Origin of the sequence: [Clostridium] citroniae WAL-17108 (genome assembly GCF_000233455.1) — a bacterium.
GTDB lineage: Bacteria > Bacillota > Clostridia > Lachnospirales > Lachnospiraceae > Enterocloster > Enterocloster citroniae.
Genome location: NZ_JH376427.1, coordinates 247,690 through 305,360, shown reverse-complemented (window position 1 = coordinate 305,360; position 57,671 = coordinate 247,690). Strand labels below are relative to the sequence as shown.

Below are 57,671 nucleotides of genomic sequence, written 5' to 3'. Positions count from 1 at the left end.
ATATGATCCCGGAAGTGGCAAGGGAGTTTGGTCTTAACTGCCCGGTCACCGTATGTATGGGAGCCCTGGACCAGGCGGCGGGAGCCATTGGCGCAGGAAACATAAAGGAAGGCATGTTCTCCGAGACCATCGGCGCAGCTCTTGCGATCTGCGCACCGGTATCCAAGCCCGTGTTTGATCCCAACCGGAAGATGCCCCTCCATTACTTTGCCCTTCCCGATACATATATGATCCATACATTTACCACAGGCGGCATGACACTCAGATGGTTCAGGGATAAGTTCTGCGCGGATGAGATGGCGGTTCAGGCGGCAGGAGGCGGGGATGCCTATGATCTCATCAGCAGCGAGGTGGATCAAGTGGCTCCGGGATGTGACGGCCTTGTGATGCTTCCCCATTTATCAGGTTCCCTGGCGCCTGATATCAATGCAAAGGCAAAGGGAGTATGGTTTGGATTCAGTCTGAACCACACAAAGGCACATTTTGCACGATCCATCATGGAATCCCTGGGATTCATTCTCAGAAGGAATCTGGAAGCCCTGGCCGATATGGGCATTACTGTAAAAGAGGTGCGCTCCCTGGGCGGCGGTTCCAAGAGCAAGGTGTGGAACCAGATCAAAGCAGATATCAATGATATTTCCCTTGTGACCGTGAAATCAAAGGAGGCCGCATGCCTTGGCGCAGCAATCCTTGCAGGCACAGCCACCGGCGTATTCTCAAGCGTGGAGGATGCGGTGAATAATATGATCCAGATCAAGGACCGGTACGAAGCCCGTCCGGACGACAAGGAACTGTATGATGAGAGATATGAAATGTACTGTAAGCTGTTCCGTGACCTGACGGAGTGCTTTGACAAAACAAGTATGTAAAATATGACAAAGTGAGGTAGAAATATGAAGGTAATCAAGAAAGAAGAGAGCAGGATATATCTGGACGGACCGGAGATTTGCAGGGAGTATGTGATCACACCAAAGATCGTGTTTGGTTCCTCCACACTTCATCCCGGACAGACCGGAGGGATCGACCCCGGACATCCGGAAGGCCATGAAGTATTTTATGTCAGCAGGGGAGAGGTCCTGATGCATAATACCCAGACCGATGAATTTTATGAGCTCCATGAAGGCGACATTATCCTGGTTTATGAAGGAGAACCCCACGAGCTGACCAATATAGGTACGGATATGGCAGTGATCACATGGAGCTGCGCGCCTAAGATTGATTGATTCCCATATAGACAGAGTACACTGGATTTAACAGGAGGTTGTATGTTTACACAGGATTGGGCGGTTGATGATACGGACAAGGGACAGCCGCTGTACCAGATGATTCATAACACATTATATCACAGGATCGTCAGTGAATCGCTGAAGCCGGGGGATCACCTGCTGGAGTGTTTCCTGGCCGAGGACATGAAGGTGAGCAGGACTCCTGTGAGAAAGGCCATTATCCGTCTGGAAAAAGAGGGCCTTGTAAGGCGCAAGCGCGGCCGTGCTATTGTGGAATCCGTATCCTGCCAGGACATTGAAGATACCCTTGAGATACGTTCCGCCCTGGAAAAGCTGGCAATATCAGATGGTGTCTGCCACGTGACACAGGAAGGGATCCAGTGCATGGAACGAGCCAATGAAGACTTTTGCCGTACCCTGGCCAGGGGTGACGTGCTTGCCAGCGTGGAGGCGGATGAGGCGTTTCATGATATCATATACCAACTGTCGGACAACCGCACGCTTCTGAAGCTTATCAGGGACTTTGAAAGCACCATGTACCGCTTCCGGGTAAGAGCGCTGAATACATGCCATGACAGCAGGATCCTGGTTCAGGAACATGAGGCCATTATCCAGGGATTGAAACATCGTGACGCAGACATGGCAGTGCAGGCAGTGACAAAACATATAGAGCGTCAGAAGGGGATGATGCTTGGAAGCTGTATCGTAAAGCAGAGACCGGATGTTTGCTGAAATTCAGCATTGGAAAAAAATAACTGAACAGAAAATCAGAGGACCTGTTGAACGGTTAAATATTAAACGTTTGTATCGTATAATATTCAGCCTGCCAACGGGTCCTCTTTGGATATGCCCCCCGCCCTTGACATAATTTTGATTATGAAGTATATATAAAACAGAATCAGGTCATACGTTATGACTGTATGAACTTTCTGCCCGTCTGTATGTTTGCTTCCCGGTATATTTGACCTAATCCATCCAGCGTAATAAAGCACTTCGAGCAATAGGGGAGGTTGCAAAATGAATCTTGAAAAATTAAAGTATTTTCTGGTTGCCGCCGAGGAATTGAATTTTACCAAGGCAGCCTCCAGGCTGTATATCACACAGCAGTCTCTAAGTAAACATATCCATCAATTGGAGACTTTTTATGGGGCCACACTGTTTAACCGCACATCCCCTATGACATTGACTGCTGCGGGATTATCCCTGCAGCGTGGGGCCAGTGAGATATTCCATAGCCATAACCAGATATTATCGGAAATCAACGACATAAAGGGGGGATCTTCCAATACGATCTCCATTGGCGTTGGCCCGACCCGGGGGCGGTACATCCTTCCCGATATTTTATCAGCCCATTATGAGAGTCATCCGGAAGTCGCCCTTACGTTGGTTGAAGGTTCCTCCATACAACTTGAAAACGAACTGTTAAAAGGTACCATTGATCTAAGTCTGGGGTTCCTGCCCACGGATACCGATAATATTAAGAGCATTATGCTGTTTATGAATCAGTTCCATCTGGTTATTGCAGATACGCTGCTTCAGCGTTTTGTGGGAGAAAGCGCTGCCCGGTTTTCAGGCAGTTTTGATATCAAGCGTTTACGGGACTGTCCGGTGATCACCATGCCGCCGAATTTCAAGATAGGCGCATTTATGCGCAATCTGTACCTGGAGGCAGGATTTCAGCCCAATATTCTGTTGGAAACCAACAATGTGGATACAGCTCTGGCTTTGTGCTACAAAGGGCTTGGGTATTGTATGATCCCCAAGGAAATGACAACTAAATCGTTATTTCCAAGTACGGTGCACATTATACCCATTAATCGTCCGGATGCATTTTACCCCATATCCATCAACTATCTCAGGGGAAAGTATATGACAAAGACCCTTTATGAGTTCATTGTCACCGCACAGCAGGTGACGAGACAAGTGAACGGTTAACCGAATACACCGGACAGCCGGTTAACTGCTGCCCGGGCTTCCATAAAGTGGCTGTCGGGAACGGGCAGCTTTGCCACACAGCCGGGTCCAAGCATAAGTCCATTGCGCCCGGCAGACTGGATCGCTTCTGACAAATGACGTTCAATTCCGCCAACCCCCAGTTCTTCTTTGAACTTTTGCTCGTTGATACCTCCCAGCAGGCATTTTTTTGTCAGCTTTCTGGCTTCGGCCATAGTTGGAGACACCCAGCGGTCATGCCAGTTGATGCAGTTGGCCGGATAGGATATAAGCCGCTCAAACATGGAGTTTTCACCATGGATATGAAGAACGTTAAAGTAAGTTTCATCCACAAAGGATGAGAATACGTCCATATCATAGGGGATACCGAATTCCGCGTACTGCTCCTTTGTCATAATGTCGTAGGAGGCACATTTTGTGGCGAAGAAGAAACCTGCAACTCCCTCTTCGATATTGGCCTTACAGAAATTCCGGGTGGTTTCTGCAATGGCCCGCAGCGCCTGGTGGACTTCCCTGGGATACTGCACCATATCTTCAAGCAGTCTTGGGCCTGCCAGTTTGTAGGCCGTGGTCAACGGGCTGAAAATAGTCTGTATGTAAGGAATATCCTCACCTCCCAGCTGACGCCTGAGCTGGCTGGTGAACTGAACCTGTTTGCCGTAAGTTCCGTAGTGGGCCGGAAGGGGTTCGATCCGTTTCCAGTCCTCCGGAGTATTGATCGCAAATTTGCGTTCCAGGGCCGGTTTGGTTTCCGTGCAAAAGAAGGTGACGCTCAGCCCGTAATCCTGGGCCACATAATTACCAAAGGGCATCATTTTTATAAAGTCAAAATCATATCTTCGCGTAAGCGCAATGGTCTTTTCCGCAAACCCCACGGGATCCTGATCCACATCCGGCATGTGAAACCAGATACTGAGCGGGATCCTGTCCACATCCTGGATATTCAGTGCAGCCTTTACACGTTCAACCTTTGTCATTTTATCCATAATTAACTCTCCTTTTCAGCGCTCCCGATTTGAAAAACGGGCTTGAACGATTTTTATGATGGTTGGAAGCAAAACAGTGAGCGCAATGATCACAATAAGAATCAAACTAATGGGTCGGGTCAGTAAATAACCAAACAGATCGCCTTTGGCCAGGATCAGCGCCCTGCGGAAATTGCTTTCAAAGATATTGCAAAGCACCATTCCCAAAACCAGCGGGGCTGTCTCAAACTCCATCATTTTCATAAAATACCCCAATATGCCAAAGAAGATCATAATGATAACATCCACAAGACTGTTGTTTAGTGCATAGGTGCCGATGATGGACACGGAAATAATGATCGGAACTAAAATTGCATTGGGGAGTTTACATATTTTTACAAATTGCTTTGTCAGGCTTAATCCTAAGATTCCCATAAGCAGGTTTGATGCCAAAAATCCCAGGAAGATTGCATAGGTGGATTTGGCCTGGGTGGTGAACAAAGCATTGCCCGGTATTAACCCGTGCATCAGTAAACCGCCGAACATGATGGCCGTGGCGGAGCTGCCGGGAATACCCAGTGTAAACAGTGGGATCAGGGCGCCGCCGCATGCGGCGTTATTGCCGGCTTCCGATGCGGCAATGCCTTCCAGGGAACCATTTCCAAATTCTTCCGGGTTTTTGGAAAATTTCTTTGCCATGCTGTAGTTGAGCCAGGATGCAATGCTGGCGCCGGCAGCGGGAACAAAACCAATAAAGGCTCCGACAACCGAGGAACGGCAGATGGTTGGTATCAGTTTTTTAAATATATTCCATGGCGGCATACGGTGCCCTTTCAGCCCCGCATTCGGATCATCCAGTATGGTTGCCTTTCCTTTGACTGTATTTTCCACCAGGATCAGGGCCTGGGATAAGGAGAACAGGCCGATGAGGACAGGGGTGTAATCAATGCCGTCTTCCAAAACCATGACACCAAAGGTGAAGCGCTGTACACCTTCGATGGGATCCATTCCCACTGTTCCCAAAAGCAGTCCCAGGGCAGCTGAAAAAAGTCCCTTGGCCATGGATTTTCCGGCCATATTTGATATGACAAAAAGTCCGAAGCAGGAGATCAAAAAATACTCCAGAGCTGAAAAACGCATGGAAAGCCTGCCCAAAGGCGGTGCGAAGCATAGAAGGGCCAAAGCGCCAAAGCATCCGCCGATCACTGAGGCCACGGTACAGACCCCTACGGCCTCCATGCCTCTTCCCTTTTTAGTCAGTTCATATCCGTCAATAGCCGTGGCGGCAGATGCCGCTGTGCCGGGCGTATGACACAAAGTTGCAGTGATGGAACCTCCATATACACCGGAAGTGTAGAGGGCGACCATCATGGTCAGGGCTGCGGCCGGACTCATGGTAAAGCTGATGGGGATCAGCAGCGCGATTCCGGCTGACGGACCAAGTCCGGGTATGATACCCACAACCATGCCGGCGATCACGCCGAGGACAAGTGCAATCAGGCAATCCCATTGAAACAGAATACTTAATGCACCTATGATGTTGTTCATAAATTTCCTCCTTCTAAGCGGCAGTTGTATATATGATCGATACAAGAGGTATTATCCAAAACGGAACAGGCCGCCTAACAGTCCGATCCTGTGGAGCGGGACCCCGAGAAAGATGACAAACACCACATAAATTACAACGGTGTAGCCCAGGGTGATGAGGACTATTTTTTTCCAGGATCCTGCGTTTAAATAGCGGAACAATGCAATCAGAAAAATAGGTGTTGCGGTAAAGAACCCCAGAACACGGAACAGGATACCGTATCCCACCACAAAGAGAAAGACCAGCACCGGTTTTTTGCAGTCCTGCAGCCGGGTTTCATATGTGATGGGGTTATCAGCATCTGCAAGGCGTGACTTCTTTAGGCCGCCATATAGGATCAGCAGGCTCATCACTGCCATAAAAAGCAGCATTGCCATGGGCAGGGTTCTGGCACCTGAGGGCAGCCGGACCGCGATCATGATAAACACGATGCAGAATACCAACATGCCAATGGAAACATAGACATCCCTGTGCATTCTTTTACTCATATGAATCTCCATTCTGCCGCCGGAAAGCGGCACAAATTGATATAAAGGGCTTTCTGTTTATGAGCTATTGAATGTTCCAAACCTTTTTACGGTTTTCCAGCTGGCTGGCCAGCAGATTGTAGAAATCATCACCCTTCATGGGCATTAAACCAAGTCCCAGTTTTGTCATATTCTCCTGATAGTCCGGATCTTCCATGGCCAGCATCATTGCGTCCTGCATTTTTTCAACAATAGCCGGATCCACTCCCTGGGGATAGAAGTAACCGCGGGCGGAAAAACCGATATATTCATCAAATCCCGCTTCCGTGATGGTTGGAACATCCGGAAGGAACTCGGACCGTTTCTCTGAAAACTGACAGACCGCCTTCATCTCCCCTTCATTGTGGGCCACATAGACATCGCCTACATTGCCAAAAAAGACATCCACGTCCCCTGCTTTGAACATATTGAGTCCTTCGGCAGCGGAATCCACAGGGACAGTGATGATCTTGCTCCCGTAGGTATTCCTGAACCACTCCGCACAAGTGGCATCGCCGTCAGTGATCCCAACGGTCTGGACCGCTATCATCACATCATTTTCTTTTGAATAGTCAATAAAGGAGGCGACATCCGTAAATCTGTTTTCATTTGACCGGATTGCAAGGACATTGGAATCCAGAACCTGATTCACAAGCAGCTGCACATCATCCAGGGTTTCCTTTCGGATCGCGGCGGTGTTGTATGCGCCCATAGGGAAGTTGTGGTTGATCAGACCAACGGTATAGCCGTCCGTACCTGAGTTGTACATTACCTGATTCCAGGCGATCCAGCTGCCGCTGCCCGCGTTGTTTTCCACCACAACCGATACTCCCAGCACCTTTTCCAATGCGGATGCCATGTACCGGGCGCCCAGATCCGTTCCCGAACCTGCGGAAAAACCGATGATAATAGTAATGGGGTGCTCGGGCCAGTTATCAATGCTGCTGTTAGCAGAAGCACTGGGAGCAGTTTTTTGGGAATCAGTACTACCGGCAGTGTCGGATGCTTTTACCTCCGCCGCTGTTGTGGCTGTTGTCGTGGGGCTGCATGCCGCCAGGGATGCTGCCATCATTGCCAGCATAAGGATCGAAACTGTTTTTTTCATTTGTACATTCTCCTTTCCTATATCGAAATATTAAGTTAACAGGGGCAGCAGTCAAACTTGGAACTGCTTATGGAAACAGAACTTCTTACTTAATGATATCTTAGTTCCCAACCTCTGACAAACAGCTATTCTGCGTGCTGTACAGCCATTTGGCTGTAATCCGGCAGGGCTGTGAGCAGGGGAGGAAATTGGGCACGCAGCAAAAAAAGATATGTGTTCAGCAAACATAATAATGGATTTATGAGCGGATATTTTGTAAACTATAGATAAGGCTAAAATGCCGGAAAAGAATGATAATGTTATGGGTCGGCGTTTCTTGGAGAGGGTGGGATAGAATGGACGTTACTTCTGAAAAATATACCAATATAATGCGTGCCTCGGAGCTGCTTTTAAGCCAGCATGAGGAAGAGATCTCCATCCCTTCATTTCCCGAAGGGATCAAGGTTTTTCTTGATACATTTCATGTTGGGGACTATGCTTTTTCCAGCAGGCACTGGCATCGCTCCATCCAGTTTAATGTAATATTGGAAGGAACCCTGGATGTGTCCGTGAACGGAAAGGATATTCTGCTGCAGAGGGGGGATGGGATATTCATCAATTCCAATGTGTTCCATCACCTTAATTTTAAGGGGGAATCAGAGTGTGTGGGATACAGTTTTCAACTGCATCCTTCCGCCATATGCTCGGAAAAAGACATCTATCTCTATACAAAGTATGTTGCCTCCGTGATCAATAACGCTGATCTGAACTACCTGACGTTCAAAGAAGAGGTTCCATGGCATTCAGGGGTACTGAATTATTTGAACAGGGCCTTTATATCGGCGAACCAGCAGGATTTCGCCTATGAACTGGATGTTAAAAACTTGCTTTCCTGCGCATGGATGTTAATGCTGCGCAATTACAACTCCATTCCGGCTAACAACACGGATTCATACACCTTGTCCAATGCCCCCAGGATAAAAGAAATGCTTTCCTATATCCAGAACCACTACTCGGACCGCATCACCCTGTCCCAGATTGCTGCGTCTGCCAGTATCAGCCTGAGTGAGTGTAACCGTTGTTTTAAGAGATTCCTGAAGCTGACGCCCATTGAGTATCTCACACAGGTGCGGGTGGCGGCTGCCTGCCGGCTGCTGAAGGAGGGGACGGAGACGATCGCTTCCGTGGCGGAAGACCTGGGATTTGCAGACTACTCTTATTTTCACAGGGTGTTTAAAAAATATATGGGGTGTACTCCAAAGGAATATATGGAAATGCATCATGCGTAACAAAACCGGGCGTTCTTCTCAATCTAAAGAAGAATGCCCGGTTATCGTTTTTACATTGTATTTTTCACGTTATCTTTCTCTCTTTATCTCTTTCTATTTTTCATCGATCCCGACATATGTTCCGTTTTTCGCGATCAGCATGTGGGGCTTCGCGTTGGGGTTATCTCCGTTTGCATCAAATCCTTCCACATCCACCATGATTCCTGAATAGGATGCATTGGAGCGGAGCCATTCCACCAGGGCATTGCCGTTTAAACCGTTTGTCTCCTCATTTTTCAGGGCTTCCGATACCATGTAGATCAGATCATATGGTCCTGCCGCTTCCTGGCCGGGATCCACGCCGGTCAATTCGGTATAGCTTTTTACGAATTTCCGGACGCGTTCATTTGTGCTCTCGGCATCAAAGGCTGACATGGTGATAAATCCTTCCGTACACTCGGCATCGGCCACCTGGAAGATAAGAGGATTGGCACAGCCAGTGTTTCCAAACACCTGAACATCCCAGCCAAGGGAAGCCTTCTGTTTCAGGAATAATCCGGCGGGATTATACTCGGTAAGCAGATATACGGCATCCGCGCCCTTTCCCTTAAAGTTTGTGATATAGGCGGTGTAATCCTTTTCCGTTTCCACCTGTACCTGTGCGGAATCAATGATATCAATGTTGTACTTATCTTTCAGATAGTTTTTTGTAAAATCAAAGTTAGTTACATCCGTATCGGCTGATGTATACAGAATGGCAGGTTTTTTTACGCCGCATTCATTTACCATGTAATCGCACATCTGCTCAATAATTGCGGAATCCTTGGCACAGATCCTCAGATAATTCTTATATCCCAGTTCCGTGATGGTATTTCCCGTATTGATCCCGGAGAGGACCGGAAGGTCGGCGTTGGCCCAGGTGGGGTATGCTGCCTTGGAACAGCCTGTGGAAATGGATGTGACCACAAAACGGTATTTGTTTGCGGCAACCATTTTCTCCGCACAGATCACTGCCTGATTGGTATTCATCTGGTCGTCATACACATCATAGACAAGTTTCTTCCCATTGATCCCGCCGTTTTCATTGATCTCCTGCACTGCAAGACGGACGCCGTATTCCTGCTGCTGTCCAAGTCCGGCCGTATCGCCGGTCATGGGCCCCATAACCGCGAATTCAATGGTTTCCGCATCTTCGCTTTTGCTGCTTTGCGGTTCGGAAGCTCCTCCGCTTGTTCCCGAAGCACTGCATCCCGCAAGTGTTACTGCTGCTAACAATGTGAGTGATAAATTTCTGATACATCCTGATCTTTTTTTCATATGAAACCTCCGCATTTTATTATATTTTCAGCTTTATACCAGCTGCCTTATGCCAGTTGCTTTTTACATACTGCTTGTTACAGATATTCATGACAGGCCACAAAATGTCCCGGTTCTATCTCAGCCAGTTCCGGTTTTGTCTGGAAGCATATTTCTTTGGCAAAGGGACAGCGTTTGGCAAACCTGCATTCATTTCCCGGATTGATGGGGGATGTGATCTCACCGTGGATGATCTCCCTTTGCTTATTGCGGCTGCTGAGCTTTGGCACCGGGATGGCGGCCAGCAGAGCCCTTGTGTAGGGATGGGACGGATGGGAAAATAAAAGCTTTTTGGGAGCAAGCTCCACGACCTGGCCCAGGTACATGACCATGATGTTGTCGGAGATATGTTTTACAACGCTCAGGTTATGTGTGATAAACATATAAGTAAATCCCTTTTGTTCCTGAAGATCCTGCATCAGGTTAAGAATCTGTGCCTGGATGGATACATCCAGTGCGGATACAGGCTCATCGCAGACAATGAATTCCGGGTTCAGCGCCAGGGCCCTTGCAATGCCTATTCTCTGCCTCCGGCCTCCGTCCAGCTCGTGAGGGTAGGAGTTGATCAAACGCTCTGCCAGCCCCACGGTCTCCATTAATTCGTATATTTTGTCGTCAAGTTCTGTTTTAGATCGGTAAAGCTTGTTTACGATCAGGGCTTCCCATTGCGTGCTTGCGCTCCAAATCGGACATCAGATCCAAATGGGCGTCTATTACCATTGATTCTTTCAGTATCTCGTCTGCTGTTTTCATAGCCTTCCCTCTCTATAACCTTCCCTCTCTATACATGTTTGTGTTCCGTATGTTTTTGCTCTGTGTAACATCCCTTTTTAATATGTATGTTGTTTCAGACCTGCCTGCAGATGGTCTTGCTCTCGCAGTCACCGCCTGTTAAGGGCATGCCCCAGATAAAGTCCATTCCGAATCCAGGTTTTTCAGGAAGATACATTTTGCCGTCCTTCAGCTTGTAGCCGCTGAAATCAACACCTTCCGTGGTATCGGTTACTCCTTCCACACGGGCAACGCCGGGATATCCCGCACAGAACTGGGCTGCATAATGTGTTTTCAGCTTCAGGCCCCAGGCATGAGGAGAGATCCTTGCGCCTATTTCTTCAAGCTTTGGCATTACCCTTCTCCAGGGAGTAAGGCCGAATGCATGCCCCAGGGTATAGTCGCCCTGGATATCCATCTGGAATACGCCTAACAGGCCCTTTTTATACAGGTCAATGAGAAGATCCATGTTGGGATCGGTTTCCCCATCGGCGATCAATGTTCTTGGTGACTTGGCATCCAGATGCTCCCGAAGCGCGCGGAAATCCTGTTCATTTTCCCTGAAGGGCTCTTCGATCCAGTACAGTCCCGCGTCAGCCACCCCGTCCACATACTGCTTCATTTTTTCCACGGTGTAGGCATCATTGGCATCCACCAGGATCTCACAGTCCGGGAAGCGTTCCCTGACAGCCCTTGTCACATCGATATCCCGCTTTAATCCGTCCGTCCAGTTCATCCACATGGGAGCACGGCCGATCTTAAGCTTAAATGCCCTGTAGCCGTAGTCGTATCCGTACTGGCATTCCTCCAGGATTTTTGCGATCCCTCCGGGTTTTCTGTCAGGGCTGATATCGTCAAAATAGATCAGCGTGTCATAAACGGGAACCGCGCCCACCCCCTTGTTGCCGAACATCTTGTAGCATGGAATGCCAAGTATGCTGCCGGCCAGGTCATGTAATGCAAAGTCAAAGGTAGAGAGGCTCATGTCCGCGATCCCCTTGTCCGGGTCAAATACATCCGAGACGGATTTTCCCAGGATCATTCTGTCATCTGTTTCCGGATCCTGATGGTAAAACAGTCCGGATGACAGGCCCCATCCGCGGGCCCCCTGATCGGTGATGATTTCCTTTACTACAAACTCATCTCCATATGCATGTTCATTTCTGAATGCATTTTTGCCCACAAGACGGGGGAAATGGCTCCTGACTTTGTAGGTATTTACATTTGAAATTTTGTGGTACTGAAGTTCGTTGTTCATTTTGGTCACCTCGTGAGAATATTATTTGTTTGCCTTAGACAATTTTAATAATATTTTACAGGAAAGTCATTTCAATAATCTGTCAGGATTATGTACTATTTTTTCAAAAACAATGTTTTGACTGGTGAGGGAGCGGGCGGCGGGATATGTGCAAAACGCAAAAAATGTAGACAATATAGCAAGATAAGAAATAATATATATCTATATAAGTAGAATTGCAGCAAGAAAGGATATATGAATGGCAAACATAATAATCGATTTATAAGACTTATTTTTGTAAACTATAGACAAGTCAAAAGCGCTGGAGAAAAAATTACATATAACGGAGGTAGCAATTATGAGATCAATAAAAAAGTGGTTGGCATTAGGTATGTGTGTATCGCTTGCGGCAGGGTTGGCAGGATGTTCCTCAACCGCCCCATCCGGTACCCAGGGAAACAATACAGCATCAGCAGAAGGCAGTAAGAGCGGGGAAAGCAGCAAAGGTTCGGAGAACGGGAAAGCTTCAGGAGTGAAGACGATCCGTATCGCCAACGGACAGCCTGAGGACCATCCTGAGAATATTGCCCTCTATGCATTTAAGGATTTTATCGAGGAGAGGCTGGGAGATAAGTATACGGTGGAGATCTATCCCAATGAGCTGATTGGCGGTTCTGCCCAGGCTTTGGAGCTGATGCAGTCCGGTTCCCTGGAAATGGTAATTGCCAGTACCAGCAATCTGGAAGCATTCTCCAATACATATAAAATCTTTGGGCTTCCTTACTTGTTTGACAGCCTGGACAGCTATTACAAGGTAATGGACACAGAGGAGTTTATTAATAAGATCTACAGCAGTACCGTTGATTCGGGAATCCAGGGTGTAGCCTGGTTCAGCGCCGGGACAAGAAGCTTCTATTCCCCTAAAAAGATTGAATCTCCTGCTGATCTGAAGGGTAAAAAGGTCAGGGTACAGTCCAGTGACACCAATGTAAAGATGGTGGAGGCCCTGGGAGGCGCAGCAGTCATCTTATCCTACGGCGAAGTGTATACAGCTCTTCAGAACGGCGTTATCGATGTTGCCGAAAGTCCTGAGATCGCTCTGGTCAGCCATAAGCATGGTGAGGTTGCCAAATTCTACAGCTATGATGAGCACCAGATCATGCCTGACATGCTGGTTGCCAGCCCTAAATTCATGTCCAGTCTGAGTGAGGAAGAAAAGGCGGTTTTTGAAGAAGGATTTAAAATGTGTTCCGAAAAAGAGAGAGTTGAGTGGGACGCAGAGATTGACGCAGTGAAGGAAAAAGCACTGGAAATGGGTGTTGAGTTTGTGGATGTGGACAAAGAGCCCTTTAAAGAGCTGCTTCTGCCCGTTACCCAGAAGGTACTGGAGGAAAATCCCGACCTGAAACCTCTGTATGATGAGATCAAGCAGATACAGGAGAACTAGAATTTTTACTGGAGGTGATTGAGTGAAACAGGCAAAACAGATATTGGACAAAATATTGTGTGTCATTTGCGCGGTACTGATGGCATTCATGAGCATTCTGGTCGTTTATCAGGTGTTCACCAGATACGTATTAAACAATCCAAGTACATTTTCCGAGGACCTTCTTACCTATGCATTTGTGTGGATGTCGCTGTTAAGCACAGCGCTGGTATTCGGCGAACAAGATCACATGAAACTTTCGATCCTGGCTGATAAAGTAAATGGGAAAGGTCAGATCATATTGTCTATTGTGACGGAATTGATTATACTGGTGATAACCTATATCATATTCCTGAATGGCGGAAAATCATTTATGAACGTGGGTGCAATGCAGGTTTCACCAACACTCCACATACGTATGGTTTATGTGTATGCCATCCTGCCGGCTGCGGGTGTCCTCATTGTTATATATTGTATTCTTAACATAGGACTGCTGGCATCGCAGTTTATGAAACCGAAAGGAGATGAAAAGGTATGAGTGGAACAGTAACAGCAGGATTGATCATTTTGATCGTACTTGTGGTTCTTTTGCTGGCAGGAGTCCCCATCGGTATATCCCTCAGCGTGGCTTCCATGGCTGCAATCGTGTCATCCCTTGGTTATGCCGAGGCTGTCTCGGCCGCGGCGCTCAGGATGTTCCGCGGGATATCCATATTCACCCTTCTTGCGATCCCCTTTTTCATACTTGCGGGAAATATCATGAACAAGGGCGGGATCGCCATGCGCCTGATCAATCTGGCAAAGGCCCTTACGGGAAAGATACCCGGGTCCCTGGCCCATACAAATATTGTGGCAAATATGATGTTCGGCGCCATATCCGGTTCCGGAGTGGCGGCAGCATCCGCCATGGGCTCCATTGTGGGCCCCATTGAAAAACAGGAAGGCTATGATGAGGATTTCTCAGCGGCGGTCAACATAGCCACAGCCCCCACGGGACTGCTGATACCCCCAAGCAATGTCCTGATCACCTATGCCCTGGCCAGCGGCGGAACCTCTGTGGCCGCCCTGTTCCTGGGCGGTTATATCCCCGGGGTCCTTTGGGGGGTAAGTTGTATGATTGTGGTGTGTTTTTACGCCAGAAAGATGGGGTATGTCAGCAACATCAAAGTAAGTCCCAGTGAATTTATAAAGGTGCTTTTAGATGCTGTTCCCAGTCTGCTGCTGATCGTGATCATTGTGGGCGGGATCTGTACCGGGATCTTTACCGCCACAGAAGCGGCCGGTATTGCAGTGGCATACAGCCTGGTCTTATCCCTTTTTATATACCGGACCATTGATCTAAAGGAATTGTATGTGATCCTGGTGGACAGCGCTAAGATGTCCGGAACCATTATGTTCCTGGTGGGCGCTTCCAACATCATGGCATGGGTCATGACTTTTACCGGGATCCCGGGAGCCATAGCAAGCGCGATTCTGGGAGTTTCAGACAACAAGGTGGTCATCCTGCTGATCATTAATATCCTGCTTCTGTTTGTGGGAACATTTATGGATATCACACCGGCCATATTGATATTTACCCCAATCCTGCTGCCCATCTGTACCCAGCTTGGCATGACGCCGCTGCACTTTGGGATCATGATGACCTTTAACCTGTGTATCGGCTGTATCACGCCCCCGGTGGGAAATATCCTGTTTGTGGGCATCAAGGTTGCGGGCAGAAAGCTGGAGGATGTGATGAAACCCCTGCTAAAATGCTACATTGCGATATTTGTTGTGCTTATGATGGTAACCTTCATACCGGCATTGTCAAGCTGGCTGCCTGCATGGGCCGGATATTGATAGGATCAAAAAATAAAATAAATTTCTAGGAGGAATAGAGATGGAATATAGTGGAGGAAGACCTTTTTACGGGGATGTGGTAGGTGTCCTGATGCTGGACATGGAGGCTCCTTTGATTCCGGGAAATGTAGGAAATGCAATGTCATACGAGTTTCCGGTCCGCTACAAGGTTATGAAGGGACTGCCTGCTGACTGGTGGTGTGATGAGATCGGCCCGGATGAGACGCGCTGCCAGATGTTTATCCAGGCGGCAAAGGAGCTGGAGGCTGAAGGGTGCAAAGCCATTACCTCCGGATGCGGTTTCTTTGCAATCTATCAGAAACGCGTGGCGGCAGAGGTCAACATCCCTGTATTTTTATCCCCGCTTCTGATGGTGCCCATGCTTTCCATGATGATGGGAAAAAGAAGGGTGGGGATTTTATCTGCCGGAGGAAGGCACTTAAAGGGAGATTTCTTAAAGACGGTTGGAATTGATGAAAATGTAAACTATGCGGTTGGAGGCCTGGATGACACCGAGGAATTCTATCATGTGCATGTTACCTGTAATAAGAAGACCATCAACCCTGAGAAGATCCAGGCAGAGGTGATCCAGGCAGCAGAGAATTTGATCAGGCAATATCCGGATATAGGCTGCTTTGTGTTTGAATGCAGTGATATCCCGCCTTTTGCAAGGGAAGTGGCGCGCAGGACAGGACGCCCGGTATTTGACTTTATCGGGCTGGCCCACATGGTGGCCAGAGCCGTGGTGCCCCCTAAATATCCGGAGTTTTTCGGTTGATCCAATGATCGGAAGTAAACTGAAACCCCAGAGGTCATAAGGCCCCTGGGATTTTAGTATGTAAAATGACTGGCAAAATTTGAATGAAAATACTTCCCCTATCCGATTTTTTATACTATAATAGAATAGTTGACGTAAATTATAATGTACAGGAGAAAATACATATGGAAAGAAAAGTAGGTACAGTTTCAAGAGGTATCCGCTGTCCGATCATCAGGGAAGGCGACAATCTGGCGGAGATTGTGGTCAACAGTGTGCTGGAGGCAGGGGCAGATGAAGGCTTTGAAATCCGCGACAGGGATGTTATCTCCGTGACAGAATCCGTGGTTGCAAGGGCACAGGGGAATTATGCTCCCATTCAGGCCATATCAGAGGATGTGAAGGCAAAACTGGGAGGAGGTACCATCGGAGTTATTTTCCCGATCCTGTCCAGGAACCGTTTTTCCATCTGTTTAAAGGGAATTGCAGGGGGCGCCAAGAAGATCGTCCTTATGCTCAGCTATCCCAGCGATGAGGTGGGCAATTCACTTGTTTCCCTGGACCAGGTGGATGAGGCAGGGATCAATCCATACAGCGATGTGCTTACCCTGGAACGCTACCGGGAACTCTTTGGAGAGAACAAGCATGAGTTTACCGGCGTGGATTATGTGGACTACTACTGTCAGATCATCCGGGAGGCCGGGGCGGAGGCGGAGGTTATCTTTGCCAATAACCCCAGGGAGATACTGAATCATACCAAGCGTGTCCTTACCTGCGATATCCATTCCCGTGCAAGGACCAAGCGCATCCTTAAGGAAGCCGGCGCCGAAGTGGTGTGCGGAATGGACGATATCCTCAATGCACCGGTGAACGGCAGCGGTTGTAATGAGAAATACGGTCTTTTGGGTTCCAACAAGTCCACAGAGGACAGCATCAAGCTTTTCCCAAGGGAGTGCATGGACCTGGTGCTGGATATTCAGAAACAGATCCTTGACAGGACGGGAAAGCATGTGGAAGTCATGGTATACGGCGATGGGGCGTTTAAGGATCCGGTAGGAAAGATCTGGGAACTGGCCGACCCATGTGTTGCGGTAGCCAACACAGAAGGGCTGGAGGGAACGCCCAATGAGGTCAAGTTAAAATACCTGGCTGACAATGATTTTAAGGACCTGTCAGGCGAGGCTTTAAAGAATGCCATTTCACAGAGGATCAAGGAGAAGAAATCCAATCTGGTGGGAGATATGTCCTCCCAGGGAACCACTCCAAGGCGTCTTACGGACCTGATCGGATCCCTGTGTGACCTTACCAGCGGCTCCGGTGATAAAGGCACTCCGGTGATCCTGGTGCAGGGATATTTTGATAATTATACAAACTAGAGTTCAGTTTCATAGTAGTGTGAGCAGCTTCAGCAATTCTGCACCGGCAGGATTGGTGGAGCTGTTTCGGCGTAAGGAGCACGTGGAATTTTGACGGAAAAGCCGGGAAAACACCCCCTCCTTTTCTGAAAACTATACAATGAAAGAGGATGTTATGAGTAAAATAAAGTTTGGGATCATGGGAAACGGTTATTTGGCCGGAATCATTGTGGATGGCTACCTGGACGGTATCCTCCACGAGTATGAACTGGTGGGGATACTGGGACGCACTCCCCATAAGACAGCTGCCATTGCTGAAAGAGGCGGGTGCAGGGCATGCTCCACGGTGGAGGAACTGCTGGCTTTGAAGCCTGATATCGTGGCGGAGGCAGCCTCCGTACAATGTGTAAGGGATAACGCGCAAAAGGTGCTGTCCGCTGGCGTGAATCTGATCGTGCTTTCCATCGGCGCGTTTGCAGATGAGGTATTTTATGATAAGATAAAAGAGACAGCCATCAGACACAACTCAAAGGTACATATTGCTTCCGGAGCAGTGGGCGGATTTGATGTGCTCCGCACCATCTCCCTCATGGGCCAGGCCAAGTCCGGTATCCGCACCAAGAAAGGTCCGGCATCCCTGATGAACACACCGTTATATGATGACGACCTGATGACGGAGGAGGGGGAGCCCCATGTGTTCTCGGGCAATGCCAAGGAGGCGATCTCTATCCTGCCCACCAAGGTGAATGTGGCGGTAGCCGCATCCCTGGCAACCACGGGGCCGGAGGATACCAGCGTGAATATATTCAGTGTGCCGGGAATGGTGGGGGACGACCATAAGATCACCACGGAGATCGATGGGGTAAAAGCCACCGTGGACATCTATTCCAGCACCAGCGCCATTGCCGGCTGGAGCGTGGTGGCGGTGCTTAAGAACCTTGTATCACCCATTGTGTTTTAGGATGCGCCCCTGCGAACGGAGGGGACCCGACAGATACGGAGAATAAATTGAGAACAGGAGAAGGAATCATATGTTTAAAAAAATAGTGGCAATTGAGCCGGTGAACCTGACGGCGGATGCTGAGAAGGAACTGCGCCTGTATGCAGAGGAAGTATGCATGTACCATGACATACCCGGGGACGACCAGGAGATCATCCGCAGGATAGGGGATGGGGACGGAGTGCTTGTAAGCTACACGTCCAAGATCAGCGCCCATGTTATTGAGAGCTGCCCCTCCATCCGCTATATCGGGATGTGCTGCAGCCTTTACTCTGAGGAGAGCGCCAATGTGGATATTGCCTGTGCAAGAAAAAACGGGATCACAGTGCTTGGAATACGGGACTATGGTGACCGGGGGGTGGTGGAATTTGCAATCAGCGAACTGGTCCGCTTTCTCCACGGATATGACAGGCCCCTGTTCAGGGATATGCCCATAGAGATCACGGATCTGAAAGTGGGGATCGTGGGGATCGGCGTGTCCGGGGGAATGATCGCGGATGCCATGCGGTTCATGGGAGCGGATGTCTCCTATTACAGCCGCACCAGAAAAGCGGAGAGGGAGAGCCAGGGAATGACCTACCGTCCCTTAAAGGAGCTTCTGGAATACAGTGAGGTGGTCTTTGCCTGCCTGAACAAGAATGTGATCCTCCTCCATGAGGAAGAATTTAAACAGCTGGGTACGGGAAAACTCCTTTTTAACACATCCATTGGCCCTGCCTTTGATATCCCGGCCCTGGGCGAGTGGCTGGACCAGGAAGGCAATTATTTTATCTGCGACACGGAGGGCGCGTTGGGGGATCCCGCAGGAGAACTCCTGAAACATCCCCATGTGGTCTGCGCCCATGGGTCCGCAGGCAGGACAAGGCAGGCATTTGACCTTCTCAGCAAAAAAGTGCTGGATAATCTACGGACATTTTTAGGCGCCTAGATCAGGCTGCCTCAGAGGGGCGTAAAGTCACAGTGCTCCAGGTTGTCGCAGATTTTTTCCAGACAGGCACAGAACTGCTCCATCTCCTCCGGGGTCAGGCCCTTCCAGATCTGCCTGTCCACAAAGTCCAGGACCTGGTGCACTTTTTCCGCTTCCATGATCCCCTCCCCGGTGAGACAGATGAGGAAGGAACGGCGGCAGCCGGGGTCGCGTTCCCTGACCAGGTAGCCGGACTCCTCCAGCCTGTCCAGGGAGCGGGACATGGTGGTCACGTCCATATGGCAGGTGTCTGCCAGTTCTTTTTGTGTAACATGGTCCTTTTTCATCAGGGCGTCCAGTATGCGGGCGTGTCCCTGGCCAAAGGCCAGGCCGATCTGGCTGAAATAGGGCTGAAGCAGATGCTTGCGCGCTTTTTCCGAGCGGACCAGCAATTGGCGTACTTTATATGGTTCAATCATAATTCAGGCTTCCTTTCCATGGATCCGGCCGCACCCGCGTTGGTGCGGCCGGTTGTTTCAATCTGATCTATTTATTTGTTCTTTTTGGGATATCCCATTTCTCCTATTCCAGTTCAAACTGTCCCGTGTACAGCTGATAGTACCTTCCCTTTTCCTCCAGCAGTTCATCATGGCTGCCCCGCTCTATGATCTCACCCTTTTCCAATACCAGGATGGCCTTGGATTCCCGTACCGTGGACAGCCTGTGGGCAATGACAAAGACCGTGCGCCCGTCTATCAGGGCGTCCATGCCCTTTTCTATGAGCTTTTCCGTCCTGGTGTCGATGGAACTGGTGGCCTCATCCAGGATCAGCACGGGCGGGAGGGAGATGGCGGCCCTTGCAATGGCCAGGAGCTGGCGCTGGCCCTGGGAAAGATTGGAGCCGTCACTGTGGAGCACGGTGTCATATCCTTGTGGAAGACGGCGGATAAAGGAGTGGGCATTGGCCACCTTGGCGGCATTGACCACATCCTCCCTGGTGGCGTCCAGACGTCCGTACCGTATGTTGTCGGCAATGGTGCCTGTAAACAGATGGGTGTCCTGGATTACCATGGACAGGGAGCGGCGCAGGTCATCCTTTTTGATGTCCCGGATGTCAATGCCGTCATAGGTGATGGTTCCGCTGTCCAGCTCATAGAAGCGGTTCACCAGGTTGATGATGGTAGTCTTTCCCGCGCCGGTGGAACCCACAAAGGCGATCTTCTGGCCAGGCTTTGCGTACAGGCTGATACCATTGAGAATGGTTTTTTCCCTGGTGTATCCAAAGACCACATTGTTAAAGCGCACATCCCCCCGTAGGGGAATCAGGCGGCCGCCATCCTGTTCCTTCCATGCGTATTCCTGGGTAAACTCACTGCATTCCCTAAGGGTTCCGTCACTGTCACGGCATACATTGCACAGGGTCACGGTTCCCTCATCTGTCTCCTGTTCCTCGTTCATCATATCAAAGATACGTTCCGCGCCGGAAAGGGCGGCCAGCAGGAAGTTGATCTGCTGGGTGAATTGGTTCATGGGCATGGAGCTTTGCCTTACATAGACCAGGTAGGAAGCAAGTGTTCCCAGGTCCGTCAACCCGGCCAGGGCGAACAGTCCTCCCACACAGGCCGACAGAGCGTAATTGACATAGGACAGCGCCACAATGGTGGGGACAGTCATGCCCGAGTAGGTGAGGGCCTTTGTTGCGGCGGTCCTGAACGCTTCATTCCTGCGGCAGAATTCTTCATAGTCCTGGGCCTCGTGGTTAAAGACTTTCTCCACTTTTTGGCCCGCCACCATTTCCTCCACGAATCCGTTGATGCTCCCCAGATATTTCTGCTGCTGTACAAAATATTTCTTGCTCCTTTTTCCGTTATAACGGATAAACAGGAACATGAGGGCCAGAAATACCATGACGATCAGGGAGAGCCGCCAGCTGAGGACCAGAAGCATGGTCAGGGTGCCTGTGATTGTGATAAAGCTCTGTATCATCATGGCAAAGCTGCTGTTTAACGCTTCGCTGATGGTATCCACGTCATTGGTGAAACGGCTCATCAGCTCCCCGTGAGTGTGGGCGTCAAAGTAGGTCAGGGGGAGGCGCTGGGTGTGCCTGAACAGGTCTGCCCGGATCTCGCTTACAACCTGCTGGGAAATGTGGACCATCATCTGATTGTAGGCCAGGCAGGCCAGGGCGCCGCACAGGTATAAAAGCCCCATCAGGGCCAGCATTTTCATAAGTCCCGGAATGTTGCCCGGAATGATATAATCATTGATCACCGGCTTTAACAGATAGGTGCCCAAAATGCTGGCCGAAGCGCTGACCGTGACCAGGAGTGCGATGATCAGCATATACCATTTGTGGCGCCCAAGGTAACCAAGCATCTGCACCAGGGCGCGGCGTGTATTCTTTGGCCGGTTATAATTTGCTATTCTTGCCATTACAGATTCGCCCCTTCCTGCTGAGAATAATAGATCTCCTGGTAGATCCGGTTGCTTGCCAGGAGTGTTTCGTGGCTGCCGATGGCATTGACGGTCCCGTCCTCCAGTATGATGATCTGGTCGGCATGGGACACCGAGGAAATGCGCTGGGCAATGATAATCTTGGTAGTCCCCGGCATACTGCCGGCCAGTCCTTCCCGTATCTTTGCCTCTGTAGCCGTGTCCACTGCGCTGGTGGAGTCGTCCAGGATCATTACCTTTGGTGATTTGAGTACGGCCCTGGCAATGCAAAGCCGCTGTTTTTGGCCGCCGGACACGTTGACGCCGCCCTGTCCCAGCTCCGTATCGTAACCGTGTTCCAGGCGGTCGATGAACTCATCCACGCAGGCGATGCGGCAGGCATCCTCTATCTCCCGGTCGGTTGCATCCTCCTTGCCCCACCTAAGGTTATCCTTGACCGTGCCTGAAAACAGGGTGTTTTTCTGCAGCACCATGGCAATGGAATCCCTCAGTTCTTTTAACGGGTACTCATATACCGGATGCCCGTCAATGTAAACCGTGCCCTCTGTTGCCTCGTAAAGCCTGGGGATCAGCTGTACCAGCGTACTCTTGGCAGCGCCGGTCTGGCCTATGATCCCAACTGTCTGGCCTGGACTGATGTGGAAGGAAATATCAGAAAGCACGTATTCGGCCGCATCCGTATGATATTTAAAATATACGTGGTCAAAGCGGATATCACCCTGTTCCACTTTTAGATCCAGGGCGCGGTCCTCCCGGATATCGATCTCCTCCTCCATGACCTCAGAGATCCGCTTCCAGGAAGCCAGGGCGCGGGTGGTCATGAGGAATACATTGGAAAACATCATCAGGGAGTTGAGGACCTGGAGCACATAGCTTAGGAAGCCGGTCAGTTCCCCCACCTTGACGCCCCCAATGGTCACCAGCCTGCCGCCGAACCACAGGATGCACAGGATGGTGCTGTACATTACGAACTGCATGGCGGGCATGTTCAGGGCAGCCAGGCGGAATGCGCGTTCCGCCGTGGTCTGGAGATTGGTGTTAACCTCCTCAAACTTTTCAATCTCATAGTCTCCGCGGACATAGGATTTGACGACCCGGACGGCCGTAAGGTTCTCCTGTATGATCCGGTTGACCAGGTCGATGGCGCCCTGCATGACGCCGTACAGGGGACGCACATGGCTGATGATCAGAAACAGCAGAATCCCCAGCACCGGGGCTGCCACAAAAAACACCATGGCCAGCTTGGGGTTGATGTAAAAGGAAGCCACCATGGCGGTGAGCATCATAACCGGGGAACGAAATCCCGGACGCAGGCCCGTTGCCACGGAGTTCTGGATGGTGGTCACATCGCTGGTAAGCCTGGTGACCAGGGAGGAACTGCGGAAATGATCCGTATTTGCAAAGGAAAACTGCTGCAGCTTTCCAAATTCCGCCTTACGGATCTCCGCCCCCAGCCCCTGGCCGCACCGGGCTGAGAACATGGCCGCCCCCTGGCCCAGCACAAGGGATATGAGGGCAAAGACAACCATCTGAAGCCCTTTCATCAGAATGTAATGCCTGTCGGCGTTGGCCACGCCCACATCCACAATGGAAGCCATCACAAGGGGGATGACAAGCTCAAACACGGTCTCTGCCTCGATACAGAGAGCAGCCAGTATGGCGTCCTTTCTGTAAGGTTTCAGATAAGATAGAAATTCCTTCATTCTGGAATCCTCCTCTTCTTGGAATTACTTTAAAGTATATGTCTCTATAAATTGTAAAAGCAATAGTTGCATATGCAATTATTGTATGCTCATGTGTTGAAAATGTCAATATACTTGTGGTATACTTTCTTGTATTGAAATAAACTTGAGCGTTGGTAAAGCACATTATAGAGTTGGTAGAACATACCATGGGGAAAAGAGGAGAACATCATGAGAAAAATATGTTCCGGAGCGCTGTTGATGGCAGCCATAACAGTATTATCCGGTTTGGGGGCAGGAACCGCCATGGCCTATGGGCCGGGGGACAGCCGGTATTACAATGATTATTACAGGGGAGGTCCGGGGGTGAATTACGACTATGGGACCGGCTATTCAGGCGTCTATGACTACGGCGGCCCCTCAGGCACCCAAGGCAATGCCCAGGTGACATCAGATAACACGGTCCGGTCCTATCCGGGCTTTAACACCAATGTTCCGGACACCTCAACCTATGAGTTCGACCCAAATTACTGGTGGGACTGGGATGATGATGACGATGATTGGGATGATGATGACTGGTGGTATTACAGCGGCGGACCAGGCGCCCAGTACGGACAGGGCTGGAGATACAGTCCCAACGGCTGGTGGTTCCAGCTCTACGGCGGCAGCTGGCTGTCCAATGGCTGGCAGCTGATCCACAGCCGCTGGTACCGCTTTGACCAGAGCGGATACATGGTCACCGGCTGGTTCACGGACGGGGACGGGAACAAATACTACCTGAACCCGGTGGATGACGGCACCCTGGGCATGATGCGCACAGGATGGCAGGTCATAGACGGCCGCTCCTACTATTTTAACACCCAGTCGGACGGAACCATGGGAAGGCTCTACACTAACACCGCCACTCCCGATGGATACCAGGTAGGGCCCGATGGTGCGCTCCTCCAGTGAGAGAGGCGTTAGGATGATCATGCGGTCTGCGGCCCCGTCCCATAAATAAAAACAGAGCCCTGACTCCTGCGGCAAGCAAGTGTTCAGCGCTCTGTTTTTTATCCTCATGTATTTTTATACGACCAGAAGTAGTATCTCCTCTTTTGTATCATCTGTCATTTGTAGACTGAAATTTCTGCCTGGGTCCGTACCATCCGGTGTGTGTGATGGAGTTGTAATGCAATCAGGAAATTTCTTTTACCTGCCTGCCCGCAGTGCGGCGGGGGCGGTCAAATTAATATGTGCCGGAATCCCCGGCCCCTGGCAGTTATCATTCATCCGTTCATAATGTTAATGCAGGATGCGCTTTTTTTATTGCAAAAAAAAATTGCCGCTTATTGCCAGTGCATTTATTATGTGATAATATAAAGGTTGTTTTAGCGCGTGTTAGGAAAAGGGGATTAAATCATGATACAGTATCTTATTGTGTGCCCGCTTGTTTTTGTTGCCGGACTGGTGGATTCCATTGCCGGAGGAGGCGGGCTCATTGCTTTGCCCGCGTATCTCATTGCAGGGGTTCCTGCCCATGTGGCATTGGGAACCAACAAGCTGAGCTCCGCCATGGGAACCGTGGTATCCACGGCCAGGTTTGCAAAGCACGGATACCTTAAGGGAAAAATGTTCATGGCCGCATGTTCCGCAGCGGCGGCTCTGGTGGGATCGTCCCTTGGCGCACACCTGGCATTGATGGTGCCGGAGACGGTCATCAAACACATGATGATCCTGATTCTTCCGATCGTTGCATTTTACGTGCTCAGGAATAAGGATATGGGGGCAGGCAAAAGGACAGGCGTGATATCGGACAAAAAGGTATTTGCCATCTGCGTGCTGGCTGCATTTTTTGTGGGCGGCTACGATGGATTTTACGGGCCGGGAACAGGGACGTTCCTGATCCTCATACTCACAGGAGCAGCAGGGCTGGATACTCGCAGTGCTTCTGCCCAGACCAAGGTTATTAACCTGGCTTCCAATATAGCTGCACTGGCAACATTCATTTTTACGGGAAATGTATTTTATCCCCTGGGCCTTACGGCTGGCGTGTGTTCCATTGCGGGCCACTACATCGGGGCGGGAATGGTGGCCCATGACGGACAAAAGGTAGTGCGTCCGGTGGTGCTTCTGGTACTGGCTGTGCTGTTTGTAAAGATTCTCAGCGGAAATTAAGTGAAGATAACAGATAGATGGAAACAGTGATTGAAAAGATAGACTGGATAGGAGAATAGCAGATGAAATGGAAAAAATTCACATTAACTACCACCACGGAAGCGGTGGACCTGGTGAGCAGCATGTTTGATGACATTGGAATAGAAGGAATCGAGATCGAGGACAATATTCCCTTGACTGAGAAGGAGACAAAGGGGATGTTTATCGATATCCTCCCTGAACTGCCCCCGGATGAGGGGATCGCCAAGGTAAGCTTTTACCTGGATGATGATGCGGATGTGGAGGAGATCCTTAAAAAGGTGGAGGAGGGGCTGGATGAGCTCTCCCTGTTCACGGATCTGGGAGCCAGGATTATCACGGCGGGCGAGACAGAGGATAAGGACTGGATCAACAACTGGAAACAATACTTTAAGCCCTTTACCGTGGACCATATCCTGATCAAGCCCACCTGGGAGACCGTGCCGGAGGAGCACAAGGATAAGCTGCTGGTGCAGATTGATCCGGGCACTGCATTTGGAACCGGAATGCATGAGACAACCCAGCTGTGTATAGGCCAGCTGGAAAAGCGGGTGGATAAGGATACCCTGGTGCTGGACGTGGGGACAGGAAGCGGGATCCTGGGGATTACTGCCTTAAAGCTGGGGGCAAAGGAAGTCTGGGGCACGGACCTGGATGAAAATGCCATCACCGCAGTGGGGGAGAACCTGGAGGCCAACAGCATTTCCACTGACAGATTCCATGTAGTCCAGGGAAATATCATTGATGACAGGGATGTGAAGGACTGGGCCGGGTATGATAAGTATGATGTGGTTGTGGCCAATATCCTGGCGGATGTGATCATTATGCTGGTGGACGAGATTCCCGCCCATTTAAAGAAGGGGGGATATTTTATCACCTCAGGTATTATCAATATGAAGGAAGAAGCAGTAAAGGCAGCATTTGCCCGGTGCGGGGAGCTGGAAGTAGTGGAAGTGACTTACCAGGGTGAATGGGTATCTGTCACTGCCAGAAAGAAATAAGAGGAAACGCCATGCATCATTTTTTTGTGGGCCCGGAACAGGTTCTGGGTGATGGGATACGGATCGTGGGACCGGATGTGAACCATATGAAGAATGTCCTGCGCATGAAACCGGGGGAGCAGGTGCTGATCAGTGACGGTACGGGAAAGGATTACACCTGCAGCATCATTTCCATTGACAGTGAGGCGGTGGAAGCCGGTATCCGGTCCGTGAGCAATGAGGGGCGGGAGCTGCCTTCCAGAATCTGGCTCTTTCAGGGACTGCCCAAATCTGATAAGATGGATCTGATCATCCAGAAGGCAGTGGAACTGGGCGCGTTCAGGATCGTGCCGGTTGCCACAAAGAATACGGTGGTAAAGCTGGACCCTAAAAAGGAAGCGGCCAAGGTTGGACGCTGGCAGGCTATTGCAGAGAGCGCGGCCAAACAGTCCAAACGCAGTGTGGTGCCGGCGGTCATGGGAGTGATGAGCCTGGCAGAGGCATTTGAACATGTACGGCAGGAGCGGTTTGAGGTGCGCCTGATCCCCTACGAACAGGAGTCCGGCATGGAGGGGAGCAGGAAAGAACTTGCCCGCATCGGACCGGGGCAGGACATTGCAGTGTTCATCGGCCCTGAGGGAGGCTTTGATGAACGTGAGATCCGGCAGGCGCTGGAAATGGGCGTCCGTCCGGTGAGCCTGGGGAAACGGATCCTCAGGACAGAGACGGCCGGACTGGCTATGCTGTCGGTGATCATGATGCGTCTGGAGGGGGCTCTGTGAACTGGCATTGGAGGCCGATCACTTTCCTTTTTATAAGAAGTGTACTCCGGGAGCCGCACCGGCACCCATTTTGCGGCTGATTTTTTGCCGGGAGATTACGGGGGTGCACAGAAACTTTGTGGATGAAGAATGTAAGGAGATAAAGGATGGAAGCATATTTTGATAACTCAGCCACTACCCGGGTATTTGACAGTGTGCGGGACGTGGTGGTAAAGGTGATGACAGAGGATTACGGCAATCCCTCTGCCAAGCACAGAAAGGGCATGGAGGCGGAGCGGTATGTGCGCCAGGCGGCTGCTGATATAGCAAAGACCTTAAAGGTAAAGGATAAGGAGATCCTCTTTACCTCCGGCGGCACGGAATCCAATAACATGGCCCTCATTGGTACGGCCATGGCCAATCAGAGGGCGGGAAAACATATCATCAGCACCAGGATCGAGCACGCTTCGGTGTACAATCCCCTGGCGTTTTTGGAACAGCAGGGGTTTGAGGTGACTTACCTGTCAGTGGATCATAAGGGCCACATTTCCCTGGAGGAACTGGAGCGGTCCGTCCGCCCGGATACCATCCTTGTGTCCATCATGTATGTGAACAATGAGATGGGAGCCATCGAACCTGTGGATGAGATCGCAGCCCTGATCCATGGAAAGAATCCCAACACCCTGTTTCATGTGGACGCCATCCAGGCTTATGGCAAGCTGGTGATCCGTCCCGCAAAACAGGGCATTGACCTGCTGAGTGTCAGCGCCCACAAGATCCATGGTCCCAAAGGGGTCGGTTTCCTGTACATTGCGCCGGGGGTAAAGATGCGCCCCCTGCTCTACGGGGGCGGCCAGCAAAAGGATATGCGCTCGGGCACGGAAAATGTTCCCGGCATCGCGGGCATGGGAGCTGCGGCAAAGGAAATGTACACGGACCATCAGGTTAAGGTGGACTATATCACCGGACTGAAGGATCATATGATCCACAGGATGGAACAGCTGGAAGGCGTTACGGTGAACAGCTTAAAGGGAGGGGAGAGCGCTCCCCAGATCGTCAGCGCCAGTTTTGAGGGAGTGAGGAGCGAGGTTCTGCTCCACGCCCTGGAGGACAGAGGAATCTACGTGTCCTCAGGCTCTGCCTGTTCATCCAACCATCCTGCCATCAGCGGGACGCTGAAGGCCATCGGGGTAAAGAAAGAACTTCTGGATTCCACACTCAGGTTCAGTTTTGGAATGTTTAACACAATAGAGGAAGTTGATTATTGTATCGGTGTATTGGAGGAGATCCTTCCCGCACTGAGAAGATACAGATAGAAAGAGGTATAAGATGCAGTACCATTCATTTTTAATTAAGTACGCGGAGATCGGAACCAAGGGAAAGAACCGCTATATGTTTGAGGACGCGCTGGTAAAACAGATCCGCTATGCCCTGCGCGATGTGGACGGCCGGTTCGAGGTGTCAAAGGAGTCAGGCCGTATTTACGTAAAAGCAGAAGGGGAATATGATTATGATGACACCGTGGAAGCCCTGAAACGGGTATTCGGTATTGCGGATATCTGCCCCATGGTCCAGATTGATGACAAGGATTATGAGAACCTGAAGCAGCATGTGAGGGATTACATGGACCAGGTCTATCCTGATAAGAACATTACATTTAAGGTGGATGCCAGAAGAGGGGACAAGCAGTATCCGGTGACCTCGGACCAGATCAACAGGGATCTGGGAGAGGTGATCCTGGAGGCGTTTCCCCAGATGAAGGTGGATGTACACCATCCGGATGTGCTTCTCCATGTGGAGGTGCGCCAGAAGATCAACCTGTTCTCTGTAAAGATTCCCGGACCGGGCGGTATGCCGGTGGGAACCAACGGAAAGGCCATGCTCTTACTGTCAGGCGGTATTGACAGTCCGGTGGCCGGTTATATGATCGCCAAGCGCGGCGTGAAGATCGATGCGGTGTATTTCCACGCTCCGCCTTATACCAGCGACAGGGCTAAGCAGAAGGTGGTGGATCTGGCCAACCTGGTTGCCCGCTATGCAGGCCCCATCATGCTCCATGTGGTGAACTTTACCGACATCCAGCTTTATATCTATGACAAATGCCCCCATGAGGAGCTGACCATTATCATGCGCAGGTACATGATGCGCATTGCCCAGACCATTGCGGAACAAAATGGCGCCATTGCCCTGATCACAGGGGAGAGCATCGGCCAGGTGGCCTCCCAGACAGTACAGTCCCTGGCAGCCACCAATGAGGTGTGCACCATGCCGGTATTCCGCCCCGTGATCGGATTTGACAAGCAGGAGATCGTGGATGTGTCTGAAAAGATCGGGACCTTTGAGACATCCATACAGCCGTTTGAGGACTGCTGCACCATTTTTGTGGCAAAGCATCCTGTAACAAAACCCAATATCAATGTGATCCACAGTTCAGAGCGCAAGCTGGAGGAGAAGATTGAACAGATGGTGGAAACCGCCCTTGAAACAACGGAGAAGATCCTCTGCGAAGGATAACCTCAGTGAAGGATAACCTCAGTGAAGGATGATCTCAGTGAACAAGGAATCATTCAGAAACACAAAAAAGAGTCTGCCATGGCAGACTCTTGATTCATTCAGGATCAATATAACAGCGTGGTTCATGTCCACGCTTTAGATGTAATCCGCAGATCAGTCAATGATGTATGGAGCCAGGATACCCAGAATAGTATCAACATCGCTCTCAGCATGGATATTAAGGTCAATAGGCTTGGACAGATCCAGGCTGAAGATGCCCATAATGGACTTTGCGTCAATAACATATCTGCCGGAAACCAGATCAAAATCAACATCAAACTTGGATAAATCATTTACAAATGACTTAACCTTGTCAATGGAATTTAACGAAATGCGAACTGTTTTCATACGAAGAACCCTCCTTGTGGTGTGTGTTGGATTGCAGTAAACTGCTTTGCTTTAATACTACAGACCGGAGGGGTAAAAGTCAATAGTGAGATTGCATGAAAAATTTAGTAACAAACTGGTAATTTGGTTACAGTTCAGCTATGGGTAAAAAACGGAACTCACAGCCGGATTTAAAAGGAGGTTTTAACATGCCGAAAGCAGCCCTTCATAACCTGGGATGCAAAGTAAATGCTTATGAGGCGGAGGCCATGCAGCAGCAGCTGGAGGAGCACGGATATGAGATCGTGCCCTTTGACCAGAAGGCCGATGTCTATATCATCAATACATGTTCCGTTACAAATGTAGCGGATAAAAAATCACGACAGATGCTTCACCGGGCTAAACGGATAAACCCGGATTCCGTGGTGGTGGCAGCCGGATGCTATGTCCAGGTGGCGGCCGACATCCTGGAAAAGGACGGGTGTGTGGACGTGATCATAGGAAATAATCAAAAGGCGCAGCTGGCCCGGATCCTGGACGGATACCTGGAAGGGCGGGAGGATTCCAAAGCCCATGTCCTGGATATCGACCATACCAATGAGTATGAGTCCATGCGGGTGAGCAGGATCTCCGGCCACAGCAGGGCGTTTATCAAGGTGCAGGACGGATGCAACCAGTTTTGCAGCTACTGTATCATTCCCTATGCCAGAGGCAGGGTGAGAAGCCGGAATCCGGAGGACGTGGTGGAGGAAGTGAAGGGACTGGTGGCCCAGGGCTATAAGGAAGTGGTGCTCACAGGGATCCATCTCAGTTCCTACGGCATCGAACACCTGTCGGACGGCCCGGTACAGGGAGGAGATTGGGACCACACAGCCCTTTTGGACCTGATCCTAAGGATCCATGAGATCCCCGGCCTGGAGCGGATCCGGCTGGGTTCCCTGGAGCCAAGGATCATCACTGTGGAATTTGCCGGAATACTGGCCGGGCTTTCCAAGTTCTGCCCCCATTTCCATCTGTCCCTGCAGAGCGGCTGCAGCGAGACGCTGAAACGGATGAACCGTCATTATACCACCCAGGATTACATGGAGCGGTGCAATATCCTGAGAAGCTGTTTTGACCATCCTGCCATTACAACGGATGTGATCGTGGGATTTCCGGGAGAAACGCAGGAGGAATTTACAGCCACCAGGGAGTTCCTGGAGCAGGTGCATTTTTTTGAAATGCATGTATTTAAATACTCCAGACGCGGAGGCACCAGGGCCGCGGACATGCCGGATCAGGTCCCGGAGCCTGTTAAGGCGGCCCGCAGCGATGTGCTCCTTGATCTGGAGGCAGCCATGTCAAAGGAGTACAGGGAATGGTTTATAGGCGGACAGGTATCCGTGCTTTTTGAGGAAATGGTGGAGGTGGAAGGGAACATGTATATGGTGGGACACACACCTCAGTATGTAAAAGCCGCCCTTGCGGTGAACGGGCCGGAAGGGGACGGGCTTCAAGGGACGATCCATACCCTGAAGGCAGTGGGGCTTTTGGGAAATGACCTGCTGCAGGTTGCATTTCCATAAAAGGAATATTCTAGAAAATTGGCGCATATTCCCGGGTTGACGGAAAAATTGTGTGCAATTTTACAAATATATGACAATAATTAGAAAAAATTAAGAAAATTATCTATTGCCGAATATGAAAATATAATGTAGAATAGAGAAGAATACTTAAAGGACGTGATGACATGGGCAATATAAGAGAAACTCAATATTTTCAGGCTGTTCAGGACAAGAAGATGGAAGTTAGTGATGTGCTGGAGCAGGTGTATATTGCCTTGACCGAGAAAGGATATAACCCTGTGAATCAGATCGTGGGTTATATCATGTCTGGGGACCCGACTTATATTACCAGCCATAAGGGCGCCAGAAGTCTTATTATGAAAGTGGAACGGGATGAGATTCTGGAAGAACTGATGGCTGTCTATATTGATGCCCGTTTGCGGTAAGCTGGAGTTTTCCATTGCATTTGCTGCTGGCAGGTCGGGGTGCGGATACCCTGTGAATTTTATGTTCCGGAGCAGGACTCCGGGAATTTGGCCGCGGATAGCGTATCAGTACCCTGTCCGGCCAGGGACCATAGTGCGACAGTGATTGCGCCACAGCGAGGAATGAGAAGGCCCGGGAACGGGCCTTCATGACAATGTACGGTTATTATAAGTAATATAAGATACGAATGGGATGCATCAGTTGGTGGATAACCAGCTGGTTTTGTTGTGCTTAGAGCATTATTTTTACATGCCCTGCTCCTTTGCGGACAGGCATGGTGATGCCGGTGATCCCGGATTTGAACGGAGGATTTTAATATGAGAATTATGGGTCTGGATTTTGGCTCAAAAACAGTTGGGGTTGCAGTGTGCGATCCTTTAGGTATTACTGCGCAGACAGTGGAGACCATCACGCGAAAAGATGAGAACAAGCTGCGCCAGACCCTTGCAAGAATAGAGGCATTAATTGGCCAGTATGAGATTGAACGGATCGTTCTTGGATATCCTAAGAATATGAACAATACGCTGGGCGAACGGGCTGTGAAGACAGAAGCGTTTAAAGAAGCCCTGGAACGCAGAACCGGACTGCCTGTTGTTTTGTGGGACGAGCGTCTCACCACAGTGGCGGCAGAACGGGTTTTGATTGAGAGCGGCGTGCGCAGGGAACACAGGAAAGAAAGTGTGGATCAGATTGCGGCAGCCATGATACTGCAGGGATATCTGGACAGTTTGTTAAGTGGTTTGGGAGATAGGAATGAAAGATAAGACAAGAGATAACCAGTCCGTGGAGGACATGATCACAATGGTAACGGATTCAGGCGAGTCCGTGGATTTTTATGTATTAGAAGAGACAAGAATCAATGCAGTTAACTATCTGCTTGTAACAGATGCGCCGGAAGATCAGGACGGAGAGTGCTACATTCTAAAGGATGTTTCCGGGCAGGAGGACGCAGATGCCGTGTATGAGTTTGTGGAAGATGACCGCGAACTGGACGGCCTCATGGGTGTGTTTGAAGAACTGTTAAGCGATGCAGATGTGGAGCTTGAGAAATAGAGATTGGAGGAATCAATTTGAATTTAGAAGAAAAAGAGAATATGGCAGAGGTGGGCGCACAGACGGCAAATGTACAGGAGGCAAACGTACAGGAAGCCAATGTACAGACAGCCGGCGCGCAGGCGGCTGCAACGGAGACCCGTGCAGCGGACATGCAGACGGCCAACGTGCAGACAGAAGCATTGGCTGCAGCGCCGGAGCAGGCGGCTAAGAAGCCTCAGAACAGGAGGCCGGCACAGAGAAAGACCGCTTCCAAGGAGCCGGGAAGCCAGACCGCAGAAGCATCCAGGAAGAAATCATCCGGTACCGGTAAGAGCCAGGGGCAGAATGCCGGACGCGGGGAGCAGAAGAACACCCAGACCACAAAGGCGGCACCGGCCAGACAGACGGCTCAGAACAAACAGAGCAAACCGGCCGGGCAGGGCAGACAGGCGTCTCAGTCTAAGCAGGCGTCCCAGTCCAAAACGGTGTCCCAGCCCAAGCAGGGAGCCCAGTCCAAACCGGCATCCCAGCAGAAACAGCAGCAGTCACAGCCCAAGGCAGCATCTGCCTCAAAGGATCTGAAGGTGCTGGCTCCTGCAAAGCATTCTTCCAAGGAAGGAAAAAAGGACGGCAAGGGAAAACTGAAGGTCATTCCTCTGGGCGGTTTGGAGCAGATCGGAATGAATATCACTGCCTTTGAATATGAGGACAGTATCATCATCGTGGACTGCGGACTTGCGTTTCCGGGGGACGATATGCTGGGCATTGACCTGGTGATACCGGATGTTTCATATCTGAAGCAGAACATCGACAAGGTAAAGGGATTCGTGATCACCCATGGACACGAGGACCATATCGGTGCGCTTCCATATATCCTGCAGCAGATCAACGTGCCTGTGTACGGCACCAGGCTGACCATAGCGCTGATTGAGCATAAGCTGGAGGAACACCGCCTGATGAAAAACACAAAGCGCAAGGTGGTAAAGCATGGACAGTCCGTGAACCTGGGATGTTTCAGGGTGGAGTTTATAAAGACCAACCACAGTATTCAGGACGCCTCCGCGCTGGCTATCTTCTCACCGGTGGGTATCGTACTCCACACGGGCGACTTTAAGATCGACTACACGCCGGTGTTCGGTGATCCCATTGACCTGCAGCGCTTTGCGGAACTGGGAAAAAAAGGTGTGCTGGCTCTGCTTGCGGACAGTACCAATGCCACAAGACCCGGATTTACCATGTCCGAGCGGACCGTTGGCAAGACCTTTGACACCATATTTTCAGAACACAAGAACCAGCGCATTATCGTTGCCACCTTTGCGTCCAATGTGGACCGCGTGCAGCAGGTGGTGAATACGGCATACAAGTATGGGCGCAAGGTGGTTGTGGAGGGCCGGAGTATGGTGACGGTGATGGAGATCGCCAGCCAGCTGGGCTATATCAATGTGCCGGAGGGAACGCTGATCGATATTGAGCATCTGCGCAACTATCCGCCTGAATCCACGGTGCTGATCACCACGGGAAGCCAGGGAGAATCCATGGCAGCCCTTTCACGTATGGCGTCAGGTATCCACAAAAAGGTTTCCATCACCCCGCGTGATGTGGTGGTTTTAAGTTCCACACCCATACCGGGCAATGAAAAGGCAGTGTCCAATGTGGTCAATGAGCTGTCCATGAAGGGCGCTCAGATCATCAACCAGGATACCCATGTTTCCGGACATGCCTGCCAGGAAGATTTAAAACTTATCTACTCACTGATCCATCCTAAATTTGCCATTCCGGTCCACGGTGAATACCGTCATCGCATTGCACAGAAGGAACTGGCCGAGTTCATGGGCGTTGCAAAGGAAAACGCCGTGCTGGTCAACTCCGGCGATGTGGTGGCACTGGACGGAAACACCTGTGAGGTGATCGACCATGTGACCTGCGGAGGCATCCTGGTGGATGGCCTTGGAGTGGGTGATGTTGGCAATATTGTATTGCGGGATAGACAAAACCTGGCTCAGAATGGTATTATTGTAGTGGTACTCACATTGGAGAAGCACAGCAACCAGCTTCTTGCAGGGCCGGACATTGTGTCCAGGGGCTTTGTGTATGTACGGGAATCAGAGGATCTGCTGGAGGAGGCGCACACGGTTGTGGCCGATGCGGTGGAGGACTGTCTGGACCGTCACGTGAACGACTGGGGAAAGATAAAGAACATTATCAAAGACAGCTTAAGTGACTTTTTGTGGAAACGTATGAAGCGCAATCCGGTGATCCTGCCGATCATTATGGAAGTGTAGCCCCTCATGGGGCTGCCGTCCGGCGGGCAGCAGGATTTGCACTGCGGCGGTCTGGGCGTCAGCACTGTCCGCGGCAGTGACAGAGGAATGGATTATGAGTAATAGAACAAGGGAAATCAACAAAATCACAACCACCATTATCAGCATATCGGTAAAGCTCATTGTATATGCCCTGATCATATTGCTTCTCTACGAGGCAGTGGCCAGGGGATATGCCTTTGGGCATGAGATATTTTTTGCTGAGGCGGTGGAGGATGCACCGGGCACGGATGTGGTGGTACAGATCAGCGAGGACGAGACCGTGTCTCAAGCCGCGGAGTATCTGGCCCATAAAGGCCTTATCAAAAGTGAATTTGCATTTATTTTCCAGAGTAAATTTTACGATTACGACACGGTTTACCCTGGTACCTATACACTGAATACATCCATGACATCCAAGGAGATCCTTCAGCTGCTCAATGAAAAGCCGGAGACAGAGGATGTGTCACCTGCCCAGTCTGGCAATGCCAAAGCAAAGACGACTGCCCAGACAACGCCGGCGGCAGCGGGAGAATCCGATGCCCCTTCGGGAAGAAGCATACCGGAGGGAACGGAAGGATCATCTCAGGGAGGAACAGCTGCGGCTTCAGCCGGACAGGGCGATACCGCCCAGAGCAGCGGAGCTTTGGACGGAGCAGCGGCCCAGGGCGGCGAGACAGCCCCGGACGGGAATGCAGAAGGCCGTGCCATGAGTCTTGGGGAGGAAGCCCGGGACAGCATGGCTAACCAGGAATCCTATGAAGGTGAAGATCAGGAGATGGAAGGCGGATGGATTGAGGATGCTGCTGAGGAATAGACCACATGATTGTTAATGACAGGATAACAGATTACCTGCACTCCCTGGAATCCAGCCAGGGAGTGTTGTTGGATACCATAGAAAAGGCGGCGCTGGATGGCCGTGTCCCCATTATCAGAAGGGAGACCGCGTCCCTGCTGCGGACTCTGGTGGCGGCACTGAAGCCGTCACAGATTCTGGAGATCGGTACAGCGGTTGGGTATTCGGCTCTGCTGATGTGCCAGACCATGCCCCGGGCATGCCATATCACTACCATTGAGAAATATGAGAAGCGGATCCCTGTGGCCAGGGAAAATTTTAAAAAGGCCGGTGAGGAAAGCCGGATCACCCTGTTGGAGGGAGATGCGGACCAGCTCCTTGGCCAGCTGGAAGAAGGCCGGTTTGACCTGGTGTTCATGGATGCGGCCAAGGGCCAGTATCTGCACTGGCTGCCCTTTCTGCTGAAGCTGATGCCGCCGGGGGGCGTCCTTATATCGGACAACGTGCTCCAGGACGGCGATATCGTGGAATCACGGTTTGCGGTGCAGCGCAGGAACAGGACCATCCACAGCAGGATGCGGGAATACCTCCACACATTAAAGCATATGGAGGAGTTTGAGACAGCCGTAATTCCCATTGGAGATGGAGTCACCATCAGCACAAGGATAAAATAACGGGCGCTGGCGCCAATCCGTCAAGGCGGATTAAAACACACTCTAAGGAGAGGTGAAGATGAGAGAGACAGAATTGCTGATTCCGGCAGGAAGCCTGGATGTGCTGAAAACAGCGGTTATTTTCGGTGCGGATGCCGTATATATTGGAGGAGAGGCCTTCGGCCTTCGGGCCAAGGCCCATAATTTTTCCAGAAACGATATGAAGGAAGGAATTGCCTTTGCCCATGCGCGCGGGGTCAAAGTCTACGTGACGGCTAATATTCTGGCCCACAACGGGGACCTGCCGGGGGTGGAGGCTTATTTTGAAGAATTAAAGGAAATAGGCCCGGATGCCCTGATCATTTCAGATCCGGGTGTATTTGCCGTTGCGAAAAAGGTGCTGCCCGGCATGGAGATCCATATCAGCACCCAGGCCAACAATACCAACTACGGCACTTATCTGTTCTGGCACAAGCTGGGCGCCAGGCGGGTGGTGACTGCCAGGGAGCTGTCCCTGGACGAGATCCGGGAGATCCGGGAGCATATTCCCGAGGATATGGAGATCGAGAGCTTTATCCATGGGGCTATGTGCATTTCCTATTCAGGGCGCTGCCTGCTGAGCAACTTCTTTGTGGGCAGGGACGCCAACCAGGGCGCCTGCACCCATCCCTGCCGGTGGAAATATTCCATTGTGGAGGAAACCAGGCCCGGCGAATATATGCCTGTATATGAAAATGAGCGTGGTACGTACATTTTTAATTCCAAGGATCTGTGCATGATCGGCCATATCCCGGAGATGATGGATGCGGGAATTGACAGCTTTAAGATAGAGGGCAGGATGAAGACGGCCCTGTATGTGGCAACCGTGGCCAGAACCTACAGGAAGGCAATTGATGATTATAAAAAAGATCCCCAGCTGTACAGGGATCACATGGAGTGGTACAGGCAGGAGATCGGAAAATGCACCTACAGGGAGTTTACCACGGGATTTTACTTTGGCAAGCCCACTGAGGATGCCCAGATTTATGACAATAATACCTATGTGAAGAATTATGCATATCTGGGAACCGTTCTGGAAGTGGACGGCCGGGGACGGTGCCTGATCCAGCAGAAGAATAAATTTTGTGTAGGCGATACCATAGAAGTGATGAAGCCGGACGGCCGCAACCTGGAGTTGACCGTAGCCGGCATGGAGGATGAAGAGGGCAATGCCCAGGACAGCGCGCCACATCCGAAACAGGTCCTCTGGATCGACCTGGGGATGGATGCTGACCTGGAGGTCTACGACATTTTACGCAAAAAAGAGGAAAGCGCTTAGTTTTGCAGACAGGAGGTGCCTGCGGATGATAGATGGAATACTCATTGGGCTTGCGGTTTTGTGTGCTGCCTATTTTGTGGTGATCGTGGTATATGCGGGCATCGGCACTTCCTTTGCCTTCATATGGCTGTTCTTTGCGGCCCTGCTTCTGTTCCTGGTATACGGGAAATGGTATTACGCCAGGAACCTGGACCGGATCCCCGGATGGGTGCCGGTTTCCGTGGTCACCACATGCGTGGCAGGGGTTGCGGTGCTGGCAATGCTGTGTGTGCTTGTGTTTTTGGGCGCAGCCACCTCTGCCAAGAGCAACCTGGACTACGTGATCGTGCTGGGGGCCAGGGTAAAGGAGCGCACGGTCAGCAATTCCCTGCGAAAGCGCCTGGATAAGGCCATGGAATACGCGGAGGACAATCCGGATACGATCCTGGTGCTGTCAGGAGGCAAAGGGCCCGGGGAGAGCACCAGCGAGGCGGAGGTTATGTACCAGTACCTGGTGTACAACGGCGTCAGGCCGGAACAGCTGCTGATCGAGGACCGTTCCGAGAGTACGGTGGAGAATATTGCGTACAGCAAGGTGGTTATAGAGCAGCACAGGAAAAAGAACCAGAAGGTGCTGGTGCCCCTTCGGCAGAAAACCACATCCGTGCCCTATGCAGTGGCGCCGGACCGGCCGTTGGAGATTGGGGTACTTACTAGTAATTTCCATATCTACCGGGCCAGGATGACTGCTGAAAAATGGGGATTTGACAATGTATACGGTATTTCCGCGGATTCGGACCCGGTGCTGTTCATCCACCTGTGTGTGAGGGAGTGCGCTTCCATTGTCAAGGACCGGCTGATGGGAAATATGTGATCCATTGCCACGGGTTTGAGACTCCCGCCTCTTATGGCGGTGAGTCATAATAAATGGTATAAGTCGAAGCAACCATGGCAGACTATAAGGTGAGACAGATTGAATCTATAGAATGGAGAGAAAGAATCTATGGCAGATGAAAGGAAGCTGGAAGCGGTTAAGGCGCTGGATGCCTACCGTGTGGTGGAAGAAAAGTTTGTGGAGGAAACAGATTCCGGGGCAATGGTCCTGGAACATGAGAAAAGCGGCGCAAAGCTGTTTTTGCTTTCAAATGAGGATGATAACAAAGTATTCTGCATTGGATTCCGCACGCCGCCTGAGGACAGCACCGGTCTTCCCCATATTCTGGAACACAGTGTACTGGAGGGATCTGAGAAGTTTCCGGTAAAGGACCCGTTTGTGGAGCTGGTTAAGGGATCGCTGAACACATTTTTAAATGCCATGACCTATCCGGATAAAACCGTATATCCGGTGGCCAGCTGCAATGAAAAGGATTTCCAGAACCTGATGGATGTGTATCTGGACGGCGTACTCCACCCGGCCATCTACAGGGAACCTAAGATTTTTCTGCAGGAGGGCTGGCACTATGAAATGCAGTCCCCTGAGGATGAGCTGACCATTAACGGGGTGGTGTACAATGAGATGAAGGGGGCATTTTCCTCACCGGAAAGCGTGCTGGACCGGTTTACAAGGAATGTTCTGTTCCCGGACAGCACCTATGCCAATGAATCAGGAGGGGATCCCTCCGTGATCCCGGATCTGACCTATGAGCAGTTCATTGAATTCCATAAAAACTATTATCATCCGGCCAACAGCTACATCTATCTGTACGGTGATATGGATATGGCGGAAAAGCTTGAGTGGCTGGACCGGGAATATCTCAGCAGCTATGACAGGAAGGACTGCCATGCGGACTCCTCCATTCCCCTGCAAAAGGCATTTGAAGGCCCGGTGGAAAGGGAAATCACCTATTCCGTCACAGAGGAGGAGGGAACTGCCGACAGGACCTACCTTTCCGTGAACACAGTGGTGGGAACCAGCCTGGATCCCGTGCTGTACATTGCATTTAATATTTTGGAATACACCCTGATCAATGTGCCGGGCGCTCCCTTAAAGCAGGCGCTGATCGATGCGGGAATCGGGCAGGATATCCTGGGAGGATATGACAGCGGCATCCTCCAGCCTTATTTTACCGTGATTGCAAAAAATGCAAACAGGGAACAGAAGGGTGAATTCCTTTCCGTTGTAAAGGGAACCCTGCGCAAACTGGCCGACCAGGGGATTGACAGAAAGAGCCTGAAGGCAGGGTTGAACTATTATGAGTTCCGGTCCAGAGAAGCGGATTACGGCTCCGCGCCCAAGGGGCTGATGTATGGCCTGGGTGCAATGGACAGCTGGCTGTACGGCGGGGATCCGCTGGTGCATCTGGAATACCAGAAAACCTTTGAATTTTTAAATAAAGCAGTGGATGAGGGGTATTTTGAGCAGCTGATCCGCACCTATCTGCTGGATAATCCCCACGAGGCAGTGGTCATTGTGAGCCCCAGGGTGAACCAGACCGCCCAGGAGGACAGGAAGCTGGCGGAGCGTCTGGCAGCGTACAAAGCCTCTCTGGGCAGTGAGGAGATCGCCAGGCTTGTGGCTCAGACAAAGGCGTTAAAGGATTACCAGGAGGAGACCTCGTCCCAGGAAGATCTGGAAAAGATCCCCATGCTTCAGAGGGAAGACATTGACAGGAAAAGCGCGGACCTTTCCTACCAGCTTAAGATGGAGGACGGCGTAAGGGTGGTCCACAGCAGCATGTTTACGTCAGGTATAGGATATCTGAAGGTGCTGTTTAACACAGACAGGGTTCCGGTGGATGACCTTCCCTATGTGGGGCTTCTTAAATCCGTGCTGGGCTATGTGGATACTGAGAATTACACTTACAGCGACCTGTCCAGTGAAATCTATCTGGGCAGCGGAGGCATTAATTTTGCCGTGAGTTCTTATCCGGATGTGACCAGACCGGGAGAATTTACAGGTGCGTTTGTGGCAGGCGCCAAGGTATTCTATGATAAGCTGGGATTTGCTTTCTCCATGCTGACCGAGATGCTGACCCGGTCCAGGCTGGAGGATGAAAAGCGTCTGGGAGAGATCCTGGATGAGACCCGTTCCAGGGCCAGGATGAAGATGGAGGATTCCTCCCACGGTGCTGCGGTTGGAAGGGCTTCTTCCTATTACAGCGCATCCGCGGCATTTAACGATATCATAGGCGGAATTGGATATTATCAGTTTTTGGAGTATGTAAGCCGCAGATACAGCGAGGAGCCGGAATACAGGCAGGCGCTGATCGGAAAGCTTAAGGATACGGTGAGACTGCTGTTTACTTCCGACAATATACTTGTGTCATATACAGCTGACGAGGAAGGGTATGGTCATCTGCCTGTGGAGCTCAAGTCCTTTAAGGCCAGCCTGCCGGCAGGAAGGGGCAAGCAGTACAGGTTCACCTTTGAAAAGGGGAACAGGAATGAAGGTTACAAAACAGCGTCCCAGGTGAACTATGTGGCCAGATGCGGCTCTTTTGCAGGTAAAAAGGCGGATGGAAAGGAACTTGTGTACACAGGTGCCCTGAGAGTGCTGAAGGTTATCCTGAACTACGAATACCTGTGGATGAACCTGCGTGTAAAAGGCGGTGCGTATGGCTGTATGAGCGGCTTTGGAAGATCCGGGGATGGCTATCTGGTATCTTACAGGGATCCCAATATTGCCAACACAAACCAGATCTATGAGGGAATTCCTGAATATCTGGAGGGATTTTCCATCGATGAACGGGATATGACTAAATATGTAATTGGAACCATCAGCGATGTGGATACACCGCTGACACCATCCCTTAAGGGAAACAGGAACCTGTCAGCCTACCTTTCCGGCGTGACCATGGATATGATACAGCAGGAAAGGGATGAGATACTGAACGTGACCCAGGAGGATATCAGGAATCTGGCAGATATTGTCCGGGCAGTCCTCAATACAGGCGCCCTGTGTGTGATCGGAAATGACGAGCAGATTAAGGCGGACCGGGATATGTTTGGGGAGATTAAGAACCTGTACCATTGATAAGGAGAGATAAATGGAAGAAAATACACAGAAGAAATCCGGCTTTGTAGCCCTGGTAGGACGGCCGAATGTGGGAAAATCCACCTTGATGAACCATCTCATTGGCCAGAAGATCGCCATTACGTCTGATAAGCCCCAGACCACCAGGAACAGGATACAGACGGTTTATACGGATGAGCGGGGACAGATCATTTTCCTGGATACCCCCGGAATCCATAAAGCAAAGAATAAACTGGGTGAATATATGGTCAATGTGGCGGAGCACACCCTGAAGGACGTGGACGTGGTCCTGTGGCTGGTGGAGCCCACCACCTTTATCGGTGCGGGGGAACGCCATATAGCCGAGCAGCTGAACAAGACCAGAACGCCTGTGATCCTGGTCATCAACAAGATCGATACGGTAAAGCAGCAGGACGAGATCCTTACCTTTATGGCGGCTTACAAGGACGTGTGCCGGTTTGCGGAGATCGTGCCCCTGTCCGCGCTGAAGGATAAGAACACGGACCTGCTTACTGAACTGATCTTCAAATATCTTCCCTATGGTCCCCAGTTCTATGATGAGGATACGGTGACCGACCAGCCCATGCGCCAGATCGCTTCTGAGCTGATCCGGGAAAAAGCGCTGCGCCTGCTGAGCGATGAGATCCCTCACGGCATTGCGGTGACCATTGAGAAGATGAAGGAACGCCCCAACGGCATCATTGACATTGATGCCAGCATTGTGTGTGAAAGGGATTCCCACAAGGGGATCATCATTGGCAAGGGCGGAAGCATGTTAAAGCGCATTGGAACCGAGGCCAGGAAGGACATCGAGCATATGATGGATACGCAGGTCAACCTGCAGCTGTGGGTCAAGGTAAGGAAAGAATGGCGTGACAGTGATCTGTATATGAAGAACTATGGCTATGACGGCAAAGATGTGTAATGATATGTTGTATTTACAACGAATGTATGGGAGATACCACGTATAATAAGGGTTAGATGGAAGTAAGGTCTGATGGTACTGCAGGAGGGAGGGATACTGAAATGAGAGAAACAGTGACACTGACTGGAATGGTTCTCATATCAGCCCCTTCCGGGGATTATGACAGGAGACTGGTATTGCTGACAAGGGAGCGGGGGCGGATCACCGCCTTTTCCCATGGCGCCAGGAAGCCTGGTAATGCCCTGATGGCTGCCAGCAGGCCTTTTTCCTTTGGCACCTTTTCCATGTATGAAGGGAGATCGGCCTATAACCTGCAGTCGGCACAGATCACCAACTATTTTGATGAACTGTCCATGGATATGGAGTGCACCTGCTACGGCTCCTATTTTCTGGAAATGGCAGATTATTTTTCCCAGGAAAATATGGATGGGACGGAAATGCTCAAACTGCTGTACCAGTCCCTGAGGGCCCTCTTAAAACCAGCCATACCCAACCGCCTGGTGAGGCGGATCTTTGAACTGAAAACCATGGTCATCAATGGAGAGTATACGGAAACGCCTCCCTCCCCTGTTTCGGAATCCTGCAATTATGCATGGGAGTATGTGGTCTGCTCCCCGGTGGAGGCCCTGTATAAATTCGTCTTAAAGGAAGATGTGATGAGGGAATTTGATGGGGCGGTGGACAAAAGCAGAAGATATTATGTGCATCATGAGTTTAAGTCCCTGGAGATTTTAGATATGCTCACAACATAAAATCCATGTTAAGGCTTGAAATTATAGGATGTTAAGGATATAATATCCGGGTAGGATCGGCTCCCCTGGATGTATTTGGGAAATGTCCCGGCAAAAGGGACGAAAGATACAAATCCATGGAACAGTCCTTAAGATGTTTGATCACGAAAGGAACGGGTATGAAAAAAATCGGATACAGGTTGCTGACTCTTGTGACCGCGGCAGTCCTTATGACCGGCTGTGCCGGACTGGGCTCATCGGGCGGGGCAAAACCCACGGAGAACAGCGTTATGATAGAAAAGGACGGCAGCGTCCGGTGGCAGTCTGTGGAAACCTATGAGGCAGGCGATTACACGGAGGAGGAAATGACCGCATTCCTGGAGCAGCGGATCAGTGATTACAACAGCTCCCTGGGAAAGGCGGCATCGTCCAGAAATTCAGAGGGGGAACAAAAGCTTCCCGTGGCATTGGTGTCAGTCAGCCTGGAGAGCGGAAAAGCCTATTCCGTGACGGAATATGATGCAGCAAACCGCCTGGTGGAGTTTGCACAGGAGATCGGTGATTACAATGTGACCTTCAGCGCCCTGGAGTCAGGAAGGGCCGCGGTGATGGGCCAGCAGATGGAGGGAGTCTCCTTTCTGGATGAAAAGGGCAAGGCGGCGGATTCCGCCGCGGTTCTGTCTGACGGGCAGAGAATCGTGGTAAAAGCAGAGGGCCCGGGGATCATCAAGGCAGAGAAAAAGATTATGTATGTCAGCGAGGGCTGTGAGCTGAGGGATTCCAGCACGGTGAAGACACCGGAGGAAGGCACCAGCTTTATTGTTATTAATTAGTATTTAATTTTAAAGAAGATAAAAGAGAGGATACGGATATGGAAAAGACAATGGAGAAGATCGTGGCGCTTGCAAAGAACAGGGGCTTTGTATATCCCGGTTCTGAGATTTACGGCGGCCTTGCCAATACCTGGGACTACGGTAACCTTGGTGTAGAGCTTAAGAACAATGTTAAAAAGGCCTGGTGGCAGAAATTTGTAATGGAGAGCCCCTACAATGTAGGCGTGGACTGCGCCATTTTGATGAATCCTCAGACCTGGGTTGCCAGCGGACATCTGGGCAGTTTCTCCGATCCCCTGATGGACTGTAAGAAATGTAAGGAACGGTTCCGCGCCGACAAGCTGATCGAGGACTTTAACGATGAGCACGGCATACAGATGGAGGGTTCCGTGGATGCATGGTCACAGGAGCAGATGAAGCAGTACATTGATGACAACAATATCTGCTGTCCAAGCTGCGGCGCCCATGACTTTACCGAGATCCGCCAGTTTAACCTGATGTTTAAGACATTCCAGGGCGTGACCGAGGATGCTAAGAGCACGGTTTACCTTCGTCCTGAGACGGCCCAGGGTATTTTTGTAAACTTTAAGAATGTTCAGAGAACCTCCAGGAAAAAGGTTCCCTTTGGTATTGCCCAGATCGGAAAGTCCTTCCGCAACGAGATCGCGCCGGGTAACTTTACCTTCCGTACAAGGGAGTTTGAACAGATGGAGCTGGAGTTCTTCTGCAAGCCCGATACGGACCTGGAATGGTTTGCTTATTGGAAGCAGTACTGCATCGACTGGCTGAAGGCCCTGGGCATCAAGGATGAGGAGATGCGTGCAAGGGATCATGAGAAGGAGGAGCTCTCCTTTTACAGCAAGGCGACCACTGACCTGGAGTTCCTGTTCCCATTTGGCTGGGGAGAGCTGTGGGGAATTGCGGACAGGACCGACTATGACCTGACACAACACCAGAATGTATCCGGACAGGATATGTCCTACTTTGATGATGAGAGCAAAGAAAAGTACATCCCATATGTGATCGAACCGTCCCTGGGCGCTGACCGTGTGACTTTGGCATTCCTGTGCGCAGCCTATGACGAGGAGGAGATTGGCGAGGGTGATGTGAGGACCGTGCTTCATTTCCATCCGGCCATTGCGCCTGTAAAGGTAGGGGTGCTGCCTCTTTCCAAAAAGCTGAACGAAGGGGCGGAGAAGGTATATGGCGAACTCTCCAAATACTTTAACTGTGAGTTTGACGACAGGGGCAATATCGGTAAGAGATACAGAAGACAGGATGAGATCGGCACCCCCTTCTGTGTGACCTATGATTTTGACTCCGAGGAAGACCATGCAGTGACAGTACGTGACAGGGATACCATGGAGCAGGTAAGAATCCCCATCCAGGGACTGAAGGATTACTTTGCTGATAAGTTTATGTTTTAAATAAAAATAGCCGGATAAAGGCCGCACATCCTGAAATTCTCATGGGATGTGCGGCCTTATTTGCTGTAAATATAGTTTTTGTAAATATAGCTGCGGTAAGCATCCGCAGGGGATCAGGGGCGTCTTCCAATGGCTTCACCCATCTTTACCTTGGTTTCGATATCCAGGGCGGTATTGCGCAGAATATCCTTGTCAACGGTGGCCTGTCCTGGTTCAAACAGCAGGATCACAGTGGATCCGCCAAAGGCAAAATACCCCTTTTCCTGACCGCGGAACACATCCAGTCTGGTATATGCCTTGTGATGGTTTACAATCTTCCCCACCATCATGGCTCCCACCTCCATCATCAGTACGGTTCCGAATCCACGGGATCTGAGCAGGGAATATTCCCTTGTATTCTCTTTGTACACAGGCCGGCATACGGCTGCTGCCGGATTTACTGTGTGCAGCACGCCGGGTATCCTCCGGTAGGAGGAGCGCAGACCGCTGTCAATATAGGCGTAGCGGTGATAATCGGATACGGTGAGACGAAAAACCAGGGCAGTGCCGCCCATATAGCGGGATGCCAGCTTATCATCCCTTAGAAGCTGGGACACCGTATAATCCGTATGTTTGATGGACAAATGCTGCTTTCGGCTGATGGGATATGCGCTGACCAGTCCGTCACAGGGACTGCAGAGTATGTCCGGGTCCTGGCTGAAGGGTCTGGCCGTCTCCTTCAGGGAACGGGTAAAAAAGGCATTAAAGGACCGGTATGCTCCACCGGCCGGAGTTTCACAGCCTCTCAGGGAAATGCCGGAGGATCGGACAAAAGGCCTGATCAAGAAAGTGGATAAGGGGGAATCCAGGAAATATCCTCCGATTCTGGATATGCAGGGATGGACCAGGGGCTTAAGGATCAGGCACCCCGGAAGGCTGTTGTAAAGAGTCCTGAGCAGCTTATCCTGAGTGTTTTCCCTCCCATGGATATGTCCGGACCTGTCTGCGTATTTCATTGAACCACACCTTTCTTTTGATTGATATAAAGACAGGGGAATCATAGAAAGACTCCCCTAAAAAAAGTAAATCTTAGCCAGCGCCACCGCAACCAGGGCAATGAAAAATGAAAGCAGTTTCCATCCCGGTTTCCGCAGCTGGAAATTGATGATGAACAATAGACCCACGGTCAGGATACAGATGTGCAGTTCCGACAGGAACCGGTGTCCAAGCAAGGGCCTCAGGGTACAGAACAGCGGAAGGATAATGGAGATGGATGTAATGGGAAGCCCCTGATAATACTTGCGGGCCTCGTCTGTCTCGTCCTGGCGGTGCTCCTCCATCACATTAAAAAATGCCAGCCGTATGACTCCGGCAGTGAGATAAAAGACCAGGATACAGACTCCGGCGATTCCCCTCATGCCCATGGAATAACATAGGATCATGGGAAAAGCCCCAAAACAGACAACATCGCACAGGGAGTCGATCTGGATACCGAAGCGTTTCTCATCCTCCGTGCGGTTGGGCTTGGTGCGGGCCACTTTGCCGTCAAACATGTCGCACAGGCCGGAAAAAGCCAGGCAGAACAATGCGTATTTGGCAAATCCCTGGACCGTAAGAATCATTCCCAAGGCAGCGCTTGCCAGCCCCATGTATGTCAAAACCACGGTGTAACTGTAAAAACCAATCATATCATAAACCCCAATCATTACTGCTTTTTCGCCCTTCTGTTTCATGGGCAATAGTACTATTATATCAGAAATCACAGAGGAAACAAGGAAAACAGGTGAGTTATTAATAAAATTTATAATAGTTTTATAAACGATTATAAGTAAATGTGATATACTAGCAATAGCGGCTGACGTCTGTCTTTTATATATGGATAAGGCGTACCGCAAGTAGATGAAGGAGGATGGGACTTATGAAATTAAAGACCCGTCTTGCAGTAGCATTTTTGACCATTACCATTGTACCCATGATGCTGTTTTACCTGATGGCGGTTGTGCTCAGCAATTATCAGGCAAAATCGTTTATTAAGGAGTATGACCTTTCGGAGCCCGTGGATTTCTTTTCCGGCAACTCCATGCAGATTTTCAACCGGCTGACCAAACGGTCCCAGGAGGATATCCGGAAAACCCTGGATAAGAATCCGGGGCTGTACAGTGATAAGGAGTATCTGGATACCATTAATGCGGAGCTGAAAAATCACTATGCCTATCTGGTGGTGATCAGAGAGGATGCCATTATCTATTGTGGGGATAATAATATTATGGAAGACGAGGCGCTGTGCGCGCAGCTTCCCCACTTTGGCGCCATGAAAAGTGAAACGGATGGCGGTATCTACCTGGACGGCGGCATCTATCTGGACGGAGAGAGCCAGCACCTGATCAAGCGGATGGACTTTGACTTCCCCGATGGGGAGGCGGGCAGTGCCTTTATTATCTCCAATGTGGATGACCTGGTGCCCGAGGTGAAGTCCATGCTGAGGGAGATGCTGATACTGGGCGCCATGATTTTGGTCATAGCAGGGATTGCCCTTACGCTGTGGGTGTACCGTTCCATTCTTAGCCCTCTTAACAAGCTTCAGGAAGCCACTAAGAAGATACGTGACGGCAACCTGGAATTCACATTGGAAGTGGATGCGGATGATGAGATCGGCCAGCTGTGCCAGGACTTTGAAGAGATGCGTATCAGGCTCAGGGAGAACGCGGATGAGAAGGTGCAGTATGACAAGGATAATAAGGAGCTGATCAGCAATATTTCCCATGACCTGAAAACGCCGATCACGGCCATCAAAGGGTATGTGGAAGGGATCATGGACGGCGTTGCATCTTCACCGGAAAGACTGGACAAATATATCCGGACCATTTACAATAAGGCTAATGATATGGACCGTCTCATAGATGAGCTGACCTTTTATTCCAAGATTGATACCAATAAGATCCCCTACACCTTTTCCAAGATCAATGTGGCCCGGTATTTTAAGGACTGCGTGGATGAGGTGGGATTGGATATGGAAGCCAGAGGGATCGAACTGGGATATTTTAATTATGTGGATGAGGATGTGGTGGTGATTGCTGACGCGGAACAGATGAAGCGCGTTATCAACAATATTATCAGCAACTCTGTGAAGTATCTGGATAAGAAAAAGGGTATTATTAATATCCGGATAAAGGACGTGGGGGATTTTATACAGGTGGAGATAGAGGATAATGGAAAGGGAATTGCAGCAAAGGATATTCCCAATATCTTTGACCGGTTTTACCGGACTGATTCCTCAAGAAATTCATCCCAGGGCGGAAGCGGTATTGGCCTGTCCATTGTGCACAAGATCATAGAGGATCACGGGGGCCGTATATGGGCCACCAGCAAGGAAGGAATTGGCACGGAGATTCACTTTGTCCTAAGAAAATATCAGGAGGTTATACAGGATGAGCAAGATACTGATCGTGGAAGATGAGGAGAGCATAGCGGAGCTGGAAAAGGATTATCTTGAGCTTTCCGGGTTTGAGGTCGAAATTGAGAATGACGGGACCGAGGGACTTGACAAAGCCCTTAAGGAAGACTATGATCTGCTGATTCTGGACCTGATGCTTCCCGGCACGGACGGATTTGAAATCTGCAAACGGGTGCGGGAGGTAAAGAACACGCCAATTATCATGGTCTCAGCCAAAAAAGAGGATATTGACAAGATACGCGGCCTGGGCCTGGGCGCTGATGATTATATTACAAAGCCCTTCAGCCCCAGTGAGATGGTAGCCAGGGTCAAGGCCCATATGGCACGGTATGAAAGGCTGATCGGCAGCGGACAGCCGTCCAACGAGATGGTGGAAATCCGCGGTCTGAAGATTGACAAGACAGCGCGCAGGGTATGGATCAACGGCGAGGAAAAGACATTTACCACCAAGGAATTTGATCTGCTTACGTTCCTGGCCCAGAACCCCAACCATGTGTTTACTAAGGAAGAATTGTTCAGCAAGATTTGGGACATGGAATCCATCGGAGACATTGCTACTGTAACGGTGCATATTAAGAAAATAAGAGAAAAGATTGAGTTTAATACAGCCAAACCCCAGTATATTGAAACCATTTGGGGGGTTGGATACCGGTTTAAGGTGTAAACATTGTGCGGTATTTGATGTAAAATAAACGTAGCAAAGAAAGTAGTTAAGACCATGTGGTCACAAAGCGAAATCCCGTGTATGCCAGTATACGGGATTTTTTGCATACGCCGCCCAGACCGTCCGCCCGGAATCCTATGTTCCATCCCAAATATCCATAGGGTTCCATATATTCCGCCAACTGGTACATTTGTCCATTGGGAGGGGGAAACATTGTAAGTGCTTACATGGAAGCGGTAAGGACAGGGGGATATAAAAAGAAAGAAGAATAGGGCCTGATGCACAAATTAGCGTACATCAAGGCCTATATATTCGTATATGCGAATTGATAACGGATATGTGAAAATGACAGAAAATGAAAGTACTTACAGTGCCATTTTACTCTAAATTTAACAAATTTTCATGGAAAACCTCTTTACTCAAGAAATGTTTGTGATATAATGGACGAGGTGGACGGACATGGTAGAAGCATTTGTTCTGTCCAGAAAGAAAGACATATTTTTTAGAGAGTAGAAAGCCAGTCTACAAGAACATGAGGAGGAATTAACTTATGGCAAAATGGGTTTATAAGTTCCATGAAGGCAGCGCAGCAATGAGAAACCTTCTTGGCGGCAAGGGCTGCAACTTAGCAGAGATGACAAACCTGGGAATGCCCATTCCACAGGGATTTACAGTTACAACAGAGGCTTGTACCGAGTACTATAACTGCGGCAAGCAGATTTCCGATGAGATCCAGAATCAGATCTTTGAGGCCATCACATGGATGGAAAGCATCAACAACAAGAAGTTTGGCGATACAGAGGATCCGTTGCTGGTGTCTGTTCGTTCCGGTGCCCGTGCTTCCATGCCAGGTATGATGGATACCATCCTGAACCTGGGGTTAAATGACGTTGCTGTTGAGGGATTTGCAAAGAAGACCGGCAACCCAAGATTTGCGTATGATTCCTACCGCAGATTTATCCAGATGTATTCCGATGTTGTTATGGAAGTTCCAAAGTCCCACTTTGAGAAGATCATTGATGCGATGAAGGAAGCCAAGGGCGTACATTTTGACACAGAGCTGACAGCAGATGACCTGAAGGAACTGGCTGACAAGTTCAAGGCTGTTTACAAGGAAGCCATGAACGGTGAAGAGTTCCCACAGGATCCAAAAGAGCAGCTGATGGGCGCTGTTAAGGCCGTATTCCGTTCCTGGGACAACCCACGTGCCATTGTATACCGCCGTATGAACGATATCCCCGGCGATTGGGGTACTGCAGTTAACGTTCAGACCATGGTATTTGGTAATAAGGGCGAGACCTCCGGTACAGGTGTTGCGTTTACACGTAACCCATCCACCGGTGAGAAGGGAATCTACGGAGAGTACCTGATCAATGCACAGGGCGAGGACGTGGTTGCAGGCGTTCGTACACCACAGCCAATCTCCAAACTGGCAGAAGACCTTCCGGAGTGCTATGAGGAATTCATGAACCTGGCCATGAAGCTGGAGAATCATTTCCGCGACATGCAGGATATGGAGTTCACCATTGAGGAAGGCAAACTGTATTTCTTACAGACACGTAACGGCAAGAGGACTGCTCCGGCAGCGATCCAGATTGCCTGCGATTTAGTAGATGAGGGAATGATCACTCCTGAAGAAGCAGTGTGCAGGATCGAGGCCAAGTCCCTGGATCAGTTGCTGCATCCTACTTTTGTTCCGGAAGCCCTGAAGGCCGGCGAAGTGATCGGAAGCGCTCTTCCTGCATCTCCTGGTGCTGCAGCTGGTAAGGTATACTTTACAGCTGATGAAGCTAAGGATGCCGGCAAGGGCGGCAGAGGCGAGAGGGTTATCCTGGTTCGTCTGGAGACATCCCCTGAGGATATCGAGGGTATGCATGCTGCACAGGGTATCCTGACTGTACGCGGCGGTATGACAAGCCATGCAGCAGTAGTTGCACGTGGCATGGGAACCTGCTGTGTATCCGGCTGCGGCGAGATCAAGATTGATGAAGAGGCTAAGGTATTTGAACTTGGCGGATATACATTCCATGAGGGAGATTACATTTCCCTGGATGGTTCCACAGGAAAGATCTACAAAGGCGATATCGCTACACAGGAAGCAACTGTAAGCGGCAACTTTGAGAGGATCATGGAGTGGGCCGACAAGTTCAGAACACTGCGTGTCCGCACCAATGCAGATACTCCTGCAGATACACTGAACGCTGTTAAGCTGGGCGCTGAGGGCATCGGCCTTTGCCGTACCGAGCATATGTTCTTTGACGCGGAGAGGATTCCGAAGATCCGTAAGATGATCCTGTCCGAGACAGTTGAGCAGAGAGAAGAAGCATTGAATGAACTGATCCCATTCCAGAAGGGTGATTTCAAGGCAATGTTCAAGGCTCTGGAAGGCAGACCAATGACTGTACGTTACCTGGATCCGCCGCTGCATGAGTTTGTTCCTACCGATCCGGAGGACATCAAGGCTCTGGCAGAGGATATGGGAATGACAGTGGAAGCTGTTAAGGATAAGTGCGCTGATCTTCATGAGTTCAACCCAATGATGGGTCATCGTGGCTGCCGTCTGGCTGTTACCTACCCTGAGATCGCAAGAATGCAGACAAGAGCAATCATGGAAGCAGCGATCGAGGTTAAGGAAGAGTGCGGTTATGACATTGTTCCTGAGATTATGATCCCATTGGTTGGCGAGAAGAAAGAACTTAAGTTTGTTAAGGATATCGTGATCGAGACAGCTGAACTGGTTAAGAAGGAAAAGAATTCCGACATCCAGTATCACATCGGCACCATGATCGAGATTCCAAGAGCAGCACTGACCGCTGATAAGATTGCCGAGGAGGCAGAGTTCTTCTCATTTGGAACCAACGACCTGACACAGATGACATTTGGCTTCTCACGTGATGATGCAGGCAAGTTCCTGGATTCCTACTACAAGGCTAAGATCTACGAGTCGGATCCATTTGCAAGACTGGATCAGGACGGCGTTGGACAGCTGGTTAAGATGGCAGTTGAGAAGGGACGCTCCACAAGAGCAGACCTTAAGTGCGGCATCTGCGGCGAGCACGGCGGAGATCCTTCATCCGTAGAGTTCTGCCACAAGATCGGCCTGAACTATGTCTCCTGCTCACCATTCCGCGTTCCCATTGCTCGTCTGGCAGCAGCTCAGGCGGCTCTGAACAACAAATAAGCGGCCGTTTGTCCGGTTGAAAAATATATTTGATTATTAAGAAGTGCCTGATATAATAAAATCGGCAAAAGAAATCATATGTCCATGCGGGCACAAATCGAAAACCCCAGAGCAGCAACGCTGGGGTTTTCTTTTGTCTTCAGCCATCGTCCTCGGCTTTTTTATTTCGTTTCCGGTATTCCCTTGGAGTACATTGAAAGAAGCGCCCAAACATCTGTGAAAAATTGCTGGAACTGTTAAACCCGCACTGTCCTGCGATCTCTGAAACGCTGCTGGCCGGACTGCGCAAAAGCATGGCCGCACCCTGGGTCACCCTGTACTTTAACAGATACTGCATGGGTGAATTCTGGATTACCCGTTTAAAGCACCGCAGGCATTCGCGCTCCCCAATGTCCGCGGCTCTGGCTATCTGGGACAGGTCCAGGTTTTCGTGAAAATGGTTTTCTATATAATCCAGCATTTTCTGCATGCGCAGACTGTCTGAGTCCAGTTCCGAATCCCCGGAGTCAATTTCCTTTTCATAGGCCCTGTACAGGTGGAAGATCAGATGGGACAATTTCTCCCTGACCACAAACTCATATCCCGGTGTTTCCGCGGATAATGCCTGAAATGCGGCTATAAACTCTTCCTTGGGGCTGATCTCATTTCCGGGTATGCGGTCAAAGGGGCAGCCGTCAAAGGAACAGCACTGGATCAGAGGGGCAATATACCTGGTTCCAAAAACAGAGTCCTCGCTCCCTGCCACCAAAAGAGGGTGAAACACAAGGGAGTGCAGGCTGCAGGCAGGCTCTGCTGCTGCAAAATGCAGGATGTTGGAATTGATCACAAAGCCTTCCCCCTGCTTTAGGTGAAAGGTTTTTCCGGGGATCTGCAATTTCAGTCCCCCGGATCCTACATATAGGATCTCCATCTCCGCATGCCAGTGCCAGGGAATCACGTCCTCTTCTTTGTGGGTATAGTCCGCAGCATAGCCGGCAATGGGAAATTCAGGCGTTCCATGAGGCTGAAGTTCCCTGTTGGCGCGGTTCAAATTCAGAATGCATTTTTGCAGTCCCATATAATCTCCTCCCTGATCTGCGATGATTAGTCGCTTTTCTTATATTATAGGTCGATTTTTCAGTTGAATCAAGTGAAGAAAGACGGTATTCTTTTGATGGATAAGAGAAAAATGCAGGAGGATGAAATGTTCCAATTATTGTTGGTTATTATTTATATTGCTTTTATCAGTCTGGGGCTTCCGGATGCCCTTCTTGGGTCGGCATGGCCCTCCATGTACAGGGAACTGCATGCAGGTGTGTCCTATGCCGGGATCATCAGCATGATCATTGCCGGCGGCACCATTGTGTCCAGCCTTTTCAGTGACAGTCTGATCAGAAAGCTGGGGACAGGGGCAGTGACGGCCATCAGTGTTGCCATGACTGCGGCTGCGCTCATGGGGTTTTCCGGTTCCCACACCTTTCTTCAGTTGTGTCTTTGGGGGATTCCCTATGGATTGGGAGCTGGAAGCGTGGATGCCGCCCTTAACAATTTTGTGGCCCTCCACTATGAATCGCGTCACATGAGCTGGCTCCATTGCTTCTGGGGGATTGGTGCAACAGCGGGTCCCTATATCATGGGGCTTTGCCTGATAAATGGATTAAAATGGAACCACGGTTACATGGCAGTGGGGGTGATCCAGATTGTTCTGGTGATCTGTCTGCTTATATCCCTCCCTTTGTGGAAAGTGAAAACAGACACAGGCAGAGGGATGAGCGAAGAACATAAAGGCATGAACCTAAGGGATGCCCTGAGGCTTCCCGGAGCCAGAGGGGTATTGACCGCATTTTTCTGCTATTGTGCCCTGGAGGCCACTACGGGTCTCTGGGCCAGCAGCTATATGGTGTTCTTTAAGGGGATTCCCGCTGATACGGCAGCTAAATGGACCTCGCTGTTTTACCTTGGCATCACGGCCGGCCGTCTGGCCAGTGGTTTTGTTACTGACAGGCTGGGAGACAAAACCATGGTGCGGATCGGTCAGCTGACCGTGTTCTCAGGGGTAGTGCTTCTGGCATTTCCTTTTGGTCATGGAGCGGCTTTGGCAGGACTGGTCCTTACAGGGCTGGGATGTGCGCCCATCTATCCCAGCATGCTGCATCAGACGCCGGACCACTTTGGGGCGGAGAACTCCCAATCCATCATGGGGCTTCAGATGGCCTGCGCATATATGGGCTCCACCTTTATGCCGCCTCTGTTTGGTCTGGGCGCTGAACTGATCAGCGTAAGGATATATCCTTTTTATTTAATGGTATTTGTATGTTTGATGATCATAATGACGGAAAGGGCGGGAAAGATTCATGCAGACAAACCGGATAGACTTACACATGCACAGCTTTTACAGTGATGACGGGGAGTGTTCTCCCCGGGAACTGGTGGGGAAATGCCTTGAGAGCGGTATAAAGGTTATGGCCATTGCGGACCACAACAGTGTCCGTGCAAATGAACAGGGAAAAGAAGCTGCAGGAGATGCGGGGATCACATATATCCCGGCAGTGGAGATCGACTGTACCTATGAGGGAGTCAATTTCCATGTGTTGGGATATGGGATCGATTATACCAGCCCTGATTTTGCTGGAATAGAGGACAACATTTCCCGTCAGGGGGCGGCGGCTTCCGTAAAGATGCTTCATGCAACCAGGGCGCTGGGATTTGAGGTGACCGGTGAGGAGATGGCTGCTTTGGCCGGGAACAATTATTGGAAAGACAGATGGACCGGGGAAATGTTTGCCGAGATTCTTCTGGATAAGACGGAGTACAAGGAGCACCCCATGCTCATGCCTTATCGTCAGGGCGGTGAACGGGGGGATAATCCGTATGTGAACTTTTACTGGGATTATTACTCCCAGGGAAAACCGTGTTATGTGGAGATGAGATACCCCGGACTAGGGCAGATTGTGGAGACGATCCACGGGAATGGCGGGTATGCGGTACTTGCCCATCCCGGTGTGAATTTAAAGGGACATGAGGAACTGTTAAGGCCCCTGATCGAAACAGGGCTGGACGGGATCGAGGCATTCAGCAGCTACCATTCCCGGGAACAGGCCCTGGACTTTTACAACCAGGCCAGGAACCACAACTTATTTTATACCTGTGGAAGCGATTACCATGGAAAGACAAAGCCATCGATTTATGTGGGGCAGCATGGATGTGTGATACCCTATGAGGAAGTGCTTGGGCAGCTGGGCGGACTGTGTTAGTATCATAAATGAAATATGATATAAAGGCGGAGGTAAGATAACATGAAGAAGGTAAAGATAACTGTGCTGAAGACTACATTTGACCAGGAACTGGCAGATGAATATGGGGTTGAGGGCCTGTCTGCCTGTCCCATGATGAAGGAAGGCCAGGTCTTCTATGGGGATTATGCAAAACCGGAGGGCTTCTGTGATGAGGCGTGGAAAGCCATATACCAGTATGTGTTTGCCCTTTCCCATGGTTCTGGCAGGGAATTGTTCTATTACGGGGACTGGATCAGGAAGCCGGGGGTTGCGATCTGCAGCTGTAATGATGGGCTGCGCCCGGTTATTTTTAAGCTGGAGGCAACGGACCAGGAATCACAGATGGATTATGAGCCTGTGAGATAGAGCGTATCCGGGAATATAAATTGAATGAACATGTATGACAGCCATTGGCGATCAGATGCTTATGTATGGGCAGGAGATCACTAATGGCTGTTTTGGACTTGTGAAATGCCCCGGCGCATACAGGACAGGAATGACATATGTCACTCTTATAATGACGTATAACATCTAGGATTACCCGGGACTATTTCCTATAATAAAGACATGAAAAGGAGATATTCTGGGAAAGGGGAACGGGTATGGAGATTAGTGTGAAAGAAAGTAGAGGTCAGCCAATAAATGGCGCACTTAATCAAGCTGTCATAAATGACAACTTTCGAAAAAGTAGATTATTAAATGATAATTAGGAAGCTGCTGTTTTTTGTGGTGGAGGATATAAACCTTCACGTACAAGTAATTTCATAGCTTGTTTGATAGCCTTAGCTTTTTGTTTTTCTACAAGGGTTTCTGGCATATCGATTTTGTATAAGTCGCTCGGATTCCATACTTCTCCAGTAGATAGCATCTGGAAGATAGCAGTAAGAATCATGCGCGCGATAGCAACAATGGCTCTTTTCTTGCCACGGCGTTTTGTAAGAGATTCATATTTCTTTTTGTAGTAAGGAGACT

Annotated in this window: 53 protein-coding genes and 2 pseudogenes (1 of these 55 running past the window's edge); 38 read left to right on the top strand and 17 right to left on the bottom strand. The window is 50.3% G+C overall.

Annotation, left to right across the window (positions count from 1 at the left end; translation table 11 throughout):
- The 4 genes from HMPREF9469_RS23165 to HMPREF9469_RS23150 all read left to right on the top strand — a co-directional run.
- Positions 1-869, top strand: partial view of a xylulokinase gene (locus HMPREF9469_RS23165; RefSeq protein ID WP_007867670.1) — the 3' portion only. The gene continues 652 nt to the left of window position 1, outside the view; the window shows 869 of its 1,521 coding nt (coding positions 653-1,521); the start codon falls outside the window, past its left edge; its stop codon occupies positions 867-869.
- Positions 870-893: 24 nt separating this feature from the next.
- Complete coding sequence (locus tag HMPREF9469_RS23160) at positions 894-1,223, top strand: cupin domain-containing protein (RefSeq protein ID WP_007867668.1); 330 nt, start codon at positions 894-896, stop codon at positions 1,221-1,223.
- A 42-nt stretch (positions 1,224-1,265) separates the two neighbouring features.
- Positions 1,266-1,958, top strand: a complete 693-nt coding sequence (locus tag HMPREF9469_RS23155) for a GntR family transcriptional regulator (protein WP_007867666.1) — start codon at positions 1,266-1,268, stop codon at positions 1,956-1,958.
- Between the two features lie 285 nt (positions 1,959-2,243).
- Positions 2,244-3,161: a LysR family transcriptional regulator gene (locus HMPREF9469_RS23150; RefSeq protein ID WP_007867664.1), complete on the top strand. Its 918-nt coding sequence runs from the start codon at positions 2,244-2,246 to the stop codon at positions 3,159-3,161.
- Here HMPREF9469_RS23150 and HMPREF9469_RS23145 read toward each other — a convergent pair.
- The 4 genes from HMPREF9469_RS23145 to HMPREF9469_RS23130 all read right to left on the bottom strand — a co-directional run bounded on the left by HMPREF9469_RS23145 (position 3,158) and on the right by HMPREF9469_RS23130 (position 7,343).
- The gene (locus HMPREF9469_RS23145; protein WP_007867662.1) at positions 3,158-4,165 is read right to left on the bottom strand and encodes a uroporphyrinogen decarboxylase family protein; all 1,008 of its coding nucleotides are present in this window, start codon (positions 4,163-4,165) and stop codon (positions 3,158-3,160) included. The two genes, HMPREF9469_RS23150 and HMPREF9469_RS23145, sit on opposite strands and share 4 nt — an antisense overlap.
- 15 nt (positions 4,166-4,180) lie before the next feature.
- Positions 4,181-5,692: a tripartite tricarboxylate transporter permease gene (locus tag HMPREF9469_RS23140; RefSeq protein ID WP_007867659.1), complete on the bottom strand. Its 1,512-nt coding sequence runs from the start codon at positions 5,690-5,692 to the stop codon at positions 4,181-4,183.
- A gap of 51 nt (positions 5,693-5,743) precedes the next feature.
- Complete coding sequence (locus HMPREF9469_RS23135) at positions 5,744-6,220, bottom strand: tripartite tricarboxylate transporter TctB family protein (protein WP_007867657.1); 477 nt, start codon at positions 6,218-6,220, stop codon at positions 5,744-5,746.
- Between the two features lie 64 nt (positions 6,221-6,284).
- Complete coding sequence (locus tag HMPREF9469_RS23130; RefSeq protein WP_007867655.1) at positions 6,285-7,343, bottom strand: tripartite tricarboxylate transporter substrate binding protein; 1,059 nt, start codon at positions 7,341-7,343, stop codon at positions 6,285-6,287.
- A gap of 335 nt (positions 7,344-7,678) precedes the next feature.
- Between HMPREF9469_RS23130 and HMPREF9469_RS23125 the strand changes: the two genes are divergently transcribed.
- On the top strand, positions 7,679-8,611 hold the full coding sequence (locus tag HMPREF9469_RS23125) for an AraC family transcriptional regulator (RefSeq protein WP_007867653.1): 933 nt from the start codon (positions 7,679-7,681) through the stop codon (positions 8,609-8,611).
- Positions 8,612-8,704: 93 nt separating this feature from the next.
- Here the strand turns inward: HMPREF9469_RS23125 and HMPREF9469_RS23120 are convergent, their stop codons facing one another.
- From HMPREF9469_RS23120 to HMPREF9469_RS23110, 4 genes and pseudogenes are all read right to left on the bottom strand, one after another.
- The gene (locus HMPREF9469_RS23120; protein WP_007867645.1) at positions 8,705-9,907 is read right to left on the bottom strand and encodes an ABC transporter substrate-binding protein; all 1,203 of its coding nucleotides are present in this window, start codon (positions 9,905-9,907) and stop codon (positions 8,705-8,707) included.
- A gap of 77 nt (positions 9,908-9,984) precedes the next feature.
- A pseudogene (locus tag HMPREF9469_RS23115) lies at positions 9,985-10,608 on the bottom strand (oligopeptide/dipeptide ABC transporter ATP-binding protein); the annotation flags it as partial.
- On the bottom strand, positions 10,574-10,699 hold the full coding sequence (locus HMPREF9469_RS33385) for a hypothetical protein (protein ID WP_007867640.1): 126 nt from the start codon (positions 10,697-10,699) through the stop codon (positions 10,574-10,576). The gene HMPREF9469_RS33385 and the pseudogene HMPREF9469_RS23115, both read right to left, overlap by 35 nt.
- Positions 10,700-10,793: 94 nt before the next feature.
- A complete protein-coding gene (locus tag HMPREF9469_RS23110; protein WP_007867635.1) occupies positions 10,794-11,975 on the bottom strand; it encodes an enolase C-terminal domain-like protein in 1,182 nt (393 codons plus the stop codon).
- A 337-nt stretch (positions 11,976-12,312) separates the two neighbouring features.
- Between HMPREF9469_RS23110 and HMPREF9469_RS23105 the strand changes: the two genes are divergently transcribed.
- From HMPREF9469_RS23105 to HMPREF9469_RS23075, 7 genes are all read left to right on the top strand, one after another.
- Positions 12,313-13,401, top strand: coding sequence for a TRAP transporter substrate-binding protein (locus HMPREF9469_RS23105; protein WP_007867633.1), 1,089 nt, complete (start codon positions 12,313-12,315; stop codon positions 13,399-13,401).
- A 22-nt stretch (positions 13,402-13,423) separates the two neighbouring features.
- Positions 13,424-13,918, top strand: coding sequence for a TRAP transporter small permease (locus tag HMPREF9469_RS23100; RefSeq protein WP_007867630.1), 495 nt, complete (start codon positions 13,424-13,426; stop codon positions 13,916-13,918).
- The gene (locus HMPREF9469_RS23095; protein ID WP_007867628.1) at positions 13,915-15,219 is read left to right on the top strand and encodes a TRAP transporter large permease; all 1,305 of its coding nucleotides are present in this window, start codon (positions 13,915-13,917) and stop codon (positions 15,217-15,219) included. Before HMPREF9469_RS23100 ends, HMPREF9469_RS23095 begins: the two co-directional genes overlap by 4 nt.
- Before the next feature lie 40 nt (positions 15,220-15,259).
- Positions 15,260-15,997, top strand: a complete 738-nt coding sequence (locus tag HMPREF9469_RS23090; protein ID WP_007867627.1) for an aspartate/glutamate racemase family protein — start codon at positions 15,260-15,262, stop codon at positions 15,995-15,997.
- Between the two features lie 164 nt (positions 15,998-16,161).
- Positions 16,162-17,352, top strand: coding sequence for a coenzyme F420-0:L-glutamate ligase (locus tag HMPREF9469_RS23085; RefSeq protein WP_007867625.1), 1,191 nt, complete (start codon positions 16,162-16,164; stop codon positions 17,350-17,352).
- A 154-nt stretch (positions 17,353-17,506) separates the two neighbouring features.
- The gene (locus HMPREF9469_RS23080) at positions 17,507-18,292 is read left to right on the top strand and encodes an aspartate dehydrogenase domain-containing protein (protein ID WP_007867623.1); all 786 of its coding nucleotides are present in this window, start codon (positions 17,507-17,509) and stop codon (positions 18,290-18,292) included.
- Positions 18,293-18,362: 70 nt separating this feature from the next.
- Positions 18,363-19,259, top strand: coding sequence for an NAD(P)-dependent oxidoreductase (locus HMPREF9469_RS23075; protein WP_007867621.1), 897 nt, complete (start codon positions 18,363-18,365; stop codon positions 19,257-19,259).
- Between the two features lie 11 nt (positions 19,260-19,270).
- Here the strand turns inward: HMPREF9469_RS23075 and HMPREF9469_RS23070 are convergent, their stop codons facing one another.
- From HMPREF9469_RS23070 to HMPREF9469_RS23060, 3 genes are all read right to left on the bottom strand, one after another.
- Complete coding sequence (locus HMPREF9469_RS23070) at positions 19,271-19,717, bottom strand: MarR family winged helix-turn-helix transcriptional regulator (RefSeq protein ID WP_007867618.1); 447 nt, start codon at positions 19,715-19,717, stop codon at positions 19,271-19,273.
- A gap of 103 nt (positions 19,718-19,820) precedes the next feature.
- Positions 19,821-21,671, bottom strand: coding sequence for an ABC transporter ATP-binding protein (locus HMPREF9469_RS23065; protein ID WP_007867615.1), 1,851 nt, complete (start codon positions 21,669-21,671; stop codon positions 19,821-19,823).
- A complete protein-coding gene (locus tag HMPREF9469_RS23060; RefSeq protein WP_007867613.1) occupies positions 21,671-23,395 on the bottom strand; it encodes an ABC transporter ATP-binding protein in 1,725 nt (574 codons plus the stop codon). The genes HMPREF9469_RS23065 and HMPREF9469_RS23060 overlap by 1 nt, the downstream gene beginning before the upstream one ends.
- Positions 23,396-23,605: 210 nt before the next feature.
- On the opposite strand from HMPREF9469_RS23060, the gene HMPREF9469_RS23055 reads away from it, so the two are divergent.
- The 6 genes from HMPREF9469_RS23055 to thiI all read left to right on the top strand — a co-directional run bounded on the left by HMPREF9469_RS23055 (position 23,606) and on the right by thiI (position 29,801).
- Positions 23,606-24,325, top strand: a complete 720-nt coding sequence (locus HMPREF9469_RS23055) for a hypothetical protein (protein WP_007867610.1) — start codon at positions 23,606-23,608, stop codon at positions 24,323-24,325.
- Between the two features lie 447 nt (positions 24,326-24,772).
- Positions 24,773-25,528 carry a sulfite exporter TauE/SafE family protein gene (locus tag HMPREF9469_RS23050; protein WP_007867607.1) on the top strand — a complete coding sequence of 252 codons (756 nt, stop codon included), beginning with the start codon at positions 24,773-24,775 and terminating at the stop codon, positions 25,526-25,528.
- 62 nt (positions 25,529-25,590) lie between these two features.
- On the top strand, positions 25,591-26,547 hold the full coding sequence (gene prmA, locus HMPREF9469_RS23045; protein ID WP_007867604.1) for a 50S ribosomal protein L11 methyltransferase: 957 nt from the start codon (positions 25,591-25,593) through the stop codon (positions 26,545-26,547).
- A gap of 11 nt (positions 26,548-26,558) precedes the next feature.
- Positions 26,559-27,308, top strand: a complete 750-nt coding sequence (locus HMPREF9469_RS23040; protein ID WP_007867602.1) for a 16S rRNA (uracil(1498)-N(3))-methyltransferase — start codon at positions 26,559-26,561, stop codon at positions 27,306-27,308.
- 146 nt (positions 27,309-27,454) lie between these two features.
- On the top strand, positions 27,455-28,603 hold the full coding sequence (locus HMPREF9469_RS23035; RefSeq protein WP_007867599.1) for a cysteine desulfurase family protein: 1,149 nt from the start codon (positions 27,455-27,457) through the stop codon (positions 28,601-28,603).
- Between the two features lie 13 nt (positions 28,604-28,616).
- Positions 28,617-29,801 (top strand): tRNA uracil 4-sulfurtransferase ThiI, encoded by a 1,185-nt coding sequence (thiI, locus tag HMPREF9469_RS23030; RefSeq protein WP_007867592.1) that lies wholly within the window; start codon positions 28,617-28,619, stop codon positions 29,799-29,801.
- A gap of 153 nt (positions 29,802-29,954) precedes the next feature.
- On the opposite strand, the gene HMPREF9469_RS23025 is transcribed toward thiI, so the two are convergent.
- Positions 29,955-30,188, bottom strand: coding sequence for an HPr family phosphocarrier protein (locus HMPREF9469_RS23025; protein WP_007867589.1), 234 nt, complete (start codon positions 30,186-30,188; stop codon positions 29,955-29,957).
- Between the two features lie 188 nt (positions 30,189-30,376).
- Here HMPREF9469_RS23025 and mtaB point away from each other — a divergent pair, with 188 nt between their 5' ends.
- From mtaB to HMPREF9469_RS22955, 14 genes are all read left to right on the top strand, one after another.
- Positions 30,377-31,732: a tRNA (N(6)-L-threonylcarbamoyladenosine(37)-C(2))-methylthiotransferase MtaB gene (mtaB, locus tag HMPREF9469_RS23020; RefSeq protein ID WP_007867586.1), complete on the top strand. Its 1,356-nt coding sequence runs from the start codon at positions 30,377-30,379 to the stop codon at positions 31,730-31,732.
- Between the two features lie 164 nt (positions 31,733-31,896).
- On the top strand, positions 31,897-32,157 hold the full coding sequence (locus HMPREF9469_RS23015; protein ID WP_007867583.1) for an IreB family regulatory phosphoprotein: 261 nt from the start codon (positions 31,897-31,899) through the stop codon (positions 32,155-32,157).
- 357 nt (positions 32,158-32,514) lie between these two features.
- Positions 32,515-32,961, top strand: a complete 447-nt coding sequence (gene ruvX, locus HMPREF9469_RS23010) for a Holliday junction resolvase RuvX (RefSeq protein WP_007867581.1) — start codon at positions 32,515-32,517, stop codon at positions 32,959-32,961.
- On the top strand, positions 32,951-33,250 hold the full coding sequence (locus HMPREF9469_RS23005; RefSeq protein ID WP_007867576.1) for a DUF1292 domain-containing protein: 300 nt from the start codon (positions 32,951-32,953) through the stop codon (positions 33,248-33,250). The genes ruvX and HMPREF9469_RS23005 overlap by 11 nt, the downstream gene beginning before the upstream one ends.
- Positions 33,251-33,267: 17 nt before the next feature.
- Positions 33,268-35,514 (top strand): RNase J family beta-CASP ribonuclease, encoded by a 2,247-nt coding sequence (locus HMPREF9469_RS23000; RefSeq protein WP_007867573.1) that lies wholly within the window; start codon positions 33,268-33,270, stop codon positions 35,512-35,514.
- A gap of 94 nt (positions 35,515-35,608) precedes the next feature.
- The gene (locus HMPREF9469_RS22995; RefSeq protein WP_007867570.1) at positions 35,609-36,349 is read left to right on the top strand and encodes an endolytic transglycosylase MltG; all 741 of its coding nucleotides are present in this window, start codon (positions 35,609-35,611) and stop codon (positions 36,347-36,349) included.
- Between the two features lie 5 nt (positions 36,350-36,354).
- Positions 36,355-37,002, top strand: coding sequence for an O-methyltransferase (locus HMPREF9469_RS22990; RefSeq protein WP_007867566.1), 648 nt, complete (start codon positions 36,355-36,357; stop codon positions 37,000-37,002).
- A 58-nt stretch (positions 37,003-37,060) separates the two neighbouring features.
- Entirely contained in the window at positions 37,061-38,299 is a 1,239-nt protein-coding gene (locus tag HMPREF9469_RS22985) for a peptidase U32 family protein (protein ID WP_007867564.1), read from the top strand.
- 25 nt (positions 38,300-38,324) lie between these two features.
- The gene (locus HMPREF9469_RS22980; protein WP_007867562.1) at positions 38,325-39,152 is read left to right on the top strand and encodes a YdcF family protein; all 828 of its coding nucleotides are present in this window, start codon (positions 38,325-38,327) and stop codon (positions 39,150-39,152) included.
- A gap of 129 nt (positions 39,153-39,281) precedes the next feature.
- Positions 39,282-42,251: an insulinase family protein gene (locus tag HMPREF9469_RS22975; RefSeq protein ID WP_007867561.1), complete on the top strand. Its 2,970-nt coding sequence runs from the start codon at positions 39,282-39,284 to the stop codon at positions 42,249-42,251.
- A gap of 13 nt (positions 42,252-42,264) precedes the next feature.
- Positions 42,265-43,176 (top strand): GTPase Era, encoded by a 912-nt coding sequence (gene era, locus HMPREF9469_RS22970; RefSeq protein ID WP_007867538.1) that lies wholly within the window; start codon positions 42,265-42,267, stop codon positions 43,174-43,176.
- 101 nt (positions 43,177-43,277) lie between these two features.
- On the top strand, positions 43,278-43,928 hold the full coding sequence (recO, locus tag HMPREF9469_RS22965; RefSeq protein ID WP_007867534.1) for a DNA repair protein RecO: 651 nt from the start codon (positions 43,278-43,280) through the stop codon (positions 43,926-43,928).
- A 158-nt stretch (positions 43,929-44,086) separates the two neighbouring features.
- Positions 44,087-44,740: a hypothetical protein gene (locus HMPREF9469_RS22960; RefSeq protein ID WP_007867531.1), complete on the top strand. Its 654-nt coding sequence runs from the start codon at positions 44,087-44,089 to the stop codon at positions 44,738-44,740.
- Positions 44,741-44,778: 38 nt separating this feature from the next.
- A complete protein-coding gene (locus HMPREF9469_RS22955; RefSeq protein ID WP_007867527.1) occupies positions 44,779-46,167 on the top strand; it encodes a glycine--tRNA ligase in 1,389 nt (462 codons plus the stop codon).
- A gap of 113 nt (positions 46,168-46,280) precedes the next feature.
- On the opposite strand, the gene HMPREF9469_RS22950 is transcribed toward HMPREF9469_RS22955, so the two are convergent.
- Positions 46,281-47,162, bottom strand: coding sequence for a phosphatidylserine decarboxylase (locus tag HMPREF9469_RS22950; RefSeq protein WP_040417159.1), 882 nt, complete (start codon positions 47,160-47,162; stop codon positions 46,281-46,283).
- Between the two features lie 57 nt (positions 47,163-47,219).
- On the bottom strand, positions 47,220-47,849 hold the full coding sequence (locus HMPREF9469_RS22945; RefSeq protein WP_195415372.1) for a CDP-alcohol phosphatidyltransferase family protein: 630 nt from the start codon (positions 47,847-47,849) through the stop codon (positions 47,220-47,222).
- A 215-nt stretch (positions 47,850-48,064) separates the two neighbouring features.
- Between HMPREF9469_RS22945 and HMPREF9469_RS22940 the strand changes: the two genes are divergently transcribed.
- Positions 48,065-49,603 carry a sensor histidine kinase gene (locus HMPREF9469_RS22940; RefSeq protein WP_007867520.1) on the top strand — a complete coding sequence of 513 codons (1,539 nt, stop codon included), beginning with the start codon at positions 48,065-48,067 and terminating at the stop codon, positions 49,601-49,603.
- Positions 49,575-50,264, top strand: a complete 690-nt coding sequence (locus HMPREF9469_RS22935) for a response regulator transcription factor (protein ID WP_007867519.1) — start codon at positions 49,575-49,577, stop codon at positions 50,262-50,264. Before HMPREF9469_RS22940 ends, HMPREF9469_RS22935 begins: the two co-directional genes overlap by 29 nt.
- Positions 50,265-50,310: 46 nt before the next feature.
- On the opposite strand, the gene HMPREF9469_RS33380 is transcribed toward HMPREF9469_RS22935, so the two are convergent.
- The gene (locus HMPREF9469_RS33380) at positions 50,311-50,433 is read right to left on the bottom strand and encodes a hypothetical protein (protein ID WP_270289294.1); all 123 of its coding nucleotides are present in this window, start codon (positions 50,431-50,433) and stop codon (positions 50,311-50,313) included.
- A 381-nt stretch (positions 50,434-50,814) separates the two neighbouring features.
- Between HMPREF9469_RS33380 and ppdK the strand changes: the two genes are divergently transcribed.
- A complete protein-coding gene (gene ppdK, locus HMPREF9469_RS22930) occupies positions 50,815-53,445 on the top strand; it encodes a pyruvate, phosphate dikinase (protein WP_007867518.1) in 2,631 nt (876 codons plus the stop codon).
- A gap of 139 nt (positions 53,446-53,584) precedes the next feature.
- Here ppdK and HMPREF9469_RS22925 read toward each other — a convergent pair whose 3' ends face one another.
- On the bottom strand, positions 53,585-54,502 hold the full coding sequence (locus tag HMPREF9469_RS22925) for an AraC family transcriptional regulator (RefSeq protein ID WP_007867515.1): 918 nt from the start codon (positions 54,500-54,502) through the stop codon (positions 53,585-53,587).
- 126 nt (positions 54,503-54,628) lie between these two features.
- Between HMPREF9469_RS22925 and HMPREF9469_RS22920 the strand changes: the two genes are divergently transcribed.
- The 3 genes from HMPREF9469_RS22920 to HMPREF9469_RS22910 are packed head-to-tail and all read left to right on the top strand — an operon-like array spanning position 54,629 to position 57,065.
- Positions 54,629-55,825 (top strand): MFS transporter, encoded by a 1,197-nt coding sequence (locus HMPREF9469_RS22920; RefSeq protein WP_007867514.1) that lies wholly within the window; start codon positions 54,629-54,631, stop codon positions 55,823-55,825.
- On the top strand, positions 55,779-56,678 hold the full coding sequence (locus HMPREF9469_RS22915; RefSeq protein WP_007867512.1) for a PHP domain-containing protein: 900 nt from the start codon (positions 55,779-55,781) through the stop codon (positions 56,676-56,678). Before HMPREF9469_RS22920 ends, HMPREF9469_RS22915 begins: the two co-directional genes overlap by 47 nt.
- A gap of 42 nt (positions 56,679-56,720) precedes the next feature.
- The gene (locus HMPREF9469_RS22910) at positions 56,721-57,065 is read left to right on the top strand and encodes a TIGR04076 family protein (RefSeq protein ID WP_007867509.1); all 345 of its coding nucleotides are present in this window, start codon (positions 56,721-56,723) and stop codon (positions 57,063-57,065) included.
- Between the two features lie 340 nt (positions 57,066-57,405).
- Here HMPREF9469_RS22910 and HMPREF9469_RS22905 read toward each other — a convergent pair.
- Positions 57,406-57,671 (bottom strand): annotated as a pseudogene (locus HMPREF9469_RS22905) (IS110 family RNA-guided transposase); the annotation flags it as partial.

Bases quoted from the DNA above. Each gene is read 5' to 3' on its own strand.
- HMPREF9469_RS23160 (WP_007867668.1), top strand. From the start codon at position 894: ATGAAGGTAATCAAGAAAGAAGAGAGCAGGATATATCTGGACGGACCG.
- HMPREF9469_RS23155 (WP_007867666.1), top strand. From the start codon at position 1,266: ATGTTTACACAGGATTGGGCGGTTGATGATACGGACAAGGGACAGCCG.
- HMPREF9469_RS23150 (WP_007867664.1), top strand. From the start codon at position 2,244: ATGAATCTTGAAAAATTAAAGTATTTTCTGGTTGCCGCCGAGGAATTG.
- HMPREF9469_RS23145 (WP_007867662.1), bottom strand. From the start codon at position 4,165: ATGGATAAAATGACAAAGGTTGAACGTGTAAAGGCTGCACTGAATATC.
- HMPREF9469_RS23140 (WP_007867659.1), bottom strand. From the start codon at position 5,692: ATGAACAACATCATAGGTGCATTAAGTATTCTGTTTCAATGGGATTGC.
- HMPREF9469_RS23135 (WP_007867657.1), bottom strand. From the start codon at position 6,220: ATGAGTAAAAGAATGCACAGGGATGTCTATGTTTCCATTGGCATGTTG.
- HMPREF9469_RS23130 (WP_007867655.1), bottom strand. From the start codon at position 7,343: ATGAAAAAAACAGTTTCGATCCTTATGCTGGCAATGATGGCAGCATCC.
- HMPREF9469_RS23125 (WP_007867653.1), top strand. From the start codon at position 7,679: ATGGACGTTACTTCTGAAAAATATACCAATATAATGCGTGCCTCGGAG.
- HMPREF9469_RS23120 (WP_007867645.1), bottom strand. From the start codon at position 9,907: ATGAAAAAAAGATCAGGATGTATCAGAAATTTATCACTCACATTGTTA.
- HMPREF9469_RS33385 (WP_007867640.1), bottom strand. From the start codon at position 10,699: ATGAAAACAGCAGACGAGATACTGAAAGAATCAATGGTAATAGACGCC.
- HMPREF9469_RS23110 (WP_007867635.1), bottom strand. From the start codon at position 11,975: ATGAACAACGAACTTCAGTACCACAAAATTTCAAATGTAAATACCTAC.
- HMPREF9469_RS23105 (WP_007867633.1), top strand. From the start codon at position 12,313: ATGAGATCAATAAAAAAGTGGTTGGCATTAGGTATGTGTGTATCGCTT.
- HMPREF9469_RS23095 (WP_007867628.1), top strand. From the start codon at position 13,915: ATGAGTGGAACAGTAACAGCAGGATTGATCATTTTGATCGTACTTGTG.
- HMPREF9469_RS23090 (WP_007867627.1), top strand. From the start codon at position 15,260: ATGGAATATAGTGGAGGAAGACCTTTTTACGGGGATGTGGTAGGTGTC.
- HMPREF9469_RS23085 (WP_007867625.1), top strand. From the start codon at position 16,162: ATGGAAAGAAAAGTAGGTACAGTTTCAAGAGGTATCCGCTGTCCGATC.
- HMPREF9469_RS23080 (WP_007867623.1), top strand. From the start codon at position 17,507: ATGAGTAAAATAAAGTTTGGGATCATGGGAAACGGTTATTTGGCCGGA.
- HMPREF9469_RS23075 (WP_007867621.1), top strand. From the start codon at position 18,363: ATGTTTAAAAAAATAGTGGCAATTGAGCCGGTGAACCTGACGGCGGAT.
- HMPREF9469_RS23070 (WP_007867618.1), bottom strand. From the start codon at position 19,717: ATGATTGAACCATATAAAGTACGCCAATTGCTGGTCCGCTCGGAAAAA.
- HMPREF9469_RS23065 (WP_007867615.1), bottom strand. From the start codon at position 21,671: ATGGCAAGAATAGCAAATTATAACCGGCCAAAGAATACACGCCGCGCC.
- HMPREF9469_RS23060 (WP_007867613.1), bottom strand. From the start codon at position 23,395: ATGAAGGAATTTCTATCTTATCTGAAACCTTACAGAAAGGACGCCATA.
- HMPREF9469_RS23055 (WP_007867610.1), top strand. From the start codon at position 23,606: ATGAGAAAAATATGTTCCGGAGCGCTGTTGATGGCAGCCATAACAGTA.
- HMPREF9469_RS23050 (WP_007867607.1), top strand. From the start codon at position 24,773: ATGATACAGTATCTTATTGTGTGCCCGCTTGTTTTTGTTGCCGGACTG.
- prmA (WP_007867604.1), top strand. From the start codon at position 25,591: ATGAAATGGAAAAAATTCACATTAACTACCACCACGGAAGCGGTGGAC.
- HMPREF9469_RS23040 (WP_007867602.1), top strand. From the start codon at position 26,559: ATGCATCATTTTTTTGTGGGCCCGGAACAGGTTCTGGGTGATGGGATA.
- HMPREF9469_RS23035 (WP_007867599.1), top strand. From the start codon at position 27,455: ATGGAAGCATATTTTGATAACTCAGCCACTACCCGGGTATTTGACAGT.
- thiI (WP_007867592.1), top strand. From the start codon at position 28,617: ATGCAGTACCATTCATTTTTAATTAAGTACGCGGAGATCGGAACCAAG.
- HMPREF9469_RS23025 (WP_007867589.1), bottom strand. From the start codon at position 30,188: ATGAAAACAGTTCGCATTTCGTTAAATTCCATTGACAAGGTTAAGTCA.
- mtaB (WP_007867586.1), top strand. From the start codon at position 30,377: ATGCCGAAAGCAGCCCTTCATAACCTGGGATGCAAAGTAAATGCTTAT.
- HMPREF9469_RS23015 (WP_007867583.1), top strand. From the start codon at position 31,897: ATGGGCAATATAAGAGAAACTCAATATTTTCAGGCTGTTCAGGACAAG.
- ruvX (WP_007867581.1), top strand. From the start codon at position 32,515: ATGAGAATTATGGGTCTGGATTTTGGCTCAAAAACAGTTGGGGTTGCA.
- HMPREF9469_RS23005 (WP_007867576.1), top strand. From the start codon at position 32,951: ATGAAAGATAAGACAAGAGATAACCAGTCCGTGGAGGACATGATCACA.
- HMPREF9469_RS22995 (WP_007867570.1), top strand. From the start codon at position 35,609: ATGAGTAATAGAACAAGGGAAATCAACAAAATCACAACCACCATTATC.
- HMPREF9469_RS22990 (WP_007867566.1), top strand. From the start codon at position 36,355: ATGATTGTTAATGACAGGATAACAGATTACCTGCACTCCCTGGAATCC.
- HMPREF9469_RS22985 (WP_007867564.1), top strand. From the start codon at position 37,061: ATGAGAGAGACAGAATTGCTGATTCCGGCAGGAAGCCTGGATGTGCTG.
- HMPREF9469_RS22980 (WP_007867562.1), top strand. From the start codon at position 38,325: ATGATAGATGGAATACTCATTGGGCTTGCGGTTTTGTGTGCTGCCTAT.
- HMPREF9469_RS22975 (WP_007867561.1), top strand. From the start codon at position 39,282: ATGGCAGATGAAAGGAAGCTGGAAGCGGTTAAGGCGCTGGATGCCTAC.
- era (WP_007867538.1), top strand. From the start codon at position 42,265: ATGGAAGAAAATACACAGAAGAAATCCGGCTTTGTAGCCCTGGTAGGA.
- recO (WP_007867534.1), top strand. From the start codon at position 43,278: ATGAGAGAAACAGTGACACTGACTGGAATGGTTCTCATATCAGCCCCT.
- HMPREF9469_RS22960 (WP_007867531.1), top strand. From the start codon at position 44,087: ATGAAAAAAATCGGATACAGGTTGCTGACTCTTGTGACCGCGGCAGTC.
- HMPREF9469_RS22955 (WP_007867527.1), top strand. From the start codon at position 44,779: ATGGAAAAGACAATGGAGAAGATCGTGGCGCTTGCAAAGAACAGGGGC.
- HMPREF9469_RS22950 (WP_040417159.1), bottom strand. From the start codon at position 47,162: ATGAAATACGCAGACAGGTCCGGACATATCCATGGGAGGGAAAACACT.
- HMPREF9469_RS22940 (WP_007867520.1), top strand. From the start codon at position 48,065: ATGAAATTAAAGACCCGTCTTGCAGTAGCATTTTTGACCATTACCATT.
- HMPREF9469_RS22935 (WP_007867519.1), top strand. From the start codon at position 49,575: ATGAGCAAGATACTGATCGTGGAAGATGAGGAGAGCATAGCGGAGCTG.
- HMPREF9469_RS33380 (WP_270289294.1), bottom strand. From the start codon at position 50,433: ATGGAACCCTATGGATATTTGGGATGGAACATAGGATTCCGGGCGGAC.
- ppdK (WP_007867518.1), top strand. From the start codon at position 50,815: ATGGCAAAATGGGTTTATAAGTTCCATGAAGGCAGCGCAGCAATGAGA.
- HMPREF9469_RS22925 (WP_007867515.1), bottom strand. From the start codon at position 54,502: ATGGGACTGCAAAAATGCATTCTGAATTTGAACCGCGCCAACAGGGAA.
- HMPREF9469_RS22920 (WP_007867514.1), top strand. From the start codon at position 54,629: ATGTTCCAATTATTGTTGGTTATTATTTATATTGCTTTTATCAGTCTG.
- HMPREF9469_RS22915 (WP_007867512.1), top strand. From the start codon at position 55,779: ATGCAGACAAACCGGATAGACTTACACATGCACAGCTTTTACAGTGAT.
- HMPREF9469_RS22910 (WP_007867509.1), top strand. From the start codon at position 56,721: ATGAAGAAGGTAAAGATAACTGTGCTGAAGACTACATTTGACCAGGAA.